The sequence below is a fragment of the Alterinioella sp. genome (assembly GCF_058343375.1).
Window position 1 is genome coordinate 1 of the sequence record NZ_JBTUJH010000001.1, and the last position, 54,286, is coordinate 54,286.

The 54,286-nt window shown below is 62.6% G+C and carries 63 protein-coding genes and 1 pseudogene (1 of these 64 cut by a window edge); 23 read left to right on the forward strand and 41 right to left on the reverse strand.

Features of this window, described 5'->3' with window-relative positions:
* Nucleotides 1-166: 166 nt before the first annotated feature.
* The 7 genes from ACW8PS_RS00005 to ACW8PS_RS00035 are packed head-to-tail and all read right to left on the reverse strand — an operon-like array spanning nt 167 to nt 5,588.
* The gene (locus ACW8PS_RS00005; protein WP_491525194.1) at nt 167-1,066 is read right to left on the reverse strand and encodes a lysophospholipid acyltransferase family protein; all 900 of its coding nucleotides are present in this window, start codon (nt 1,064-1,066) and stop codon (nt 167-169) included.
* Nucleotides 1,067-1,104: 38 nt separating this feature from the next.
* Entirely contained in the window at nt 1,105-1,383 is a 279-nt protein-coding gene (locus tag ACW8PS_RS00010) for an HPr family phosphocarrier protein (protein WP_491525195.1), read from the reverse strand.
* On the reverse strand, nt 1,380-1,772 hold the full coding sequence (locus ACW8PS_RS00015) for a PTS sugar transporter subunit IIA (RefSeq protein WP_491525196.1): 393 nt from the start codon (nt 1,770-1,772) through the stop codon (nt 1,380-1,382). The genes ACW8PS_RS00010 and ACW8PS_RS00015 overlap by 4 nt, the downstream gene beginning before the upstream one ends.
* A 30-nt stretch (nt 1,773-1,802) precedes the next feature.
* Nucleotides 1,803-2,690 (reverse strand): RNase adapter RapZ, encoded by an 888-nt coding sequence (rapZ, locus tag ACW8PS_RS00020; protein WP_491525197.1) that lies wholly within the window; start codon nt 2,688-2,690, stop codon nt 1,803-1,805.
* 3 nt (nt 2,691-2,693) lie between these two features.
* A complete protein-coding gene (locus ACW8PS_RS00025) occupies nt 2,694-3,152 on the reverse strand; it encodes an HPr kinase/phosphorylase (RefSeq protein ID WP_491525198.1) in 459 nt (152 codons plus the stop codon).
* Nucleotides 3,153-3,155: 3 nt separating this feature from the next.
* The gene (locus tag ACW8PS_RS00030) at nt 3,156-4,886 is read right to left on the reverse strand and encodes a sensor N-terminal transmembrane domain-containing protein (protein ID WP_491525199.1); all 1,731 of its coding nucleotides are present in this window, start codon (nt 4,884-4,886) and stop codon (nt 3,156-3,158) included.
* Nucleotides 4,887-5,588, reverse strand: a complete 702-nt coding sequence (locus tag ACW8PS_RS00035) for a response regulator transcription factor (protein ID WP_491525200.1) — start codon at nt 5,586-5,588, stop codon at nt 4,887-4,889. It abuts the gene before it with no gap.
* Nucleotides 5,589-5,893: 305 nt separating this feature from the next.
* Between ACW8PS_RS00035 and ACW8PS_RS00040 the strand changes: the two genes are divergently transcribed.
* Both ACW8PS_RS00040 and ACW8PS_RS00045 read left to right on the forward strand, forming a co-directional pair.
* Complete coding sequence (locus tag ACW8PS_RS00040) at nt 5,894-7,492, forward strand: phosphoenolpyruvate carboxykinase (RefSeq protein ID WP_491525201.1); 1,599 nt, start codon at nt 5,894-5,896, stop codon at nt 7,490-7,492.
* 43 nt (nt 7,493-7,535) lie between these two features.
* Nucleotides 7,536-7,952 (forward strand): hypothetical protein, encoded by a 417-nt coding sequence (locus tag ACW8PS_RS00045; RefSeq protein WP_491525202.1) that lies wholly within the window; start codon nt 7,536-7,538, stop codon nt 7,950-7,952.
* A gap of 221 nt (nt 7,953-8,173) precedes the next feature.
* On the opposite strand, the gene ACW8PS_RS00050 is transcribed toward ACW8PS_RS00045, so the two are convergent.
* Nucleotides 8,174-8,944: a sulfite exporter TauE/SafE family protein gene (locus ACW8PS_RS00050; protein ID WP_491525203.1), complete on the reverse strand. Its 771-nt coding sequence runs from the start codon at nt 8,942-8,944 to the stop codon at nt 8,174-8,176.
* A gap of 171 nt (nt 8,945-9,115) precedes the next feature.
* Here ACW8PS_RS00050 and ACW8PS_RS00055 point away from each other — a divergent pair, with 171 nt between their 5' ends.
* A complete protein-coding gene (locus ACW8PS_RS00055; RefSeq protein ID WP_491525204.1) occupies nt 9,116-10,807 on the forward strand; it encodes an acyl-CoA dehydrogenase family protein in 1,692 nt (563 codons plus the stop codon).
* 45 nt (nt 10,808-10,852) lie between these two features.
* Here ACW8PS_RS00055 and ACW8PS_RS00060 read toward each other — a convergent pair whose 3' ends face one another.
* The 14 genes from ACW8PS_RS00060 to folK all read right to left on the reverse strand — a co-directional run bounded on the left by ACW8PS_RS00060 (nt 10,853) and on the right by folK (nt 21,142).
* A complete protein-coding gene (locus tag ACW8PS_RS00060) occupies nt 10,853-11,125 on the reverse strand; it encodes a glucose-6-phosphate isomerase (protein ID WP_491525205.1) in 273 nt (90 codons plus the stop codon).
* 146 nt (nt 11,126-11,271) lie between these two features.
* Nucleotides 11,272-12,003 (reverse strand): DNA repair protein RecO, encoded by a 732-nt coding sequence (recO, locus tag ACW8PS_RS00065; RefSeq protein ID WP_491525206.1) that lies wholly within the window; start codon nt 12,001-12,003, stop codon nt 11,272-11,274.
* Nucleotides 12,004-12,171: 168 nt separating this feature from the next.
* Nucleotides 12,172-12,498, reverse strand: coding sequence for a DUF1491 family protein (locus ACW8PS_RS00070; protein ID WP_491525207.1), 327 nt, complete (start codon nt 12,496-12,498; stop codon nt 12,172-12,174).
* A 33-nt stretch (nt 12,499-12,531) separates the two neighbouring features.
* On the reverse strand, nt 12,532-13,437 hold the full coding sequence (gene era, locus ACW8PS_RS00075; RefSeq protein ID WP_491525208.1) for a GTPase Era: 906 nt from the start codon (nt 13,435-13,437) through the stop codon (nt 12,532-12,534).
* A 124-nt stretch (nt 13,438-13,561) separates the two neighbouring features.
* A complete protein-coding gene (gene rnc, locus ACW8PS_RS00080; RefSeq protein WP_491525209.1) occupies nt 13,562-14,254 on the reverse strand; it encodes a ribonuclease III in 693 nt (230 codons plus the stop codon).
* Nucleotides 14,251-15,039 (reverse strand): signal peptidase I, encoded by a 789-nt coding sequence (lepB, locus tag ACW8PS_RS00085; protein WP_491525210.1) that lies wholly within the window; start codon nt 15,037-15,039, stop codon nt 14,251-14,253. The genes rnc and lepB overlap by 4 nt, the downstream gene beginning before the upstream one ends.
* Before the next feature lie 62 nt (nt 15,040-15,101).
* Nucleotides 15,102-15,551, reverse strand: a complete 450-nt coding sequence (gene acpS / locus ACW8PS_RS00090) for a holo-ACP synthase (RefSeq protein ID WP_491525211.1) — start codon at nt 15,549-15,551, stop codon at nt 15,102-15,104.
* 1 nt (nt 15,552) lies between these two features.
* Nucleotides 15,553-15,861, reverse strand: a complete 309-nt coding sequence (locus tag ACW8PS_RS00095; protein ID WP_491525212.1) for a Dabb family protein — start codon at nt 15,859-15,861, stop codon at nt 15,553-15,555.
* A gap of 202 nt (nt 15,862-16,063) precedes the next feature.
* Nucleotides 16,064-16,573 (reverse strand): hypothetical protein, encoded by a 510-nt coding sequence (locus tag ACW8PS_RS00100; RefSeq protein ID WP_491525213.1) that lies wholly within the window; start codon nt 16,571-16,573, stop codon nt 16,064-16,066.
* The gene (locus ACW8PS_RS00105; RefSeq protein ID WP_491525214.1) at nt 16,570-17,313 is read right to left on the reverse strand and encodes a pyridoxine 5'-phosphate synthase; all 744 of its coding nucleotides are present in this window, start codon (nt 17,311-17,313) and stop codon (nt 16,570-16,572) included. The genes ACW8PS_RS00100 and ACW8PS_RS00105 overlap by 4 nt, the downstream gene beginning before the upstream one ends.
* A 29-nt stretch (nt 17,314-17,342) precedes the next feature.
* Nucleotides 17,343-17,984 (reverse strand): DUF2062 domain-containing protein, encoded by a 642-nt coding sequence (locus tag ACW8PS_RS00110; RefSeq protein ID WP_491525215.1) that lies wholly within the window; start codon nt 17,982-17,984, stop codon nt 17,343-17,345.
* 34 nt (nt 17,985-18,018) lie between these two features.
* Nucleotides 18,019-20,139: a RelA/SpoT family protein gene (locus tag ACW8PS_RS00115; protein WP_491525216.1), complete on the reverse strand. Its 2,121-nt coding sequence runs from the start codon at nt 20,137-20,139 to the stop codon at nt 18,019-18,021.
* A gap of 25 nt (nt 20,140-20,164) precedes the next feature.
* Complete coding sequence (rpoZ, locus tag ACW8PS_RS00120; protein ID WP_491525217.1) at nt 20,165-20,518, reverse strand: DNA-directed RNA polymerase subunit omega; 354 nt, start codon at nt 20,516-20,518, stop codon at nt 20,165-20,167.
* Between the two features lie 78 nt (nt 20,519-20,596).
* Entirely contained in the window at nt 20,597-21,142 is a 546-nt protein-coding gene (folK, locus tag ACW8PS_RS00125; RefSeq protein WP_491525256.1) for a 2-amino-4-hydroxy-6-hydroxymethyldihydropteridine diphosphokinase, read from the reverse strand.
* Between the two features lie 157 nt (nt 21,143-21,299).
* On the opposite strand from folK, the gene ACW8PS_RS00130 reads away from it, so the two are divergent.
* The gene (locus ACW8PS_RS00130) at nt 21,300-21,875 is read left to right on the forward strand and encodes a LabA-like NYN domain-containing protein (protein WP_491525218.1); all 576 of its coding nucleotides are present in this window, start codon (nt 21,300-21,302) and stop codon (nt 21,873-21,875) included.
* A gap of 54 nt (nt 21,876-21,929) precedes the next feature.
* On the opposite strand, the gene ACW8PS_RS00135 is transcribed toward ACW8PS_RS00130, so the two are convergent.
* Nucleotides 21,930-22,559, reverse strand: coding sequence for a class I SAM-dependent methyltransferase (locus ACW8PS_RS00135; protein ID WP_491525219.1), 630 nt, complete (start codon nt 22,557-22,559; stop codon nt 21,930-21,932).
* Between the two features lie 26 nt (nt 22,560-22,585).
* Nucleotides 22,586-23,122: a peroxiredoxin-like family protein gene (locus ACW8PS_RS00140; protein WP_491525220.1), complete on the reverse strand. Its 537-nt coding sequence runs from the start codon at nt 23,120-23,122 to the stop codon at nt 22,586-22,588.
* 161 nt (nt 23,123-23,283) lie between these two features.
* On the opposite strand from ACW8PS_RS00140, the gene ispH reads away from it, so the two are divergent.
* The 4 genes from ispH to ACW8PS_RS00160 all read left to right on the forward strand — a co-directional run bounded on the left by ispH (nt 23,284) and on the right by ACW8PS_RS00160 (nt 25,811).
* Nucleotides 23,284-24,237: a 4-hydroxy-3-methylbut-2-enyl diphosphate reductase gene (gene ispH / locus ACW8PS_RS00145; RefSeq protein WP_491525221.1), complete on the forward strand. Its 954-nt coding sequence runs from the start codon at nt 23,284-23,286 to the stop codon at nt 24,235-24,237.
* Nucleotides 24,238-24,381: 144 nt separating this feature from the next.
* On the forward strand, nt 24,382-24,969 hold the full coding sequence (locus tag ACW8PS_RS00150; protein WP_491525222.1) for a class I SAM-dependent methyltransferase: 588 nt from the start codon (nt 24,382-24,384) through the stop codon (nt 24,967-24,969).
* Nucleotides 24,962-25,420, forward strand: a complete 459-nt coding sequence (rnhA, locus tag ACW8PS_RS00155) for a ribonuclease HI (RefSeq protein ID WP_491525223.1) — start codon at nt 24,962-24,964, stop codon at nt 25,418-25,420. The genes ACW8PS_RS00150 and rnhA overlap by 8 nt, the downstream gene beginning before the upstream one ends.
* A 238-nt stretch (nt 25,421-25,658) precedes the next feature.
* On the forward strand, nt 25,659-25,811 hold the full coding sequence (locus ACW8PS_RS00160) for a hypothetical protein (protein ID WP_491525224.1): 153 nt from the start codon (nt 25,659-25,661) through the stop codon (nt 25,809-25,811).
* Between the two features lie 48 nt (nt 25,812-25,859).
* On the opposite strand, the gene ACW8PS_RS00165 is transcribed toward ACW8PS_RS00160, so the two are convergent.
* The 5 genes from ACW8PS_RS00165 to def (ACW8PS_RS00185) form a co-directional block, all read right to left on the reverse strand.
* The gene (locus ACW8PS_RS00165; RefSeq protein WP_491525225.1) at nt 25,860-26,099 is read right to left on the reverse strand and encodes a GlsB/YeaQ/YmgE family stress response membrane protein; all 240 of its coding nucleotides are present in this window, start codon (nt 26,097-26,099) and stop codon (nt 25,860-25,862) included.
* Between the two features lie 43 nt (nt 26,100-26,142).
* The gene (locus ACW8PS_RS00170; protein WP_491525226.1) at nt 26,143-26,406 is read right to left on the reverse strand and encodes a hypothetical protein; all 264 of its coding nucleotides are present in this window, start codon (nt 26,404-26,406) and stop codon (nt 26,143-26,145) included.
* Entirely contained in the window at nt 26,406-27,317 is a 912-nt protein-coding gene (gene fmt / locus ACW8PS_RS00175; protein WP_491525227.1) for a methionyl-tRNA formyltransferase, read from the reverse strand. Before fmt ends, ACW8PS_RS00170 begins: the two co-directional genes overlap by 1 nt.
* Before the next feature lie 108 nt (nt 27,318-27,425).
* Nucleotides 27,426-27,920 carry a peptide deformylase gene (gene def / locus ACW8PS_RS00180; RefSeq protein ID WP_491525228.1) on the reverse strand — a complete coding sequence of 165 codons (495 nt, stop codon included), beginning with the start codon at nt 27,918-27,920 and terminating at the stop codon, nt 27,426-27,428.
* Nucleotides 27,921-28,009: 89 nt separating this feature from the next.
* A complete protein-coding gene (def, locus tag ACW8PS_RS00185; RefSeq protein ID WP_491525229.1) occupies nt 28,010-28,528 on the reverse strand; it encodes a peptide deformylase in 519 nt (172 codons plus the stop codon).
* Nucleotides 28,529-28,631: 103 nt separating this feature from the next.
* On the opposite strand from def (ACW8PS_RS00185), the gene ACW8PS_RS00190 reads away from it, so the two are divergent.
* Nucleotides 28,632-29,804, forward strand: coding sequence for a MalY/PatB family protein (locus tag ACW8PS_RS00190; RefSeq protein ID WP_491525230.1), 1,173 nt, complete (start codon nt 28,632-28,634; stop codon nt 29,802-29,804).
* Between the two features lie 92 nt (nt 29,805-29,896).
* Here the strand turns inward: ACW8PS_RS00190 and ACW8PS_RS00195 are convergent.
* A pseudogene (locus tag ACW8PS_RS00195) lies at nt 29,897-30,235 on the reverse strand (DUF1348 family protein); the annotation flags it as partial.
* A 333-nt stretch (nt 30,236-30,568) separates the two neighbouring features.
* Here ACW8PS_RS00195 and ACW8PS_RS00200 point away from each other — a divergent pair.
* Together ACW8PS_RS00200 and ACW8PS_RS00205 are read left to right on the forward strand one after the other, a co-directional pair.
* Complete coding sequence (locus ACW8PS_RS00200) at nt 30,569-31,525, forward strand: L-malyl-CoA/beta-methylmalyl-CoA lyase (RefSeq protein WP_491525231.1); 957 nt, start codon at nt 30,569-30,571, stop codon at nt 31,523-31,525.
* Between the two features lie 155 nt (nt 31,526-31,680).
* A complete protein-coding gene (locus tag ACW8PS_RS00205) occupies nt 31,681-32,643 on the forward strand; it encodes an acetyl-CoA carboxylase carboxyltransferase subunit alpha (RefSeq protein ID WP_491525232.1) in 963 nt (320 codons plus the stop codon).
* 14 nt (nt 32,644-32,657) lie between these two features.
* On the opposite strand, the gene ACW8PS_RS00210 is transcribed toward ACW8PS_RS00205, so the two are convergent.
* Genes ACW8PS_RS00210 through ACW8PS_RS00225 form a run of 4 tightly spaced genes read right to left on the reverse strand, consistent with a single transcriptional unit; the run spans nt 32,658 to nt 35,559 of the window.
* Entirely contained in the window at nt 32,658-33,260 is a 603-nt protein-coding gene (locus tag ACW8PS_RS00210; RefSeq protein WP_491525233.1) for a pyridoxamine 5'-phosphate oxidase family protein, read from the reverse strand.
* 3 nt (nt 33,261-33,263) lie between these two features.
* Nucleotides 33,264-33,986 (reverse strand): lysophospholipid acyltransferase family protein, encoded by a 723-nt coding sequence (locus ACW8PS_RS00215; protein WP_491525234.1) that lies wholly within the window; start codon nt 33,984-33,986, stop codon nt 33,264-33,266.
* The gene (locus tag ACW8PS_RS00220; protein ID WP_491525235.1) at nt 33,983-34,885 is read right to left on the reverse strand and encodes a cell division protein FtsX; all 903 of its coding nucleotides are present in this window, start codon (nt 34,883-34,885) and stop codon (nt 33,983-33,985) included. The genes ACW8PS_RS00215 and ACW8PS_RS00220 overlap by 4 nt, the downstream gene beginning before the upstream one ends.
* The gene (locus ACW8PS_RS00225; protein ID WP_491525236.1) at nt 34,882-35,559 is read right to left on the reverse strand and encodes a cell division ATP-binding protein FtsE; all 678 of its coding nucleotides are present in this window, start codon (nt 35,557-35,559) and stop codon (nt 34,882-34,884) included. The genes ACW8PS_RS00220 and ACW8PS_RS00225 overlap by 4 nt, the downstream gene beginning before the upstream one ends.
* A gap of 165 nt (nt 35,560-35,724) precedes the next feature.
* Between ACW8PS_RS00225 and ACW8PS_RS00230 the strand changes: the two genes are divergently transcribed.
* Nucleotides 35,725-36,516 carry a zinc-ribbon domain-containing protein gene (locus ACW8PS_RS00230; RefSeq protein ID WP_491525237.1) on the forward strand — a complete coding sequence of 264 codons (792 nt, stop codon included), beginning with the start codon at nt 35,725-35,727 and terminating at the stop codon, nt 36,514-36,516.
* 49 nt (nt 36,517-36,565) lie between these two features.
* Here the strand turns inward: ACW8PS_RS00230 and ACW8PS_RS00235 are convergent, their stop codons facing one another.
* Nucleotides 36,566-39,094, reverse strand: coding sequence for a TIGR02302 family protein (locus ACW8PS_RS00235; protein ID WP_491525238.1), 2,529 nt, complete (start codon nt 39,092-39,094; stop codon nt 36,566-36,568).
* Between the two features lie 25 nt (nt 39,095-39,119).
* Nucleotides 39,120-40,385, reverse strand: a complete 1,266-nt coding sequence (gene lysA / locus ACW8PS_RS00240) for a diaminopimelate decarboxylase (RefSeq protein ID WP_491525239.1) — start codon at nt 40,383-40,385, stop codon at nt 39,120-39,122.
* Between the two features lie 247 nt (nt 40,386-40,632).
* On the opposite strand from lysA, the gene ACW8PS_RS00245 reads away from it, so the two are divergent.
* From ACW8PS_RS00245 to ACW8PS_RS00255, 3 genes are all read left to right on the forward strand, one after another.
* Nucleotides 40,633-42,270, forward strand: a complete 1,638-nt coding sequence (locus ACW8PS_RS00245) for an electron transfer flavoprotein-ubiquinone oxidoreductase (RefSeq protein WP_491525240.1) — start codon at nt 40,633-40,635, stop codon at nt 42,268-42,270.
* 160 nt (nt 42,271-42,430) lie between these two features.
* Nucleotides 42,431-44,128 carry a tetratricopeptide repeat protein gene (locus tag ACW8PS_RS00250; protein ID WP_491525241.1) on the forward strand — a complete coding sequence of 566 codons (1,698 nt, stop codon included), beginning with the start codon at nt 42,431-42,433 and terminating at the stop codon, nt 44,126-44,128.
* On the forward strand, nt 44,128-44,949 hold the full coding sequence (locus ACW8PS_RS00255; RefSeq protein ID WP_491525257.1) for a 4-(cytidine 5'-diphospho)-2-C-methyl-D-erythritol kinase: 822 nt from the start codon (nt 44,128-44,130) through the stop codon (nt 44,947-44,949). Before ACW8PS_RS00250 ends, ACW8PS_RS00255 begins: the two co-directional genes overlap by 1 nt.
* Here ACW8PS_RS00255 and ACW8PS_RS00260 read toward each other — a convergent pair.
* A complete protein-coding gene (locus ACW8PS_RS00260; RefSeq protein WP_491525258.1) occupies nt 44,942-45,943 on the reverse strand; it encodes a polyprenyl synthetase family protein in 1,002 nt (333 codons plus the stop codon). The two genes, ACW8PS_RS00255 and ACW8PS_RS00260, sit on opposite strands and share 8 nt — an antisense overlap.
* Before the next feature lie 56 nt (nt 45,944-45,999).
* On the opposite strand from ACW8PS_RS00260, the gene ACW8PS_RS00265 reads away from it, so the two are divergent.
* The 3 genes from ACW8PS_RS00265 to ACW8PS_RS00275 all read left to right on the forward strand — a co-directional run bounded on the left by ACW8PS_RS00265 (nt 46,000) and on the right by ACW8PS_RS00275 (nt 47,247).
* Nucleotides 46,000-46,218 carry a putative signal transducing protein gene (locus tag ACW8PS_RS00265; RefSeq protein ID WP_491525242.1) on the forward strand — a complete coding sequence of 73 codons (219 nt, stop codon included), beginning with the start codon at nt 46,000-46,002 and terminating at the stop codon, nt 46,216-46,218.
* The gene (locus ACW8PS_RS00270; protein WP_491525243.1) at nt 46,219-46,971 is read left to right on the forward strand and encodes a tRNA1(Val) (adenine(37)-N6)-methyltransferase; all 753 of its coding nucleotides are present in this window, start codon (nt 46,219-46,221) and stop codon (nt 46,969-46,971) included.
* Between the two features lie 111 nt (nt 46,972-47,082).
* Nucleotides 47,083-47,247, forward strand: a complete 165-nt coding sequence (locus tag ACW8PS_RS00275; protein WP_491525244.1) for a YdcH family protein — start codon at nt 47,083-47,085, stop codon at nt 47,245-47,247.
* A 332-nt stretch (nt 47,248-47,579) separates the two neighbouring features.
* Here ACW8PS_RS00275 and phbB read toward each other — a convergent pair whose 3' ends face one another.
* The 3 genes from phbB to ACW8PS_RS00290 all read right to left on the reverse strand — a co-directional run bounded on the left by phbB (nt 47,580) and on the right by ACW8PS_RS00290 (nt 50,548).
* Nucleotides 47,580-48,302 carry an acetoacetyl-CoA reductase gene (phbB, locus tag ACW8PS_RS00280; RefSeq protein ID WP_491525245.1) on the reverse strand — a complete coding sequence of 241 codons (723 nt, stop codon included), beginning with the start codon at nt 48,300-48,302 and terminating at the stop codon, nt 47,580-47,582.
* A gap of 58 nt (nt 48,303-48,360) precedes the next feature.
* Complete coding sequence (locus ACW8PS_RS00285; protein ID WP_491525246.1) at nt 48,361-49,536, reverse strand: acetyl-CoA C-acetyltransferase; 1,176 nt, start codon at nt 49,534-49,536, stop codon at nt 48,361-48,363.
* 172 nt (nt 49,537-49,708) lie between these two features.
* Nucleotides 49,709-50,548, reverse strand: coding sequence for an EAL domain-containing protein (locus ACW8PS_RS00290; RefSeq protein ID WP_491525247.1), 840 nt, complete (start codon nt 50,546-50,548; stop codon nt 49,709-49,711).
* A 126-nt stretch (nt 50,549-50,674) separates the two neighbouring features.
* Here ACW8PS_RS00290 and ACW8PS_RS00295 point away from each other — a divergent pair, with 126 nt between their 5' ends.
* A complete protein-coding gene (locus tag ACW8PS_RS00295; RefSeq protein ID WP_491525248.1) occupies nt 50,675-51,247 on the forward strand; it encodes a DNA-3-methyladenine glycosylase I in 573 nt (190 codons plus the stop codon).
* Here the strand turns inward: ACW8PS_RS00295 and ACW8PS_RS00300 are convergent.
* Entirely contained in the window at nt 51,244-51,804 is a 561-nt protein-coding gene (locus ACW8PS_RS00300; RefSeq protein WP_491525249.1) for a TlpA family protein disulfide reductase, read from the reverse strand. The two genes, ACW8PS_RS00295 and ACW8PS_RS00300, sit on opposite strands and share 4 nt — an antisense overlap.
* Nucleotides 51,805-51,831: 27 nt before the next feature.
* On the opposite strand from ACW8PS_RS00300, the gene argH reads away from it, so the two are divergent.
* The 4 genes from argH to ACW8PS_RS00320 all read left to right on the forward strand — a co-directional run.
* Nucleotides 51,832-53,223, forward strand: coding sequence for an argininosuccinate lyase (gene argH / locus ACW8PS_RS00305; RefSeq protein ID WP_491525250.1), 1,392 nt, complete (start codon nt 51,832-51,834; stop codon nt 53,221-53,223).
* Complete coding sequence (locus ACW8PS_RS00310; RefSeq protein ID WP_491525251.1) at nt 53,220-53,366, forward strand: argininosuccinate lyase; 147 nt, start codon at nt 53,220-53,222, stop codon at nt 53,364-53,366. Before argH ends, ACW8PS_RS00310 begins: the two co-directional genes overlap by 4 nt.
* 221 nt (nt 53,367-53,587) lie before the next feature.
* Nucleotides 53,588-54,058, forward strand: a complete 471-nt coding sequence (greA, locus tag ACW8PS_RS00315; RefSeq protein ID WP_491525252.1) for a transcription elongation factor GreA — start codon at nt 53,588-53,590, stop codon at nt 54,056-54,058.
* A gap of 36 nt (nt 54,059-54,094) precedes the next feature.
* On the forward strand, nt 54,095-54,286 hold the beginning of the coding sequence (locus ACW8PS_RS00320; protein WP_491525253.1) for a hypothetical protein. 831 nt of this gene lie beyond the right edge of the window; only the first 192 of its 1,023 coding nucleotides appear in the window; its start codon is at nt 54,095-54,097; the stop codon falls past the right edge of the window.

Sequence of the window (54,286 nt, forward strand, 5' to 3'; positions counted from 1 at the left end):
CCCCCCCCCCCCCCCCCCCCCCCCCCCCCCCCCCCCCCCCCCCCCCCCCCCCCCCCCCCCCCCCCCCCCCCCCCCCCCCCCCCCCCCCCCCCCCCCCCCCCCCCCCCCCCCCCCCCCCCCCCCCGGGTCGGCGCGCGTCAGCGCGGCGAAACCGGCCATGAAAGGCTCACCCCTGATCCGGGTCATCGGCCAGTGACAAGGTGCGCGCCCTCAACCAGGCCATGAACTGGCGCGGATGCTTGATCGGCTCCTCCCATTCCTGCGGCAGGATGGGGTTGCCGATGATCGGGGCCTGCGGTTTGTCAAAGGCCTTGACCACTTCATGCAAAAGCAATCCCTGCCGGATTGCAGGCGACACCCGGTTGGCCATCTGATAGGCGCGCGAATTCTTGCCCTGAAAATAGCACGGCACGATGGTGGCACCCGATTTTCGGATCATCTTGGCGGTGAACACGTTCCATTCCGCCTCGACCACCGGGCCGAACATGGTCTCGGATGCCGCCACAACGCCCGAGGGAAACAGTGCGATCAGCCCGTTATCGGCCAGATGCGCCATGCATTGGGCGCGCATGCGGATCATTTCGGCCTGCGCGTCGGGCTGGTGCGGAAACGGCACCGGGATCATGTAGCTGGCGGCGCTTTCATCAATTCCGGTCAGGATCGATCGGGTCAGAATGCGGTAATCATTGCGCCGCCGCCCGATCAGATCCGCCAGGATCATGCCATCGACCAGCCCATGCGCGTGGTTGGCGACAAAGACCACCGGGCCGGTCGCCGGGATGCGGTCAAGCTGATGGGCCGGCGTTTCCAGGTCGATGCCCATTATCTGCATCGTGGCGGGCCAGAACGCCTGCCCCTTGAACGTCCCCAAATTCTCAAAGGCGCGAACGCGCCGGATGATGGTCAACTTGCCGGTCATCCATTCGATCGTCTTGATGACGGTCCGGACCAGCGGCGAATCAAAACTGTTGGCATAAGTCAGCGAGCGGCGGTCATAGACGACCGGCACTTCGGGTTCCTGAACCGAGTTTTGCACCCGGTTATTGGGCGTTGTGATATCGGTCAACGCGCGAAAACCCCCCAATGGCACTCCATGTGGCCGCCTCACATGCCTTCGCCGAACTTGTCGGCAACGAGAGCAGCCAATGCCTCGGCCAGCGCCGTTGCTTCAGGCCCGCTGGTCTCAACCTCAATAGTGGTTCCAATCGAGGCTGCCAACATCAAAAGGCCCATGATCGAGTCTCCGGCGGCACTCAGCCCATCCTTGAAAACGTCAGCTGTGGCGTCAAAACCCTCAACCGTTTCAACAAATTTGGCCGATGCGCGGGCATGCAACCCCTTGATATTGACAATCTCAAGCCTCTGCCGGATGGGGGTCGTCATTCGGGCGTTCCGTCAAAGCTGTTGATGTAGCGCCGCCCTGCCTCGGCCGCCAGATGCACCGCATCGTCAACCGGCAGGCCGCGCGATTTGGCCAGTTTGATCAGCATCGGCAGGTTCACACCGGTCAGGATCTTGCGATTGGATGGCCGACAGGCGCGCAGCGACAGGTTCGACGGTGAACCGCCATACATATCGGTTACCACGACCACGCCATCGCCGGTATCGACCGCATCGGCGGCATCGCAGATCTCTCGCTGGCGGCGGGAGCGGTCATCATCCGGGCCGATGGAAATGGTGATCACGCCGGACTGACGCCCGACCACATGTTCCATGGCCCTGTGCAATTCACGCGCAAGGCCGCCATGTGCAACGATCACAATGCCGATCAATCTGACTGCTTTCCGGTGTTACAGGGCACGCTATGCACCCCGGCGTTCAATTTCCCGATGCCGTTTAGACACCTGCCAACCGGCTTGCGCAAGATGGGCCGCCAGTTTTTCGGCCATTGCAACCGACCTGTGTTGCCCTCCGGTACACCCGAAAGCCACGCAAAGATGGGCTTTTCCTTCATCTCGATAGGCCGGCAGCAGGGTTTCAAGCAGCGCGGTGACCTGGGCCAGAAATGTCGCAAACCGGGGGTCGGCGGTGATGTGCTCGACAACGGCCGGGTCGCGGCCGTCCAGATCGCGCAGCTCGGGCTGCCAATAGGGGTTGCTCAGGAACCGGCAATCAAGCACCAGATCGGCCCCGCTTGGCAGGCCGCGTTTATATGAGAAGGACTGGATCGACAGGGCCAGCTGTTGGTGTCCGCCCGGTGCGAACCAGCGCTGCACCTCGGCGCGCAGATCATGCGGCGTCAGGTCCGACGTGTCGATCAGGATGCCGGCGCGCGCCCGCACCGGGGCCAGCAGATCGCGTTCCAGCTCGATCCCCAGAATGGGCCGGTCCTCGGGGGCCAGCGGGTGGCGGCGGCGGGTTTCGGAATAGCGGCGCACCAGAACCTCGGGCGCACAATCGAGATAGACCAGATCGGTCAGATATTCGGGGTTTGCCGCCAGATGATCGACCGCGCCAATCAGCGCCTGCGCGGAATAATCGCGGTTGCGGGTATCGGTGCCAAGCGCCAGCGGACGGGCCAGCGGCGGACCGGCCAGAAGCCGTGGCAACAGCGTCAGCGGCAGATTGTCGATGGCCTCGAACCCGAGATCCTCCAGCGCCCGGATCGCGGTTGACCGCCCGGCACCCGATGGCCCTGAAACAAAGACGATGCGCATCGCCTCATCATCCTGATTGAAGGTCTCGCTCATGGCTTACTCCGCCCGTCCATGGGCCAGATATTGGCAGAGCGCGGCGGCAAGACAAGGGTGACCCCGCCCCAGGATCAACGCAACCGGCCCGCCCGGGGCCATGGTTTCGCGCCAGGGCGGCAGGCGGTCGGGCTCAGAGCGGTCAAGATCAACGACAACGCAAAGCGGGGCCGAGGCAACCGGGCGGGCTTGCAAAAGGCCGATGCCGCGCGCCTCGATCATATCGGGCGCGCTGTCCGGGCGGATCATTTGGTTTGCGGCATCAAGCCAGAGCCCGTCATCCGACACCAGGCGCGCCCCAAGGGCCATCATCTGCAGCGCGAGGCAGGATTTACCACTGCCCGCCAAGCCGATCACGGCCAGCCCGCGATCTGCCAGGCAAACCCCCGTGGCGCGCAGAAAAAACCCGTCTTCGGTGACGTGGCTGAAGGCATCGAGCCGGGTCAGATCAGCACCGGTCATGGCCTAGAGCGGCAGGCCGACGACAAAGCGCGCGCCGAGCGGTTCCGAGGTCAGGTCAGCCTCGGTCGGGCGGATGTTTTCGGCCCAGATCACGCCACCATGCGCCTCGACGATCTGCTTCGAGATCGCCAGACCAAGGCCGGAGTGATCGCCGAATTGCTGAACGGGGCGCTCCGAATAGAAGCGGTTGAACACTTTGGTCAATGCGGCTTCGGGAATGCCGGGGCCGGTATCCTCGACCACGATCAGCACACGATTATCACGCTGGCGCGCCCAGAGGCGCACCGCATCACCGGATTCGCAAAATGAGATCGCGTTGGTGATGAGGTTGACAAATACCTGCGCCAGGCGCCCTTCCAGCCCGTTGATACGGACCGGTTCGCCAGGCAGGTCGGAAATGAATTCGATGCCGCGCGAACGGGCGTCTTCGCCGTTATATTCCGCCAGGTTGGACAGCATGTGGACCAGGTCGAACTCGTCTTCCTCTTCCTTGACCAGGTCACTGTCGAGCCGCGAGGCGTTTGAGATGTCAGAGACCAGACGATCCAGGCGCCGCACGTCATGTTCGATAACCTCCAGCAGGCGCGCGCGCTGATCTTCGGTGCGCGCCACGCTCATGGTGCCGACGGCCGAGCGCAGCGACGCCAGCGGGTTCTTGATCTCATGCGCGACATCGGCCGCGAATTGTTCATTGCTGTCGATGCGGTCATACAGGGCCGCCACCATACCGCGCAGCGCGCCGGAAAGGCGCCCGATCTCATCGGGGCGACCGGTCAGATCGGGGATGCGCACGCGTGTCGGGCTCATCTTGCGGGCGTTCTTGTCTCGGCCCAGTTCGGCGGCGGCAGACAGATCCGATAGCGGGTTGGCGATGGTCGAGGCCAGCAGCAGACTAAGCCCGATGGACACCAAAAGCGCGATGAAGAACATTTGCAGGACCTGTTCGCGTTCGGCGCGGACCAGTTGATCAATCTCACCCGAGGCAGTGGCCAGCGCGACCACGCCGACAATGCCATTTGGCCCCTCGATCGGGGAGGCGGCGGTAAAGACGGCCCCGGTTTCGCTGGTGCCACCGCGCAGAACAGTGTTGCCGGCCAATGCATCGGCCACCATGGCGCGGGCCATGGCCTGGGTTGTTTCGGGCAGGCCCTCCAGCGTGCGCGACGAGAGCGCGCCGGCGATCAGATCCCAGACGGCATTGAGGAAATCGGTAATCGGCTGAGTGGTGAAATCAGGCTCGGTCAGACCCTGAACCGCGCGCGTGCCGCCCGCGTCGGTGGTGTCGGTCGAGGCCACCAGACTTTGATCTGTGGCAAACACAAACACATCCATGCCCTGCGCAAGGTTGAGAGAGGCCAGCACCTCTTCGGCATCAATGCCGTCGCGGGTCACGAGATTGGCGGGCGCGGTGCGCGGCAGGCTGGCCTCGAACACATTGGCCACCAGTTGCGCCTCGACCGCCAAAGCGCGTTCGCGCTGCATCACCAGAGAGTCGCGGAACGAGTTGAGATAGAGCACGCCCGCAACCAGCACCACAAGGGCAACCAGGTTGAACAGGATGATCTTGCGCGCCAAAGGCGAGCGGTTCAGCGAAATGAAGCCGCGCCGGGCCCGGGCATCCCTGAGCTCGGATTCGACCGCCCCCGCGGGACGGTCCCAATCTTCACCCAGAACAATCCCCGATCCATCGTCGGCGCGTCTGTTCGGTGTCCCGATATCGGAGGCCAGTGTCATCTACTCTTCGTTATATCTGTAGCCGATGCCGTAAAGCGTTTCGATCGCCGAGAAGTCGTTATCAACCTCACGCATCTTTTTGCGCAGGCGTTTGATATGACTGTCGATGGTGCGGTCGTCGACATAGACCTGTTCATCATAGGCCACATCCATCAGTTGGTCGCGCGATTTCACAAAGCCGGGGCGTTGCGCCAGAGCCTGCAACAGCAGGAATTCCGTGACGGTCAGCGAGACATCAAGGCCTTTCCACTTTACCGCGTGGCGCAGCGGATCCATCGTAAGCTGGCCGCGTTCCATGACCTGGCTTTCCTCGGGCGAATCGGTCGCATCCGAGGCAATCGCCTCCTGACGCCGCAGGATCGACCGGATACGTTCGACCAGCAGGCGCTGCGAAAACGGTTTGCGCACGTAGTCGTCAGCCCCCATGCGAAGGCCCATCAGCTCATCAATCTCATCATCCTTGGAGGTGAGAAAGATCACCGGAACCGCGCTTTTCTGGCGCAGACGCTGCAGGAGATCCATGCCGTCCATCCGCGGCATCTTGATATCCAGCACGGCAAGTTCGGGCATCCGGCGCGAAAACGCATCCAGAGCCGACTGACCGTCATTATAGGTTTCTACTTCAAATCCTTCCGCTTCCAATGTCATGGAAACGGAGGTCAGGATATTCCTGTCATCATCGACAAGTGCGATCCTCGACATTGTGATGTGTCCTTATTGCTGCCCGATTTATGTTATTTTTTTGTCATTGTCTTGGTTTCGGGCTTTAGAATCAATCTCTAAGTTGCGAATCACCTTTCACACCATGCCCATTTCCTAACCAAACCTGCTTAAAGCGGCGCTAACAGCGTGATTTTGGCCACAGTTGGTTGCGCTAACTGTGCGATTGCGCCCTGTTCACTGCCGAAATCGCCATGTTATAGGGGGTGAATTGCGGCTGGTTTGCTCCGGTTTCGCGCTTGATTAACCTACCAGACGCCGGGCAGACCGGCGCAGGAGCTTGCAGTATGATCTCAGGACGCGTGAACCCGGCACAGACGCTGGAAGCCCAGGGCATTTCAGACCTCGGAGCGGTTCACTACAACCTGCTGGAGCCCGCGCTGATCGAAGCCGCCATCAAGGCTGGCGAAGGCACGCTTGGCCAGGGCGGCGCATTTCTGTGCAGCACCGGCAAACATACCGGCCGCTCGCCCAATGACAAGTTCGTGGTCCGCACCCCCGGCGTCGAAGACACCATCTGGTGGGACAACAACCAGCCGATGGACCCGACCGCCTTTGACCGGCTGCATGCCGACATGCTGGCCCATATGAAGGGCGGCGAATATTTCGTGCAGGATCTTTATGGCGGGGCCGATCCGGAACACCGGCTGGATGTGCGCCTGGTCACCGAACTGGCCTGGCACAGCCTGTTCATCCGGCACATGCTGCGCCGCCCGGCAAGCGACGAGCTGGATGGTTTCGTGCCGGAATACACCATCATCAACTGCCCCAGCTTTCAGGCTGATCCGGCGCGCCACGGGTGCCGCTCTGAAACCGTCATCGCGCTGAATTTCGACGCCAGGCTGATCCTGATCGGCGGCACCGCCTATGCCGGTGAGAACAAGAAATCGGTCTTTACGCTGCTCAATTACATCCTGCCCGGCAAGGGCGTGATGGCGATGCATTGTTCGGCCAACCACGCGGTTGGAGATCCTCAGGATGCCGCGATTTTCTTTGGCCTCAGCGGCACCGGAAAAACCACCCTTTCGGCTGATCCGGCGCGGGTGCTTATTGGCGATGATGAACATGGCTGGTCGGAAAAGGGCATCTTCAACTTTGAGGGCGGCTGCTACGCCAAGACCATCAATCTGCGCCAGGAGGCCGAGCCCGAGATCTTTGCCACCACGACCAAATTCGGCACCGTGATCGAAAACATGGTCTATGACCCCCACACCAAGGCGCTGGATTTCGACGATGACAGCCTGACCGCCAATATGCGCTGCGCCTATCCGCTGCATTATATCTCGAACGCCTCCGAGACAGCGATGGGCGGGCAGCCCAATACCATCATCATGCTGACCTGTGATGCCTTTGGCGTGCTGCCGCCGATTGCGCGGCTGACACCGGCGCAGGCGATGTATCATTTCCTGAGCGGCTTCACCTCCAAGGTTGCCGGCACCGAACGCGGCGTGACGGAGCCCGAGCCGACCTTTTCCACCTGTTTCGGCGCGCCCTTCATGCCGCGGCGCCCCGAGGTCTATGGCAAGCTGCTGCACGACAAGATCGCGCATCACGAAGCGACCTGCTGGCTGGTCAATACCGGCTGGACCGGCGGTGCCCATGGCACCGGCAGCCGGATGCCAATTCGCGCCACAAGGGCATTGCTGACCGCCGCACTGGATGGCACGTTGAGCCAGGGCGAGTTTCGCCGTGACCCGAATTTCGGCTTTGACGTGCCCACCGCCTGCCCCGGCGTGGCCGAGGTGCTGCTGGACCCGCGCCGCACCTGGCATGACCACACCGCCTATGACGCGCAGGCCACAAAGCTGGTCGGTATGTTCGCGGAGAACTTTGCCCAATACGTGCCCTTCATCGACGATGACGTAAAGGCGGCTGCAATCAGCTGAGATCGTCCGAACATTGCCGACGGAATCGAAGGGTCCGCCAGATTTGCGGGCCCTTTTTTCCGGCAGGGCATCGGCTCAGGCCGCCTGGGCCGCCAGCCGGGCCGCGACCGGAGGCATCGAACGGCTGGAGGCCTATATCGCCGCCTGGGGCAACTACATTCCACAGATCCACGGCGTCGCCATGGCGTTGATGTCACTCCAGGACCATGATTCCGAGGCCCGCATTGCCTGGGCGGGCCGCGAAACCGCCATGCGCGAAGGTTGCGCGGCGGCAATCATGGCGTTGGAACGTGATGGCAAACTGACCCCGGCCTTGTCACCGGAGGCAGCGACCGATCTGCTATGGACACTTCTTTCGGTGCGCAACTGGGACCGTATGGTGCAGGATTGCGGCTGGTCGCAGGCCACCTATATCGCCCGAATGCAGCGGTTGGCACGCGCAGCGTTGATCGCGGATTAATCCACCGGCGCGTGCAGCGCGGTTTCAGGCGGGGCAATCCCACCCCGATTGCCAATCTCGATCGAGCCATAGCGCTGCGCAAAAACCGGCGGCAAAAGGCGATCACCGGGCAGCGACAACCAAAGGCGCAGCAGATGGCGGCAATGTCCGGGCCAAGCCAGGCCGCAGGGCCGGTGAAACGGGCAGGCAGATCGGCCAGATCAATGCGCATGCCCGCAAAATCACGCGAAAAACGCGCGGCGGACAAGGTTCAACCCCGCGACCAGCAGGACCAGCATCGTCGCACGCAGAAACTGGGGCCGGTCCATGCGGTCCTGCATCCGCTGCCCGGCCCACATGCCCGCCAGTGCCGGCACCACCAGCAGCGCCGAAAACGGCACCGTTTCGGCGTTCAGAACGCCCGAACGCAGATGCGAGGCCAAAAGCACGATGCCACCCAGGAAATAGACCATGCCCTGCACGCGCACATGTTCGCGCTTTTCAATATCCAGCGATGTCAGATAGGCCACCGTGGGCGGCCCCCAGATCGCCGAAAGCCCACCCAGCACACCGCCAAACGCGCCGAACAGAACCGTCGCCAAGGCGCGCCGATGCGGGGCCACACGCAATTGCCAACCGATCAGTTGCGTGGCCGAAAACAGCGTGATTGGCACGCCGATGGCGGCATAGAACAGCCATTGCGGCAGGGCCAGCACCAGCTGCGCGCTGACCACCATGACCCCAAGCCCGATGGTGATGAACGGCCAGTGCCCACGGATCGAGCTGAGCGCGCCGCCAAGCCCCTGCCGGAAAGCCTGCCAGATATTGGTGACGACAGCCGGAAGAATCAGCCCGGCCAGCGCAATCTCGGGTGCCAGTATCGCGCCAAGCCCCGATATGATGATCAGCGGCAGGGCAAAGCCCACGGCCCCTTTGACGAAGCCGCCCAGAAAGGTGATCACCAGCGCCAGCGCGAACAATGGCATCGGAACCAGATCGAATATCGCGCCCATGCGGCCCTCATGAATTGCCCGATCGCAGCCTTATACTACCATGGCGAATCCTGCATCCCGCGATTTCCCCTGCGACATTAATTGTCTTGGCGGGGCCATCTCACGAATTATTCTTGCGCTGCACCTGCGAAAGGAATATCCCGGTCGCCACCCGAGACCCGAAGATTTCCGATGCCCCATCACGGAGCCGCCATGCCCACCGATACCCCCCGCACCGCCCTTCTGGATGATCTGCTGACCCTGACCGGGGCCGCCGTCGCGCCGGTCGCTGCCCTGTTGGAAACCGCGACCGACAAGATGCGCGCATTGGTCAGCGTTGAGGCCCGTGTTTCTGCTGAAAAACTTGAGGAAAACCAGGTCGCAGCGCATGGCCTGGCCTGGCTGGCAACCTATGTCGAAGCGTTGCGCCAGATGCAGGCATGGGCCGAGAAACTGACCGCGGACGGTCAGTTCGGCGAGATCGAGGCGCTGATCCATCAGATCGCATTTGGCGAATATCTCTGGCAGATCTATGGCGGCATCGCGATGAGCCAGGGCGAGATTCTGCGCCTGCAAGATATCGGCCTGTCACAAGATGATCAGCGCACCATGATGACCGACGCAATCGTGACCCTGACGCAAGCCGGCAATACCCAGGCCGCGCGCAGCAGCCTGGTGGCGCTGATGCAGGATCAGGCGGGTGCCGCCACCTATGGCGCGACCGGCCTTGAGGATGAGCTTGAGATGATCCGCGACCAGTTCCTGCGCTTTGCCCGCGAAAAGGTGGAACCGCACGCCCATGACTGGCATCTCAACGATGAACTGATCCCGATGCAGATCATCGAGGAGCTGGCCGAGATGGGCGTGTTCGGCCTGACCATCCCCGAGGAATATGGCGGCTTCGGGCTCAGCAAGGCCTCGATGGTCGTGGTCAGCGAGGAACTCAGCCGTGGCTATATCGGGGTCGGATCGCTCGGCACCCGATCCGAGATTGCCGCCGAGCTGATCCTGTGCGGCGGCACCGAGGCGCAAAAGGCGCATTGGCTGCCGAAAATCGCCAGCGCCGAGATCCTGCCGACGGCCGTCTTTACCGAACCCAATACCGGCTCGGATCTGGGCAGCCTGCGCACCCGCGCCGTGAAAACCGGAGATGGCTGGGAAGTGACCGGCAACAAGACCTGGATCACCCATGCCGCGCGCAGCCATGTGATGACGCTGCTGGCGCGCACCGATCCGGGCAGCACCGACCATCGCGGCCTCAGCATGTTTCTGGCCGAAAAGATCCCCGGCGATGACGCAAACCCCTTTCCGACCCCCGGCATGACCGGCGGCGAGATTGAAGTGCTCGGCTATCGCGGCATGAAGGAATACGAGCTGGCCTTTGACGGCTTCAAGGTGGCCGAGGAAAACCTGCTTGGCGGCCAGACCGGGCAAGGCTTCAAACAACTGATGCAGACATTCGAGTCCGCCCGCATCCAGACCGCCGCCCGCGCCATTGGCGTGGCGCAATGCGCGCTGGATCTGGCGATGCGCTATGCCCAGGACCGCAAGCAGTTCGGCAAATCGCTGATCAATTTTCCGCGTGTCTCCGGCAAGCTGGCAATGATGGCGGTCGAGATCATGGTGGCACGCCAGCTGACCTATTATTCAGCCTGGCAAAAAGACCATGGCAAACGCTGCGATCTTGAGGCCGGGATGGCCAAGCTGCTCGCGGCCCGCATCGCCTGGGCCGCGGCCGATAACGGCTTGCAGATCCATGGCGGCAACGGGTTTGCCCTGGAATACAAGATCAGCCGCGTTCTGTGCGACGCGCGGATCCTCAATATCTTTGAAGGGGCCGCCGAAATTCAGGCGCAGGTGATTGCGCGGCGGCTGATTGGCTGACCTGATGAAACGCGCCCGACCGTTTCAGGCCGGGCGCATCTGTGGTCAGTATCTCGGGCAGGGCCGCACGTCGATGCGACCATCCGCACGCTTATAGCCACATTGGCCGGTCTGATTGTTGCGCGCCACTTCGGCACCGATGGCCGCCCCGGCAAGCGACAATCCGATTGTCCATCCGGTGTTGGCATCCACCAGTTCGGACACCCCGAACCCGATCAGTGCCCCGGTAGCGGCACCGCCGTAAATCCGTTCCTGCGGTGTGCAGGTCGCCCCTGCCAACACCACGACAATTGCTGTAATTGCAAAATACTTTCGCATCATGACTCTCCTTCCCAGGTTGTGCAGTCAGCTTCATATGCAAAGCCGAGTCTACCAGCCCGGCAAAATCCTGTCTCGATCTGTGTAAACGCGGTGCCCGTATGGCGAATTGCCGCCAGACAGGAAACAGCGGTTTGCGCCGCTCCTCAGATCGCGCCGCGCCGCGCCAGCAGATCGACAAACCGCATTCGCGCGGCGGGAACCGGCCGATCGCCCTGCGCCTGCGCCAGATTCTGCGTCAGGAAATGCCCGGTCACCTGCAACCCGGCCAGAATATCGGCCAGATCGGCCCCGGTGCTGCCCGGGCGCAGACTGTCGGGCAGGGGCAGCAGCCGGTCGGCCCAGTCCCCGGCGCTGTCGGCATGGACCGCGCGGCCGGTGCGCGGTGATATGAAAGCCAGCCCATCGCGCCGCCCGGTCACGGCACAGCGGTCAAGATCGAGACCAAACCCCATTTCATCGAGCAATGCCAGTTCCCACCTGAGATAGACCCGCGGCCAGCCCGTTGCCGCAAGCGCATCCAGCAGAGCCAGCGACCGATCATAGAGGGCCGGATGCGGCTCGCGATCCGGCAAGGTGAACCGCAACAACGCACAAACCGCACTCAATCCGGCCAGGGCCAGCGCATCGCCCAGAATATCAGCGGCGCGCGGTTTTACAGGTTCAACGCTGAACGCCCCCAAATGATCCTCCAGCCGCGCCCGCCAGGTCAGATCCAGCTGCGCACCGGGTTGCAGGACCGGACCCATGCGCCGCCCCGCACCGCCGCGAACAACGCCTGAATGCAGCCCGTGGACATGGGTGAACACGTCAATTATCGCGGCATTTTCGCCATGCTTTCGCACCGCCAGCAAAACGCCATCTTCCCGCCATTCCATATCTGCTGATCCTATCCCGCCGCGGCCCCGCTCCAACCCCCTGTTTCTTCTTTGCAGCAAATACTCCCGCCGGAGGCTCCGACATTTGCGCCGGACGATCCCCTTTGAAATACCACAAAATGGCTCAACCCGAGGAGCGCCGGCCACAAGAAGCCCCGCGTCGCCGGCCTAATCCAGCCCCGGCTGGTCCAGCAAATGCCGCCCGGCGCGGTCTTCCACCTCGATCACCCACAGATCGGGGTCAAATTCGCGCTGACGGGCCACCGACGCATCAACCGCCGCCTCATCGCCCGCGGCCAGCTCCACCCAGGCGCGTTGCCCGCGCATCAGATCAAAACTGCGCTGCATCAGCCGCGCCTGCCCGTCCAGCGTATTGAGCTTGATCAACACCGCGCCACCGGTGTCATCGCCATGCGCCACCACGAACCCGGCAATATCCGCCAGCCGGAGCCGCGCCAGATAGGCCTGCACCCAGAACTCCGAGGTCAGTCGCATTGCTGCCACCCTGCCCGAACCGGCCATCGCATCTCAGCCGCCATCGCTGAAGTTGAGACCCATTTCGGTATATCGCTCGGCATCGTTCAGCCAGCCCGGGCGCACCTTGATCTGAAGAAACAGATGCACCTTGCGATCCAGAAATGCCTCCAGCTCCTCGCGGGCGGCCTTGCCCACTGCCTTGATGGTCTCCCCCTTCTTGCCAAGCAAAATACCCTTATGGCCGTCGCGCATGACATAGATGATCTGGTCGATCTTGGTGGATCCGTCCTTGCGGTCCTCCCAGGATTCGGTCTCTACCGTCAGCTGATAGGGCAATTCCTGATGCAGCCGCAGCGTCAGCTTTTCCCGGGTCATTTCAGACGCAATCATCCGCATCGGCAGATCGGCAATCTGATCTTCGGGGTAAAGCCACGGGCCTTCCGGCACCACGCCAGCCAGCCATTTGCGCAGATCGGTGACGCCGTGGCCTTTCTCAGCCGAAATCAGAAAGGTCTGCTCGAAATCAAATCGCGCGTTCATGTCCTGGGTCAGCGCCAACAGCACCTCGGCCCGCACCCGATCGATCTTGTTCACGGCCAGGGCCACGCGGCGGCCCTCGGCGCGGGTGCTCAGACCCTCCAATATGGCCTCCACCCCGGCGGTGACACCGCGTTGCGCCTCGATCATCAGCACCACCACATCGGCGTCAGCCGCGCCGGTCCAGGCCGCGGCAACCATGGCCCGGTCAAGCCGCCTGCGCGGACGAAACAGCCCCGGCGTATCGACAAAGACAATCTGGGCCTCACCTTCCATCGCCACGCCCCGAATGCGCGCCCGCGTGGTCTGCACCTTATGCGTGACGATCGAGACCTTGGCCCCGACCATCCGGTTGAGAAGAGTGGACTTGCCCGCATTGGGCTCACCGATCAGGGCAACAAAGCCCGCGCGTTTGGTCATCTTGGATCATCCGTTCTGGGTATAGGGCGATGTACAGGCAAACTGCGGCCATGGCCAGTTCCCGTTATGCAACGCCGCCATGCGGAAGAATTTTCGGGGAAAATTCTTCGGGGCGCAAAAATCTTCAGGAAGATTTTTCGCCGCCAAGCCGGTCCAGCAGCGCCTGTGCCGCGGCCTGTTCGGCCTGTCGTTTTGACCGCGCCTCGGCCCGTGCGACATCGCCGGTCTGCATCCGGGCCTCTACCGTGAACACCGGCGCGTGATCGGGGCCGGACCGGCTGCGCTCGGTATAGGATGGCGGCGTCTGGCCGCGCGCCTGCGCCCATTCCTGAAGCGCCGTCTTGGCGTCGCGGGCGTCGTCCTCGACCTCTGCGACGCGCGGCCCCCACAGCCGCAAAATCACTTCGCGCGCCACCGCGTGGCCGGCATCGCAGTAGACAGCGGCAATCACCGCCTCCATTGCGTCGCCAAGCAGCGCGTCCTTGCGCCGCCCGCCGGTCTTCATCTCGGATTTGCCCAGTTTCAGCACCACGCCCAGATCAATCTGGCGCGCGACATCAGCGCAGGTTTCCTTGCGCACCAGCGCGTTGAAACGCGGCGCAAGACGGCCCTCGGGCGCGGATTTGTCCTGGTCCAGCACAGCCTCGGCCATTACCAGCCCCAACACCCGATCACCCAGAAATTCCAGCCGCTGATTATCGGGCCGCGTGTCTGACGATAGCGAGGCATGGGTAAGCGCACGGATCAGCAGCTCCGGATCGGCAAACACATGCCCCAACCGGTCACAAAAGGCGCGCAGATCGGCCGACAGTTTCACTCGACCGCCCGAAAGAACCTGTCCCGCCGCCAGGTCCAGAAATAGATCATGCGTTCTCCGGCAGACGAGAACATGATGCGATCGGCCCGCCCGATGATGTTTTCATATGGCACGAATCCAACCCCCCCGATCGAACGTGGAAAGCGGCTGTCCTGGCTGTTATCGCGGTTGTCACCCATCACGAAAAACTGCCCTTCGGGCACGGTGAATACCGGCGTGTTATCGCCAAAGCTGCCGCTTTCGATATCGAGGATGGAATGTTCCACACCACCCGGCAGCGTTTCGGTATAGCGGTCTTTCAAGCATTCGCCACCCCGCCCCACCGGCCCGTTTGAACAGCGTGGCAGATGGCCGATTGGGCCTTGCGGTTCAAAGACTTCGCTGAAGGGCTCTTCGGGCTCCAGCGTCGCGGCCTCGCCGTTGATATAGAGCACACCGTTGCGCACCTGTATGGTGTCGCCCGGCAGGCCGATCACCCGTTTGATGAAATCGGTGCCGTTGACCGGATGGCGAAACACGATGACATCGCCGCGCTCGGGCTCGGCCCCCCAGATACGCCCCGAAATAGGACAGAGCGAAAACGGGCAGGAATAGCGCGAATAGCCATAGGCCATCTTGTTGACGAACAGGAAATCCCCGATCAGCAGCGTGTCTTTCATCGATCCCGACGGAATCCAGAACGGCTGAAAAAACAACGTGCGAAATACGCCCGCAATCAAAAGCGCGTAGAAGACCGTTTTGACCGTCTCCAAAATGCCGTCCTTTTTACGGGCTGCTGCTGCCATTCTTACTGCCTCTTTTCATCGCACCTGTCGGGGGTTTCACATGAGCCTTGCCGCGCCCGGTGTCAAGCAAGAGACCGGCCCGGAGCGGCAGGCGGCGAAGGCTGCCAGCCCATGCCCTCGGGCATCGCATAAATCACCACGAAAGCCTGCGCCCAGGGGTGATCGTCGGTCAGGCTGACATGGATCGTGGCTTCCATGCCGTCAGGCGTCATTGCTATCAGGCGTTCGCGCGCCCATCCCGTGACATGCATGATGGGCTGGCCACTGCGCAGATTGGTCACCGCCATGTCTTTCCATGCGATGCCCATGCGCAGCCCGGTGCCAAGCGCCTTTGAGCAGGCCTCTTTGGCGGCCCATCGTTTGGCGTAGCTGGCTGCCGGGGCCTGGGTGCGTTCGGCGCGCCGCTGTTCGATCTCGGTGAATACGCGGGCGCGGAACCGGTCGCCGAAACGCTCCAGCGTGCCCTCGATACGGTCGATATTGGCCAGATCTGTGCCGACACCCAGGATCATCTCAGCCCCTCTCGATATCATAGACGCAAATGCCATCCGCGCCGCCGCACAGCGCTGCCAGACGCTCTGCAAAGACCAGATGGCGCGGGTCGGCGGCGTAGCGGGCCAAAGCGGCACGATCCCGAAATCCGGCAATGAACCCGTAAGGGTAGTCCTGCGATTTGCCTTCGACGTCGATATTCGGGCCGTGGCTGATGGTCAGGAAACCGGGGATCTTGCCGACCAGCCCGGCCAGCCCCGACACCACAATTGCGCAGCCGGTCAGGTCGGTGGGGTCTTGCAGCTTCAACAACACGATATGGTCGATCATGTCAGCCGCACCGTCAAATTCTTCTGACCCACCGCCCGAACGCGCATTGCCCGAACGCGCATTGCCCGGGCGCTGGCCCCGGTAAGATCGCCCACGCACCGCCCCGTCGGCTTCGCGTTTCCCGCTATCGCCGGTGCCGCGGGGGCCGGGCCGCTGCCCGACTGGCACCGCGCAAAGAGCCGCATCAGGAAATCGACGGCGCTCATTTGGCACCCCCCGCGGGCGGCGCGAGCGGCGGCACCCTGGCCGCTTCGTCATAGGCGGCAACAACAGTGCCAAGCGCCTGATTGATTGTCAGATACAACACCGCGGATGCAATCGCATCGCCACCAATCAGGTTCTGGACCGGCAGGCTGACGATCAACCCCTGCGCTGGATCATAGCGCGCGGCGATGGCCCCCATATCGAGGCTGTAAAACCCTGAACTGGCGTTGCCGGAGACAAGCGAGCACAGCGCAAAGGGCGCATCCGGGGCGGGATAGGTCACCATCAGGTGAAAGGAACCCAGCGCCGGTTCCCCCACATCCAGCGCAATCACGCGGATATCGCCATTGGCGTAATGGCGAATGGTTTCGGCATAGGGGGCATAGATATTGCGGGCATTTGCCTCAAACCTGTCGCAATCACGCACCGATTGCGCAGCGGCGGCCCAGGGGTAGGCACCGGCCATGAGCGCAGCAAGCAGCAGCCACCTGGCCTGTCGCGCCCTCATGCCCGTGCCTCTGCGATGACGCGCTGCATTTCAGCCATCGCCGGAGCGAGGCCGCGAAAGATCGCCTCACCAATCAGGAAATGCCCGATATTGAGTTCCGCCACTTCGGGGAAAGCCGCCACAGGAGCCACCGTGTCATAGGTCAGCCCGTGACCGGCATGAACCTCCAGCCCCAGCGAATGGGCAAATTCCGACATCTCGCGCAGGGCCGCGAGTTCGCGGTCGCTCTCGGCCAACCGGGCCTCGGCAAAGGCATCGCAATAGGCCCCTGTATGCAGCTCGATCACATCCGCACCGATGCGCGCCGCGGCCTCGATCTGGGTCCGGTCGGCACTGATGAAGATCGACACCCGGCAGCCCGCCGCACGCAGGGGCGCAATGAAGCCTGCCAGCCGCTGGTCTTCGCGCAATACATCCAGCCCGCCCTCGGTGGTGCGTTCGGCGCGCCTTTCGGGCACGATACAGACGGCATGCGGTTTGTGGCGCAGCGCAATGGCCTGCATCTCATCGGTTGCGGCCATCTCGAAATTCAGCGGAACAGTCAGTGCCGCTATCAGATTGTCGATATCGGCATCCGAGATATGGCGGCGATCCTCGCGCAGATGCGCGGTGATGCCATCGGCCCCGGCTGCCTCGGCCAGCAGGGCGGCGCGCACCGGATCAGGGGTCGTGCCACCGCGCGCGTTGCGCAGCGTGGCGACGTGGTCGATATTCACCCCGAGCCGGGGAAGATTGGTCATGGCAAAGGCTCCGTTCTGAAGCAATGGCGTTATTCGGCCCGTTGCTGCGCCTGAGCCTTCAGTTTCTCTACCTTCGCGCGCAGCTTGGCAATACGGCGCTGCTGATAGGCACGGATCACCGGCACGGTCAGGTAATAGCAGATGGTGCCGGCAATCAGCCCCGGAATGATGCCGCCGATCATGAACGGGTAGAACACAGAGTCGTAAAACCCCAGAAGTTCATCCCAGTTTGCGACACGATCCGTGAACATGGCCATGAAATTGTGCCGCAGGTCCCGCCACGCACCGGCAAATGCCTGACCAAGCCCATGCCCGATGCCGCCGCCGGTGATTGGCAGGCCCAACAGAAAATTCCCGGTTTCCAGCGAAATCAGCGCAATCGGCACATAGGTCAGCGGATTGCCGATAAAGGTGGCCAGCAGGGCTGCCAGAATATTGCCCCGCATCATCCGCGCCAGCAGGGCGGCAATGACAAAATGAAGCCCATAAAACGGGCTGAACACGGTAAAGGCCCCGGCAAAGACACCGCGGGCGATGGATTCAGGCGTGCCCGGCAGGCGGTGCAGACGGTGGCGAATATACTGAATGGCCCGGCCCCACCCGCCCCGCGGATAAAACCAGTGCGCAACCACTGTCAGCCAGGGGCGGGCATCTCTGCGTCGGAACACCATGGGGTGTTCGTCCTCCAATATATATCGCCCCGCGTCAGGGGCGCCGGCCAAGGTCTCGGAACCGCTCCAGCGTGGCAACATCACTATCGGCCTCAACGGCCATCATCACGGCATATAGATGTTCTGCGTCTCTTACCTCTACATCAACAAGCAGGCGGAAGAAGTCCGGTTTTCTGTCAATGAAGTGCAGGTCCGAGATATTGGCGTTCTGCTCGCCAATCAATGTGCATATGCGCCCCAACACGCCTTTATCGTTGCTCATGGTGATGTTGATCGTGACATTGTGAACAGCAGCGTGGCGGCCTTCGGTCCAATGCAGGTCGATCCAGTCATTGGCCATGGCATCCAGATCGGCCAGTGCCGGGCAGTCGATGGCATGCAATATCGGGCCGCGCCCCTTGTAGGGAACGCCGACGATGCGTTCACCGGGCACCGGCTGACAGCATTGCGCGCGATCGGCCTCGGTTCCGGCGGGCAGGCCGATAACCGCCCGCGGCACGCCCTCTTCCTCACCCCGGTCGCGCACCAGTTCGGGATAGAGCGCGGCCACAACCTCGCGCGCCGAGATCTCGGTGGCCCCGATCCGTGCCAGCACCTCTGCCCCGCTTGGCAGGTTCAGCGTCTTGGCCGCGGTTTCCAGCGCCTTGTCGGTGGCTTTCTTGCCGACATGTTCAAAGGCCACGCGCGCCAGTTCCTGACCCAGACGGATATAGCGGCCGCGGTCTTCTTCGCGCAAAAGGCGGCGGATGGCGGATTTGGCGCGCCCGGTGGTGACAATATCGATCCAGGTGGCCTGCGGCGTCTGGCCTTCGGCTGTCATGATCTCGACCGACTGACCGTTTTTCAACCGGGTCCAGAGCGGCACCCGGATACCATCGACCTTGGCCCCGACGCAGTTATGCCCGATCCTTGTGTGAATGGCATAGGCCATATCCAGCGGAGTAGCACCTTTTGGCAGTTTCACCACATCGCCCTTGGGCGTGAAGCAGAACACCTGATCGGAATACATCTCCAGCTTGACATGTTCGAGGAATTCATCGTGATCCTCGGCCATTTCAAAGCGCTCGCTGAGACCTGCCAGCCATTTCGCGGGATCGACGGCAAAGGGGTTTTCGGCCCGCACGCCGTCCTTGTAGGACCAATGCGCCGCGACACCCGATTCGGCGACCTCATGCATCTGGCGGGTGCGGATCTGGACCTCGACCCGTTTGCCGTCGCGCCCCGATACCGTGGTGTGAATGGAGCGGTAGCCGTTCGATTTCGGCTGGCTGATATAATCCTTGAACCGACCCGGCACCGATTTCCAGCGCTGGTGAATGGCACCCATCACACGGTAGCAATCATCCTCGGTATCGGTGATCACCCGGAAACCGTAAATATCCGAGAGCCGGGAAAACGCCATTTCCTTCTGCTCCATCTTGCGCCAGATCGAAAACGGCTTCTTGGCGCGGCCAAAGACCTGACCGGTGAGCCCGTGTTTTTCCATCACCGCCTCGATATCGTCGGTGATTTTCGGGATCACATCGCCGGATTCCTTTTGCAGCACCACAAAGCGGCGCATGATGGATTTGCGGGCATCCGGGTTGAGCACCGAAAAGGACAGATCCTCCAGCTCATCACGCATCCACTGCATCCCCATGCGGCCGGCCAGCGGCGCATAGATATCCATCGTCTCATGCGCCTTTTGCGCCTGCTTGTCGGGGTGCATATGGCGGATCGTGCGCATGTTGTGCAGCCGGTCCGCCAGCTTGACCAGAATGACCCGCAGATCCTTGGACATGGCCATCAACAGCTTGCGAAAATTCTCTGCCTGTTTGGTTTCGCGGCTGCTGAGCTCCAGATTGGTCAGCTTGGTGACGCCATTGACCAGCTCGGCCACATCGGCACCAAACAACCTGAGCACCTCCGCATAGGTGCCCTTGGTATCCTCGATCGTGTCATGCAGCAGGGCGGTGGCAATGGTGGCATCATCCAGCCGCTGTTCGGTCAGGATCGCGGCCACCGCCACGGGATGCGTCAAATAGGGCTCGCCCGACCGGCGGGTTTGCCCCTTATGCATCTCATCGGCATAGGCATAGGCCCCGCGCAGCAGAGCCTCATTGGTTTTCGGGTTGTAATTGCGCACCAGGCTCAGCAGGTCATCGACATCAATCATGATGGGCCTGTCCCCGGTTCGAGACTCAGCGCTGGCCTTGCGCTTCCATCAACTGGCGCAGCATCTGCTCTTCCGACATGTCGTCGGCGGCAGGGCGATCGGCCTCGACACCCTGCAACAGCGCCATCGCGTCCTCTTCAGGCTCATCGACCTCGATCTGGGTCTGATTGCTTTCGATCAGGCGTTCGCGCAGATCATCGGCCAACTGCGTCTCTTCCGCAATCTCGCGCAAGGATACGACCGGGTTCTTGTCATTGTCGCGGTCGATGGTCAGCGGCGAGCCCGCCGCAATTTCGCGCGCCCGATGGGCGGCAAGCATAACCAGTTCAAACCGGTTCGGAACCTTGTCAACGCAATCTTCAACCGTCACGCGGGCCATATGATATCTCCGGGGCTTTATTTCTTGAGGAAACGCGAGGTGACTATCTATCCACCACAAGGGGGATTGACAAGGCCCTCATTGCCCCGCCAACGCCACGATGCCGGCCAGATCGGCACCAGCCAGCGCATCGCGCATTCGGGTGACGCTTTGGCCGGTCACCGGATGGCACCAGTCGGGCGCAATATCGGCCAGCGGGACCAGCACGAAACCACGTTCCTGAAGCCGAGGATGCGGCAAGATCAGCGTCGGCGGCGTCTGCGATCCGGCGTCGGTCAGATCCATCTGCCGCCAGGCGGCGTGGGTTTTTTCATCCGGCAGAACCTGCGCGCCCAGCGCCAACAGATCCAGGTCGAGCACGCGTGCCGCCCATCTTTGCCCCCGCACCCGGCCAAAATCAGCCTCGATGCCATGCAGGATAGCCAACAGATCCGCCGCGCTGCCCGCCCAGTCCAGCGCCAGACACGCATTGACAAACTCGGGGCCTGATCCGGCCGGATATGCCGGAGTGCGGTAAAACCGCGACACTTCCGGCACCGTGCCCGTGGCCCGCCCGACGGCATAAATAGCTTCAGACACAGTATTTTCTGGCGGTCCGGCGGCCGAGATCAGATTTGACCCCACGCCAACCAGCGCCTTTGTATGCGTGTTGTTACAGACCGGGCGTTGCAAACTGGATATGACCCCTTATTCTCAGTCTATTGTCGACCGTAATTGTTTGTCATTTCATTTCACACTCATGGATTGCGGTCGATGCCATTTCACTCACGGGACCAGACACATGTTTTATCGGGACGAAAGGTTGGCGCTGTTTATTGACGGCTCCAATCTCTACGCAGCGGCGAAAGCGCTGGCATTCGATATTGACTACAAGCTTCTGCGCAAGGAATTCATGCAGCGCGGCAAGCTTCTCAGGGCGTTCTACTACACGGCGCTTCTGGAAAATGACGACTATTCGCCGATCCGACCGCTGGTCGACTGGTTGCATTATAACGGCTTTACCATGGTCACCAAACCGGCCAAGGAATTCGTCGACAGCCAGGGCCGGCGCAAGGTCAAGGGCAACATGGATATCGAACTGGCGGTGGATGCGATGGAGATCGCGCCATATGTCGATCATATCGTGCTGTTCTCGGGCGATGGCGATTTCCGCCCGCTGGTCGCATCCCTGCAACGCAAGGGCGTGCGCGTCTCGGTGGTGTCCACCATCCGCAGCCAGCCGCCGATGATTGCCGATGACCTGCGCCGTCAGGCCGACAATTTCATCGAACTCGACGAGCTGAAAGATGTCGTTGGCCGCCCGCCACGCGAACCGCGCGTGATGGATCCTGAGGCATATGAGATCGAAGAAAGCTGAGCCTTTCGAACCACCGCCATACCTGCCCCGGCCCCGCGCCGGGGCAGGTTCAAGTCAGGCCCCGGCCCTGCGAAACAGGCTGTATTGGAACCGCTGCTCAGCGCCGCCCGGCGTGACATGGGTAAAGCGCCCATCCTGCATCGGCGTGAACATGTCCGGGGCCAGATCCGCGATTCGCGCCGCCAGATCCGCCGGGCTGTAACGCTGCACCGGCAGCCCGGAACATTTTTCGGGCCCGTCCTCGGCAAAACTCATTATCACCGCGACCCCGCCGGGGGTAAGCGCTTTGGCCATCACCGCCAGATACCGCACCTGGTCGGCCGCATCCGTCAGGAAATGAAACACCGCCCGGTCATGCCACAGGTCATAGGCGCGATCCGGCGTCCAGAGCGTCACGTCGGTTTCGATCCAGGTGACATGGGCCGACGGGCCGCCGATCCGGTCGCGCGCGCGCGACAGCGCCGCGCCCGACAGATCCAGCACCGTCAGATTGCGATAGCCCCGCGCCAGCAAAGCCTCCGGCAGATGCGAGGCCCCGCCACCGACATCAATAACACTATCCTCGGGCCCGGTATGGGCGGTGATCAGATCAACCGACAGCGTCGGATCTTCCTGAAACCAGCTTACCTGACCGGGTTCTTTGGTCTTGTAGACCTGTTGCCAATGCTCCCGCCGCTCGGCCATGCCTGCCCCCTTGTTTTCTCGATCCGTCAGACCGGCCCATCATATTCGCCGCGTGCAGGGTAGCTGTTTTCGATCGCAAAATCGACGGCACCCAGAAGTTCCGAGATATGCGGGCGCACAAACGGCATAGTCTGGACCGACATGTAATACAGGGTCTGGTCGGGATTCACCAAAAACAGCCCCGGTTCCACGAACAGCGCCGGTTCCTCGATCCCGATCGAGGTCTTGCCGCGCCCGGTCGAGATATAAAGCCCCCAGTCACGCGCCATATTCAGCGCCAGATCATAGGCATAACGCAGCGTGCCGCCGCCCACCTTTTCGGCCATCGCGCGGGCGCGGTCCTGCCCGTCCGAAGATACGGCCACGCAGCCGATGCCGCGTTCAGCGAATTTGGCGACATGGGCCTCCAGCTCGCCCAGATAGCGCACGCAAAGCGGGCAATGCAGGCCGCGATAGAAACACAGGACCGTGCCGCGTTCGCCGGTCTCTGCCGACAGGTCGAACCCTTTGCCATCCAGGGTGGGCAGGGTGAGGTCGGGGGTTGTCTGGCGCGGGATCAGCATGCTCGGGTCCATTTCCGATTGCGGCAATCCTCAACTCTGCACCCGAACAGGGCCAGCCGCAATATCCGGGAGATCACAGGCGCGTGTCCGCCGGTTGCCTCTGGACGGCGGCGCGCCCGCGGCTTACCTCTGGGGCGACCCGCGACACCGAGGCCCCGCCGATGACCAAACTGCCCCTCACCCTCTATCTGGCCGCCCCGCGCGGGTTCTGCGCCGGGGTCGATCGCGCCATCAAGATCGTCGAGATGGCGTTGGAAAAATGGGGCGCGCCGGTCTATGTCCGTCACGAGATCGTGCATAACACATATGTCGTCGATGACCTGCGCGCCAAGGGGGCCGTCTTTGTCGAACATCTGGCCGACTGCCCCGATGACCGGCCGGTGATCTTTTCGGCCCACGGGGTGCCCAAATCGGTGCCCGCCGCCGCCGAGGCGCGCAACATGATCTATGTCGATGCCACCTGCCCGCTGGTGTCCAAGGTCCATAACGAGGCGCAGCGTCACCATGCGAACGGGTTGCAGATGGTGATGATCGGCCATGCCGGACACCCCGAAACCGAGGGCACGATGGGGCAATTGCCCGAAGGCGAGGTGCTGCTGGTCGAGACCGAGGAAGATGTCGCCCGGCTGAACCCGCGCGATCCCGAAAAGCTGGCCTTCATCACCCAGACCACCCTGTCGGTCGATGACACAGCCGCCATTGTGGCCGCGCTTCAGGCCCGGTTTCCCGCCATTATCGGCCCGCATAAGGAAGATATCTGCTACGCCACCACCAACCGGCAGGCGGCGGTCAAGGCCATCGCGCCGCGCGCCGATGCCATTTTAGTGGTGGGCGCGCCAAATTCCTCCAACAGCCGGCGGTTGGTCGAGGTCGGGGCCAAGGCGGGCTGCGCCTATAGCCAGTTGGTGCAGCGCGCCGAAAACATCGACTGGCGCGCACTTGAGGGGATCCGCGCGCTCGGGCTCACCGCCGGGGCCTCGGCCCCCGAAGTGCTGGTGAACGAGGTTATCGAGGCCTGTCGCGCACGGTTTGACGTGACCGTGGAATATATCGAAACCGCCGTGGAAAATGTCGAATTCAAGGTGCCGCGCATATTGCGTGAAATGGCCCGGTAAGGGCCCGGCAAATGCCCGGCAGGGAGCGGATCAATCTGCGCCCCGAAAAGCGGGGAACGCCATGCAGGCGATGATCATCGGGGCCGGACCGGCCGGGCTTGCAACGGCAGCCTGCCTGCAGGAGGCAGGCAGGAAAGGGCTGACATGGCCGACAGCAAGACCATCCGGATTTATGGCGAACGCGCCCAGGACTATCTGAACCTCAAGCCCGCGAAAATTCAGGATGACGCGCTGGCGGAGTTTCTGGCGCAGGTAATTCCCGGCGGCCATATCCTCGATCTTGGCTGCGGGCCGGGGGTGCAGGCCGCGGTCATGCAGATAGCAGGTTTTACCGTCACCGGTTTTGATGCCACGCCCGATTTCGTGACCGCCGCCCGCGCCCGGGGCGTCGACGCCCGGCTGGCCACGTTTGATGATCTGACCGAACAGGCCCAGTATGATGGCATCTGGGCCAGCTTCAGCCTGCTGCACGCGCCGCGCGCCGAATTCCCCCGCCATCTGGCCGCTTGTCACCGGGCGCTGAAACCGGGCGGGGCCCTGTTTCTGGGCCTCAAACTGGGCCAGGGCGAGGCCCGCGACAGCATCGGCCGGTTCTACAGCTATTATTCCGAGGAAGACCTGCACCAAGCCCTTGGCACCGCAGGATTCTCTGATATCACGGCTCAAACCGGCGCGGGGCCTGGCCTGGCCGGAAATGTGGAGCCTTTCATCCTGATGACCGCACATGCCTGAACTTTTCGCCTATACCGATGGGGCCTGTTCGGGCAATCCCGGCCCCGGCGGGTGGGGCGCGCTGCTGATCGCGCGCGCGGGCGAGACGATCGTCAAGACCCGCGAATTGAAGGGCGGCGAGGCCGAGACCACCAATAACCGGATGGAATTGCTGGCCGCAATCGCCGCATTGGAAAGCCTGACCCGGCCTTCATCCCTGACCATCGTGACCGACAGCGCCTATGTGAAAAACGGCGTCACCACCTGGATCCATAACTGGAAACGCAACAACTGGCGCACATCCGCCAAGAAACCTGTCAAGAATGTCGATCTGTGGAAACGCATCGACGCGGCGCAGGCGCGCCATGACGTGACCTGGGAATGGGTCAAGGGTCATGCCGGCCACCCCGAGAATGAGCGCGCCGATGAACTGGCCCGCGCCGGAATGGCCCCGTTCAAGCCGGGCGCGTAAGGCGGCCTGGCGCGGGCCATTGTGGATCACCCACAGCGGCATGCGGCACCACCCGGAACATGCCCGGCAACTGGAGGACCAATGCACGTCTCGCAATAGCTGAGACAGGGTGCATCGCCGGGCGCGTTGAAATCCTTGATGTCAGGCCGCGTTAAAGTGAGTCAGGTTTTTTCGAGAGATGCTATATTTGCGGCACCAGCGTTTCGGGCAGATGCCGGCCAATTTTCGGGATCATTTCATGGTGCCATCCGGCGAATGCATGCTGGCGCGGCTCGATGGGGCGGCGGTCGCCATTGTGATGCTGAAACCGATTGCACCCCCCGAATTTGCCCGCGACGATCCCGGCGTTATCAGTCTGCGGGTGGTTTTGCAGCCTATCATCAAGGGCTGATCCGGTTTTCATTCTGATTGTCGAACCTGCATTCGGGCCGGGCGTGGCTCAGCGCTGCCCGCGAATGGCGCGCCAGGCCCAGATCAGAAACACCGCGCCCAGAAAGGCCCCCAGAAAACCCGCGAACATGCCGAACACGGTCATCAGCAACCGCAGCACCAGCCCGCCGATAATGGCCCCCAGAATGCCGATGCCGACCGTGGTCAGCATGTCGGCCTCCAGCTTCATGACCCGCGTGGCCAGAAACCCCGCCGCCGCGCCGATGATAATGATATAGAGAACCATCATGGTGATATGCCCTTTCGCTGGCCCTGAGAATATCGGGGCAGGATCACCGCCGCCGGTTGCGCCGCCCGGCCCGCAAGGACCCCACCGGGATCAACACCAGCGCCGCCGCCGCCCCGATGATGGCATCCAGGCCCGGCGATCCAAACGAGAGGCGGAACATTACCCGGATCATGAACAGAAGGATCACCGCCCCCAGCGCGATGATCACAGATGGGAGGATGCCGTTTCGGGTAATGCCCCAGCGCTCGAACAGCACCCCGATGGTGGCCCCGATCATCAGCGATCCGAAAAACGCGAAAAAGCCCATCAACCGCCTCCCAATATGGTGCCGGGCGCGATCGGCGTGCCGCGCAGAAAACTTTCTGCATCCTGACGCCCGCGCCCCTCGGCCTGCACCTCATCAACCTGCACCGCTCCGTCGCCACAGGCAAGGGTCAGCCCGTCCAGAACCATGCCCGGCGCGCCCTGCCCCGCCACCACACGCGATGACAGCAGTTTCAGCCGCTTGCCGGCATGGGTGGTCCAGGCTCCGGGGGCGGGCGACAGCCCCCTGATCTGGCGGTCGATCACCTGCGCGGGCGCGCTCCAGTCGATCCGCGCCTCCGCCTTGTCGATCTTATGGGCATAGGTCACGCCCTCTTGCGGTTGCGGTTCGGGCACCAGATCGTCCAATCGGGCCAGCGCATCGACAATCGCGGCCGCGCCCAGCGCGCTCAGCCGGTCATGCAGTTGCGCGGTCGTCTCCTGCGCCCCGATCGGCGTTCGGACCCGCAGCAGCACCGGCCCGGTATCGAGCCCTGCCTCCATCGCCATGATGCAAATTCCGGTCTCTGCATCGCCCGCCATGATGGCGCGATGAATTGGGGCGGCCCCGCGCCAGCGCGGCAACAGGCTGGCATGGATATTGAGGCAGCCGCGCGCGGGCGCATCCAGCACCGCCTGCGGCAGGATCAGACCATAGGCCACCACCACCGCGACCTCTGCCTTCAATGCCGCAAACTCGGCCTGGGCCTGTGGTGTTTTCAGCGTGACGGGATGGCGCACGGGCAGGCCAAGCGCCTCGGCCCGCGCCTGCACCGGCGTTGCCCGGTCTTTCTTGCCGCGCCCGGCGGGGCGCGGCGGCTGGCAATAGACGGCGGCAATGTCATGGCCAGCCCCCACCAGCGCATCCAGCACCGGCACCGAGAATTCGGGGCTTCCCATGAAGATCAGTCTCACCGCGCAACGCTCCCGTGATTTGGGTTCTGCCATAGGGTTTATATCAGCCGTGGCAGCTGCACCATGGGGGTGGCAAGCGGGCCGGGCCGCCCCCGATATCGGCCGCCCTCAACGCCGCTTGCGCGCCTTGTTCAGCAACATGTCGCGGCGGGTCTTGCTGAGGCGGTCGAAATACATGCGACCGGCAAGATGGTCGATCTGATGCTGCACCGAGGTGGCCCAGAGGCCGACAAAATCCTTTTGGGCCGCCTGTCCGGTCTCATCGAGATAGGCCACGGTGACGGCGCGGGGCCGGGCAATGAGGGCCGAGAACCCGGGCAGGTTCGGGCTGGCCTCCTCATGTGAGCGAAATTCGACCGAGGCGTGCAGAACCACCGGATTGGCCATCTTGACCGCCTTGCCGCGCGCCTCCGAGGCATCGACAACCGCCAGCGCCAGCATCACCCCGATCTGCGGAGCGGCCAGCCCCACGCCCGGCATCGCATCCATTGTCTCGACCATATCGGCCCAGATGGCACGGGTCGCGTCCGTCACCTCAGCCACCGGCGCGGCGGCGCGGCGCAGGCGTTTGTCGGGCCACATGACAAAGGGTCTGACGGGCATGATCTGTCTCCGGTCGGATGCGGTCTGCATCGGGGATGGTGCACTCATTTGCGGGGCAGATCCCGCCCCCCCTGGGCCATGACGACCATTCACTCCCGCGCCAGCTCCCGCTTCAGCTTGATCATCTTGCGGGTGATCATCTGGCGTTTCAGCGGTTTGAGGTAATCAATGAAAAGCTTGCCGTTCAGATGGTCGATCTCATGCTGCACGCAGGTGGCCCAGAGATTGGTGAACACCTCCCGCTGCGCGCGGCCATCGGGGTCCATCCACGCAACCTCGACCTCGGCCGGGCGGGTCACTTCGGCATAGACCTCCGGGATCGACAGGCAGCCCTCATCATAGGTGCTGGTCTCGTCCGACACGGCCAGAACCTCGGGGTTGAACATCGCCAGCGGGCGCGCTGCCGCGCCTTCTTCCTTGACGCAATCGACCACAATCAGCCGGAGCATCGCGCCAACCTGCGGCGCGGCCAGACCGATGCCCGGCGCGTCATACATGGTTTCCAGCATGTCAGCGGCCAACGCGCGCAGATCATCCGACATGTCGGGCACGGGCGGCACCGCTTTTTTCAGGCGCGGGTCGGGATGGATCAGGATCGAACGTAACATGGGGGGTGATTTAGGCCATCATCGCGGCACTCGCAACGCCCCTTGCACCCGGATAGGAAAGCGATAGCTTGGCGCGCGTCACTTTCACCGGAATGGGCCCCACATGGATTTCAACAAGATAATCGACCGCCGCGGCACGGATTGCAGCAAATGGGACAATATGGAGGCGCTCTTCGGTGTCTCGCCCACAGACGGGCTGGCGATGTGGACAGCCGATTCCGACTTCGCCACCGCGCCTTGCGTGATCGAGGCCGTGCGGGCCGCCGCCGATCACGGCATATTCGGCTATCAGGGTCCGCTCGACAGCTATCATGACGCGATAATCTGGTGGATGGCGAACCGCCATGGCTGGCAGATCGACCCCGATTGGATCCTGACCACACAGGGGCTTGGCAACGCCATCGCCCTTTGCCTCGATGTCTATACCGATCCCGGCGACCGGGTGGTGATCTTCACCCCTGTCTACCATGAATTTACCGCCAAGATCGCCAAGGCGGGCCGTGAAACGATCGAAATGCCGCTGGCGCGCCAGGGCGACATTTATGATATCGACCTGGCGGATGCGCAAAGCCGCCTGGACGGGTCCGAAAAGCTGCTGATCTGGTGTTCGCCGCAAAACCCCTCGGGCCGGATCTGGACCCGCGACGAATTGCGCGCAGTGGCCGAATTTGCCGAGAAAAATGATCTCATCCTGATCTCGGACGAAGTGCATCACGATTTCATCTACCCGGGCGGAAATTTCGTGCCGATGGATGTCGCCGCCCCCGGGATGCGCCATCGCACGATATCGCTGACGGCGGCCTCAAAGACCTTCAACATCGCCGGCATGAAAACCGGCAACATGATCATCCCCGACCCCGATCTGCGCGCGGCCATGGCCCGGCGGCTGAGTTCGCTGGATTATTCGCCCAATATTCTGGGCCTCAAGATGGTGATCGCCGCCTACAGCCCGCAAGGCGCGGCCTGGGTCGATGAACAGATTGCGCATCTGATTGGCAATCGGCAGGTGTTTGATGCCGGCATCAACGCGATACCGGGCCTGCGGTCGCTGCCGCTGCAATCGACCTATCTGGCCTGGGTGGATTTCGCGGGCACCGGCATGACCCATGAGGAGGTCACTGCCCGCATCCGCGACATCGCCAGGATCGCCGTCAGCCCCGGCCCCGATTTCGGCCCGGGCGGCGAAGGGTTCCAGCGCTTCAATCTCGCCATGCCGCGCGAAATGGTCGAAGACGCGGTGGCGCGGATGACACGGGCGTTCGGCGACTTGCAGTAGCGTTGGAATTTTCTTCTGGAAGAAAATTCGCCACCGAAGAATTTTCTGGAAAATTCTTCCCGCCGATAGCGCGGTTCCCGAAATTTTGGCGGTCAGAACCCGCCTGCCACCTGTCGGTCATATTCGGCCGCATCGAACCAGCCTTTGGAGGCCGTGACCTTGCCATCCTCGGTCAGGTCCCATTCCTCCCATCCGCCGACACGCACGAAATGTTTGGTCTCGGCGTGGTGGCCTTCCAGCGTCCAGATAAAAATCGCATGATCGCCCCCGGCGCGGCATAGGTCGCATTTCACGATCAGATCGGGAAATTCGGCGTAGAACCCGGCGGCCATTTCCGTGATCGCGGCGCGCCCTTTCAGGATGTCGCCCCGGTTGATCTGGATCTGCCCGTCCTCGGCATAGAAAGAGGCGACGGCGGCCGGGTCTTGTGAGCTCCAGGCGGCGGACTATGCCGCGGCCAGTTTTTCCAGTGCCTCTTGTTAAACACTCATCACTAATCTCCCTCACGATGCAAAGATTGGAACGTGATGCCTGTCGCCTGCCCGGTCAAGCCCTGTCAGCCCGTCCTTTCGGCCCGGTTGCCGCGCCATTCCCGGTCCGGCGTCGCGTATGCACAGCTTGTGCACGGGGTGTGCACGCAAAATGCATAGCTGAATTTGGGGAAATGCCCATCTTGCCGCAGCGCAGCACTTGCATGGGGCGACGCAATATCCTAACCATCCCGGTAACCGATACGTAATATCCTTGCTCAAAGGCCGCGCGACATGTCTTTCCGTCTGCAACCCCCCGCCCCCGCCCGCCCGAACCGCTGCCAGCTTTTCGGCCCCGGCTCCAACACCCGGCTTTTCCCCAAGATGGCGGCAAGCGCTGCCGATGTGATCAATCTCGATCTGGAAGACAGCGTGGCCCCCTCCGACAAGGATCAGGCCCGCGCCAATGTCATTCAGGCGATCACTGATCATGATTGGGGAATCAAGACCCTATCGGTGCGGATCAACAGCCTCGATACGCCCTACTGGTATCGGGATGTGGTGGACTTGCTGGAACAATCCTCAGACAGGCTTGATCAGATCATGATCCCGAAAGTTGGCTGCGCCGAGGATGTCTATGCTGTAGACGCGCTGATCACGGCGATCGAATCGGCCAAGGGGCGCACCAGGCGGATCAGCCTCGAGGTCATCATCGAATCCGCCGCCGGGCTGGCGCATGTCGAAGCCATCGCCGCCGCCTCGCCCCGGCTTCAGGCCATGAGCCTGGGCGCGGCCGATTTTGCCGCTTCGATGGGAATGCAGACCACCGGCATCGGTGGAACACAGGAAAATTACTATATGCTGCACGGGGATACTCGCCATTACAGCGACCCCTGGCATTGGGCGCAAACCGCCATTGTCGCGGCCTGCCGGACGCATGGCTTGCTGCCGGTCGACGGGCCTTTCGGCGATTTTTCGGATGATGAGGGATACCGCGCGCAGGCCCGCCGGTCGGCCACCTTGGGCATGGTCGGCAAATGGGCCATCCATCCCAAACAGATTGCATTGGCCAACGAGGTTTTCACCCCCTCCGAGGCGGCCGTGGCCGAGGCGCGCGAAATCCTTGCCGCGATGGAGGTGGCCAAGGAAAACGGCGAAGGTGCCACAGTATACAAGGGCCGGCTGGTCGATATCGCGTCGATCAAGCAGGCCGAGGTCATCGTGGCACAATCCGATCTGATCGCGGGATAGGCCGCTCTGAAACCGGCACCCATTCATTCGACCAATACCGGCGGAGTCAGTCGGGCGGCTGAACATGGCATGATCGACCGGCGCATTCGCATTGCAATTGCCGCGCGGCAAAGCCATATAAGCCCGGCCCTGACCCGTGCCCGGAGCCCCATGCGATGACCAATTATCTCGACTTTGAAAAACCGCTTGCCGAGATCGAGGGCAAGGCCGAGGAACTGCGCGCGCTGGCGCGCGGCAATGCCGAGATGGATATCGAGGATGAGGCCAGGGCGCTGGACAAAAAGGCCGCGGATCTGCTGGCCGAGATTTACAACACCCTGACACCCTGGCGCAAATGCCAGGTCGCACGGCATCCCGACCGGCCACATTGCCGCGACTATATCGAGGCCCTGTTCACCGAATACACAGCCCTGGCGGGGGACCGGAATTTTGCCGACGACCACGCCGTCATGGGCGGGCTGGCGCGGTTCAATGACCGCCCCGTGGTGGTTATCGGCCATGAAAAAGGTCACGATACCAGAACCCGGATCGAACGTAATTTCGGCATGGCCCGGCCCGAAGGCTATCGCAAGGCCGTGCGTCTGATGGATCTGGCCAGCCGGTTCAGCCTGCCGGTCATCACGCTGGTCGACACGCCCGGTGCCTATCCCGGCAAAGGGGCCGAGGAACGCGGCCAGTCCGAGGCGATTGCGCGCGCCACCGAGAAATGCCTGCAGATCGGTGTGCCGCTGGTTTCAGTGGTGATCGGCGAAGGTGGGTCGGGCGGCGCGGTGGCCTTTGCCACGGCAGACAAGCTCGCCATGTTGGAGCATTCCATCTATTCCGTGATCAGCCCCGAAGGCTGCGCCTCGATCCTCTGGAAAGACGGGGCCAAGATGCGCGAAGCCGCCGAAGCCCTTCGCCTGACGGCCCAGGATCTGGCGAAACTGGGCGTGGTCGATCACATCATCGAGGAACCGCGTGGTGGGGCGCAGCGCGACAAGGCGGCGACCATCGCCGCCGTCGGCGCGGCACTTGAGATGCTGTTGGGCCAGATGGACGGGCTGGCTGGCGCAGATCTGATCGCGGCGCGGCGCAAGAAATTCATCGATATGGGGTCGAAAGGGCTGGCGGCCTGACCGGCCCATGGGCCTTACCACATCCGGGCCCTGGCGTGTTCCGCATAGCCTGAATCATAGCTGTCGGCATCGAATCCGGCCTGCATTTCCCTGACAAACTGACCAGCCGTTGGCAGCCCGACGGCGTCGCCTTCACGGGTCCAGAGGGCTGATCGCATCAGAGCCTTGGCGCATTGGAAATAAACCTCATCCGTGCGGATCACGATCACCGATCCGGGGTGTTTGCCGCGCTGCTCAAACTGGCCGGTGGCACCGGCATCGGCGCTCAGCCGCGCCTGCCCGTTCACCCGCACCACATTATTGCTGCCCGGGACCATGAACATCACCGCGATGCGGCCATCGCGCACGATATTGCGCAGCGTGTCGATGCGGTTATTGCCGCGCCAGTCAGGCAGCCAAAGCGTGCGGTCATCGACGATCCGAACCACCGGGCCATCATCGCCACGCGGGCTGCCATCGGTGCCTTCGGGGCCAACAGTGCTGAGCACGCAAAACCGCGCGGCGGAAATCCAGGCCCGGTATAGTGGCGTCAGAACCGGTGTCACCTTGGTCAGCGAGGCCGGCACGGGCGCGCCATAAAGCGCCTCCAATGCTGCGATAGTGTCAATGAATTTCACCGTCTACTCCACGCTGAACCCGGCCTCGGCCATCAACCGGTTCGAGGCCGCTTCGATCGCCGCCTCCAGATCGGCCATGAACGCTTTTGTCGGTCGCCCCGGTTCAATCACCGGCAGAAATTCCACCACTGCCATTCCCGGATCACGCCGGATGCCATGGCGCGGCCAGAACACGCCGACATTGGTGGCGGCCGGAACGCAAGGTTCGCCGGTCTGTTCATAAAGCACGCCGGTCCCGATCTTGTAGGCCCGCGTCACGCCGGGGGCGACGCGGGTGCCTTGCGGATAGATGATCAGCTGGCCGGGTTCCTGGGTGCCCGCGGCGACGCCTTCGACCATCTGCCTGATCGCCTGCGCCCGCTTGCCCCTGTCAACCGCCACACAGCCGATGCGCATGGCATAATAGCCCAGAACCGGGGCCCATTTCAGCGAGGCCTTCATGATGAATTTCGGTCGCGGCACCACCGATACAATCATGATGATGTCAAAAAAGCTTTGATGTTTTGCGGCAATCAGCACATTGCCGGTCGGCACCTCGCCCCGGATTTCCGACTTCAGGCCAACCATCCAGCCCGCCGTCCAGCGCACCCACCGGCAATAGCTGTGCACGCCCGCAAAGGCCCCGCGCCGGTCGGCAATGGCCCAAGGCAGGAAAAACAGCCCCATCAACCCCATCATCAGATACATCTGGCCGATGAACAGCAACGAACGGACCCACTGGATCATGGCAGCGTCCTCAAGGTGCGAAACGCAGCGGCCCGGGTGGCCCAGAAGGCGATGAACGCGGCCAGAAACGGCACGGTCAGCGGCCAGAGCCAGTGCCATCCGGCAAAGCCGAGACCGGTCAGAAACCCGCCTTCGTCCGAGGCGCTCGGCAGGAATGCAATGGCGATCATCCCGGCCGCAGCCCCCATCGCCGCCCCCGACAATGCGCGCATCGTAAAGCGGCGCACAAAGGCGCGGGCGATATAGACATCGCGCGCGCCGACCAGCCGCAGGACACGGATCACCCGGACATTGGAGGCCAGCGCCGATTGCGCCGCCAGCGTGATCATCGCCGCCGTCGAGGCCAGGATCAGAGCCAGCGAGACCCAGCCAAGAACACGCAACCGCCCCGCCGCGCGCACCAGCGGGCGGCGCCATCTGGCGTGGTCAACCAACACCGCGCCGGGGGCTTCTGCCGCAAGACGCTGGCGCAAGCCTTCTGCGTCATAGCCTTCTGCCGTTTCGATCACTTCCACCAATCGCGGGATCGGCAGATCCTCAAGCGGCAGGTCGGGGCCAAACCAGGGTTCCAGCAGGGCGCGCTGTTCCTCGTCGGTCAAGGCGCGGGCCGAGGCGACGCCGGGGGTCTGTTCCAACACGCCCAGAGCCACCCATGTCTGTGCCTCCATTTCCGACAGCGGGGCCGAGATGCGGATGGTGGAGGAACGCGCCAATGCCTCGGACCAGCGATCCGCAAGGCGCCCGGCCGCCAGCGACAGCGCCAGCGCAAAGACCGCAAGAAAGGCCATGGCGGCCGAGGTGAACAGCGTCAGACGAACGGAATGGCCGCGTTTGGGCACCACACGATCGGCCTGCGCATCGCCCTGCGCCAGATCCGAAATTCGGGTCAGAAAGCTCATAGATCCGCCCCCGCCAGTTGCAACTGCCCCTTGGCGATGCGCAAGACACGCGCCGATACCTGCGCCTTGGCCGCCCGGATCAGCGCCAGATCATGCGTGGCGACAAGGATGGTCTTGCCCATGCGGTTCAGCTCGACCAGCAATTGCAGCAGCCGCAGCGACATCTCCCAATCGACATTGCCGGTGGGTTCATCGGCCAGAAGAATCTCGGGGTCGGTGATCACGGCGCGCGCGAGGGCCGCGCGCTGGCGTTCGCCGCCCGACAATTCCGGCGGCAATGCATCGCGGCGGTCCGACAAACCGACCCAGCCCATCAGTTCCTCGAGATTGCCCGCTTCGGCCGGTCCGGCGCGGTCGGTGACAGTCAGCGGCAGGGCGATGTTTTCGGACAGGGGCAGATGGTCCAGAAACTCGCAATCCTGATGCACGACACCCATCCGCTGGCGGGCCTCGGCGATCTGGTCGCGGGTCATGGTGGCAGTATCCTGCCCAAACAGCGAAACCTGCCCCGCGCTGGCCGTCAGATCGGCGTAGCAAAGCTTCAGAAAGGTGGTTTTGCCCGACCCCGAAGGCCCGGTCAGAAAATGGAATGACCCCGGCATCAGCCGCAGGCTCATATCCGACAATAAAGTGGTGCTGCCATATCCATAGGCAACCTCGGCCAGATCAATCACACGCTGCCCCTATCCCGCGATACTGGCACTGTCATGCCTCAGTCTGTCCGGTCTTGCAATCGCTGCCCCAAGCAATGGCTTGGAAAGCGGCGGGCCGATTGCTACTGTTCTCGCAAACAAGAGGTAGAGCGGCCGCGCATCCTGCGGTCAAACGGGGTTTTTTCGATGCGCCTGACATGTCCCAATTGCAGCGCCCGCTATGAGGTGGATGACAGCCTGGTTCCGCCCGAAGGCCGGGATGTGCAATGTTCCAACTGCGCGACAACCTGGTTTCAGCCCGGCAACCGGGCCCGAATCGAGGTGCCGCAAAGCGACAGATCCGAGGAAGCCCGCGCCGAACCCACCAGCGCGGAGCTTTCCGGCAAAGGACCGGTGCGCCGCGATCTCGATCCGGCCATCCGTGACCTGTTGCGCGAAGAACGCGAGCGCGAAGAGACCCTGCGCCGTGGCGGTGTCGCGGGCGGCATCGAGGCGCAGGAGGAAATGGCGTTGCACGACCCCGCCACGGATGGCCGCGCCCCCGAGCCAGAGGCAGGTAAAGACGAGGCGGATACCGAAACGCTGGCCGCGCTCAGGGCCGCGACGGCGATTGGCACAGCGGCGGCCGCACCCCCGTCCGGGCGCGATCTTTTGCCCGATATCGAAGAGATCAATTCGACTCTGCGCGCCACCACCGACCGCAATGCGCGTGAGATGGACAGTTCGGACATTGACACGATCGAGGCGATCCCGCGCCGCAGGCGGGGGTTTCGGCTTGGGTTCATCGTGATTGTTGTATTGGGCGCCCTCGCGGTCGCGGCCTATATTTTTGCGCCCGAGATTTCCGAGGCCGTCCCACAGGCGGGATCGATGCTGGAAACCTATGTGGGTCAGGTCGATACCTTCCGGTTCTGGCTGGATGATCTGGTGCAGGGATTGGCCGAACGGCTGAGCAGCTCCACTGGCGAACGATTATAAGGGCTGATCCCGGGTCGCAGGGCACCCGCCGCACTGATACCGAAACCGTCTAACGGGGGCCGGTCGCGAACCGGTCCAGCAGGCGGCGCAGATAATCCAGTTCGATATCGGGCCGGCTTTGATCTGCAGATCTGCGGCGCAGCTCATCCAGCAATTCGCGGGCCCGGCGGAAGGCCTCCTCGCGTTCCTCGAAGCTTTGATCCGAGCCGAGCGAGCCGGAATTTCCGGCCTGCCGCCCGAGCGGATCCTGCAACGGGCGTTCGCCCTGCATATTGCCCTCGGCCTGGCCCTGGCCCTGATCCTCGCCCTGATTGGCTTCGGCCAAAGCGGTGCCCAGTTCCTCCATGCCTTCGCGCAGCGCTTCCATCGCCTCCGACTGGCTGTCGAGCGCCTCGGCCAGGTCGCCGCGTTCAAGTTCATTGATTGCATCGCGCATGGCGCGGCCGGCTTCTTCCAGACGCCGCAAAGCCTCTTCGCCGCCTTCGGTGCCGCGACCGGGCAGGTTCTGGGCCTGTTCGCGCAGCTGTTCACGCAGCGCACGCTGACGTTCCGCAAGACTGCCCTGATCGTTTTCACCGCCCTGGGCATTGCCCTGCTGGTTGCCTTCGGGGGTCTGCCCATTCGGGGCAGGCGCGTTCGGGTTGAACCGTTCCTGCAAATCTCTGAAGGATTCGTCTGCCAGCCCCTGCTGATCGCGCAGGGTGTTCTGCAGGCCTTCCATCGCCTCCTGGCCAGGGCTGCGCGGGCCATTGGGATCGTTTCCGCCCTGCGTCATCTGCATGTTTTCCATCATCTGACGCAGCGCATCCAGCATCTCCTGCGCTTCGGCCATGCGGCCCTGCTGCATCAATTCCTCGATCCGGCGCATCATCTCTTCCAGATCGGCGCGGCTGATATTCATCGTCTCGCCGGATCGGTCGGGTTCGTCGGTGCCGCGCGGCTCGGCATTATCGGCCAATTCCTGCATGTAGTCATCCATCGCCTCACGCAATTCCTGCATGAGCTGCGCAATCTCTTCGTCACTGGCCCCCTGGCGCATGGCCTCTTCCAGCCGGTCCTGCGCCCGGCGCAGGCGGGCAATCGCATCGGCGATATCGCCTTCCTCGATCACAAGTGCTGCGTTCCACAGGATCTCGGCCACCTGATCGCGGGTTTCCAGCGACACGTCATCCGCCGCGCTTTCCAACCGCCGGATCGCGCTGCGCACCATCAGATAGGCGGTTTCATCCTCAAACAGGTCCTCGGCCCGATAGCTGATGGCGCGCAAAAGCTGCGCCACCCGGGTGGCATTTTCGCGCGACCAAAGCAGATCGCGGCGCATCTCAACCAGGGCATTGGCCAGCGGATCGAAAAACCGACGCCCCGGCAGGCGATCAATCTCGACCACGGTTTCGCCGATCTGGCCTGCGTCATCCACAACCGTCAGGGTCAGGCGCACCGGCAGGTTGGCAAAGGGGTGTTGCGACAGATCCTCGACCAGAATTTCCGAGAAATCCGCGCGGCTGCCCGAGAATGGCAAAGGCAGATCCAGCGACAGCGGTTCGCGGCGTTCGGGGTCCACGCTCAGGCCATAGCGCCGGTCGGCCCGATCCGGGTTCAGGGCAATCAGCACCCGACCGCCGGCGATACCGTAATCATCCTGCGCCGCATAGGTTATCTGCACCGACCCCGGCGGCACACCTGACAGCGGCTCGGCCAGCACCACATTGGGCGACTGATCCTGCAGCATGGTAATGCGCCAACTGCGGTCATTGGCCCCTGTGATGGTCAGATCACCGGTCTGGCGCAGGGTGAATTGTTGCGACAACTGCGCCGGATCACGCGGGGTGGTTTCGGTTTCCAGAGATTGGGTAACCGCGATGTCACCCGGCTCACCATACATGCGCAGGGTAATGCGCGACCCTGCCGGGGCCTCAAACGTCTCGGCCAGAATATCATTGAGGTAAAGCGACGGCATCCCGGTATAAAGCGGCGGCTCGACCCAGCCTTCCCAACTGGGACCGCCCGAAGCTGTCTGCTGCACCCCGGCCAGGGCATCGCCCACTTCGGTCACTTTCCAGATTGTGCCAAACAGCAGCGCCATGGCAAAGCCGGTGACCACCAGAAAGCGCAGCCCGAAAGGGTCGCGGTCGGTCACCCGCAGATCGGGCAGCGGTGCGCGGGCGGCGGCTGTGCGGGCCGCCATGCGGGCCAGATGCACCTGCCAGACGCTCAGGGCACCGGGGTCATGCGCGCCGATCGCCGGATGGTCGATCAGGGCCGAAATCGGGCGTCCCGGCAATGTGCTGTCCAACCGGTGCAGCGCCTCGGTCCGGGTCGGCATGCGGAACCGTTTGACGCCTGAGACAAGCGCCCAGATCTGGGCCAGCAGGGTGACAATGATCACCGCCCAGACGGCGCGCGGGGCCAGAATCTCGGCCAGGCCAAACGCAAAGCCCGCAAACACGGCCAACAGGATCGTCCAGACCGGCCAGAAGGCGCGCACGAACCGTTCTGCCATCATGCCCAACCGGGTCAGGCGCAGGGGCCAGGCCAGATCGGCCAATGCGGCCGTTTTGGGGGATATCTGTTCGGTCATGCGACCCTTCGCTATTGCGGTGCGGCTAAAGCCACTCTGGCACGATATCGCGGTTTATGATCTCGTCAAATGTCGGACGGGCCCGGATGACGGCGAAGTGATCACCCTTGACCAGAACCTCAGGGATCAGCGGGCGGGTGTTATATTCCGACGACATCACCGCACCATAGGCCCCGGCAGACCGAAAGGCCACCAGATCGCGCGCCTGCATCGGCGGCATATGGCGCGCTTTGGCAAATGTATCGCCGCTTTCGCAGACCGGGCCGACAATATCAAAGGGCTGGCGTTCGACCCCCGGAGCCGGTTCCACCACCGGATCAATATCGTGATAGGCCCCATACATCGAGGGCCGGATGAGATCGTTCATCGCCGCATCAACGATCAGGAAATCGCGGCCCTCGCCCTGTTTGACATAAATCACCCGCGAGACCAGCAGCCCGGCATTGCCCGCGATCAGGCGGCCCGGTTCAATCTCGACCTCGACCCCCAGATCACCGACGCATTTCTTGATCAGCGCCCCGTATTCGATGGGAAGCGGCGGCGCGGAATTTGACCGCGCATAGGGAATGCCCAGACCCCCGCCCAGATCCAGACGCCGGATATCATGGCCTTCGGCGCGCAGGGTGCGGGTCAGTTCGGCGACTTTCAGATAGGCCTGTTCGAACGGCTTCAGATCAACCAGCTGGCTGCCGATATGAACGTCGATGCCGACAACCTTCAGCCCCGGCAGATCGGCGGCCTTGGCATAGACCTCGACCGCGCGGGCGATCGGGATGCCGAATTTGTTCTCGGATTTTCCGGTGGCGATCTTTTCATGCGTGCGGGCATCGACATCGGGGTTTATCCGGATCGTGATCGGCGCGATCCTGCCCATGGCGGTCGCGACCTGCGACAGCATCACCATCTCGGGTTCGCTTTCGATATTGAACTGGCGCACACCGCCCGCCAGCGCCATCTCCATCTCGGTGCGGGTCTTGCCGATACCTGAAAAAACGATGCGCTCGCCGGGGCAGCCGGCGGCAATCGCACGGGCATATTCGCCGCCCGAAACCACATCCATGCCGGCCCCCAGATTGGTCAGCACTTTCAGAATCGCCTGATTGGAATTGGCTTTCATCGCGTAGCAGACGGTATTTTCCAACCCGTCCAGCGCTTGCTTGAACAAAAAGTAATGCCGCTCCAGCGTGGCGGTGGAATAGACATAGAACGGCGTGCCGACATCGGCCGCAATCTCGGCCAGCGGCACATCTTCGGCATGCAACATGCCGTCACGATAAAGAAAATGATCCATGTCGAGGCTCCGCGAGATGTTCCTGCGCCGGTGTGGCGGATCGGCGGGCGAAATTCAATCACCTCTGCGGGCGGGATCCGTTCCCAGGGTGGGGTGCCGCGAAAGATAATTCGCCCATCTGGCCATTTGGCCCATGTGATGTTGCGTCGTGATTGACCTGTCTTGCGCGGCGCGCTAGGCCTGCCCGAACCGATTTTTTCAGCGATACACGAGCGCCAGGCGCGCATCGAGCCGGAGGGAACGCAGGATGACCGAAGCGACACGCGAATCGATGGACTATGATGTTGTCATCGTCGGGGCCGGCCCGGCCGGGCTCAGCGCCGCGATCCGGCTGAAACAGCTCGATTCCGATCTGACTGTGGTGGTTCTTGAAAAAGGGTCCGAGGTTGGCGCGCATATCCTGTCGGGCGCGGTGCTGGACCCCTCGGGTCTGGATGCGCTGATGCCCGACTGGCGCGAATGTGGCGCGCCGATCACGGTGAAGGTCAAACAGGATCAGTTTTACATGCTCGGCCCGGCGGGCAAGATCAGGATCCCCAATTTTCCGATGCCGCCGCTGATGTCCAACCATGGCAATTACATCGTCTCAATGGGCAATGTCTGCCGCTGGATGGCCGAACAGGCCGAGGAAATGGGCGTCGAGATCTTCCCCGGCATGGCCTGTTCCGAGCTGGTCTATGGCGACAATGGCGAAGTGAAGGGTGTCGTTGCCGGCGAATTTGGCAAAAACGCCGATGGCACGCCTTCGGATGCCTATGAACCGGGCATGGAACTGCATGGCAAATATGTCTTCATCTCAGAGGGCGTGCGCGGCTCGCTGGCGAAAGAGATCATCGCCAAATACGACCTGTCCGCCGGACATGAGCCGCAGAAATTCGGCCTGGGCATGAAGGAAATCTGGGAGATCGACCCGGACAAGCACCGCGAAGGGCGCGTCACCCACACCATGGGCTGGCCTCTGGGCAAGAACGCGGGCGGTGGATCATTCATCTATCACGCTGATAACAATCAGGTCTTTCTTGGCCTTGTGGTGCACCTGAACTACAAGAACCCATATGTTTACCCCTATATGGAGTTCCAGCGCTTCAAGCATCACCCGATGGTGGCCGAGCTGCTGGAGGGCGGCAAACGCGTGGCCTACGGCGCGCGGGCAATTTCCGAGGGCGGATATCAATCGATGCCCAAGATGGTCTTTCCCGGCGGCGCGTTGCTTGGCTGTTCGGTGGGCATGGTCAACGTGCCGCGCATCAAGGGCAACCACAACGCGATGCTGTCGGGCAAGGCGGCGGCCGAAGCCGCGTTTGAAGCGATCCGCGCCGGGCGGTCATCGGATGAGTTGACCGGCTATGAGGACGCGGTGCGCCAGGGGCCCATCGGCAAGGATCTGAAAAAGGTGCGCAACGTCAAACCGATGTGGTCGAAATGGGGGCTGTCCGCCTCGTTGATCTTCGGCGGGTTCGACATGTGGACCAACAGCCTTTTGGGTCTGTCACTCTTTGGCACGCTGAAACATGGCAAAACCGATGCCGAAGCCACCGAGGAGGCTGCCAAGCACCAGCCGATCGACTACCCGCGCCCCGATGGCAAGATCAGCTTTGACCGGCTGACCAATGTCAGTTTCTCGATGACCAATCACGAGGAAAGCCAGCCCGCGCATCTGCACCTGACCGATCCTGGCGTGCCGATCGACGTGAACCTGCCGAAATACGCCGAACCGGCGCAGCGCTATTGCCCGGCCGGGGTCTATGAGGTGATCGACAATGCCTTTGTGATCAATTTCCAGAACTGCGTGCATTGCAAAACCTGCGATATCAAGGATCCGAGCCAGAACATCACCTGGGTGACGCCTCAGGGCGGTGATGGGCCGAACTATCCCAATATGTAACCAATGAGGCGGTTCTTTGGGTCGCCTTTTCCTGTTCAGGCGGGTGCCGCGCGTTCACATCCTTATCAGCACGGCAGAAATCGCCCATGGAGAACCTCGGCCGCATTGCGCCCGGCCCGATGCGACCCTAGTCTTGAACGGTATTGAGCAGGAGATACAGATGCCCATTCTTTCCCGCCTGGCCCTGATCGCGGGCCTGGCCTTCAGCACTCAGGCCGTCGCGCAGATCAGCGTGCCCCTGCAACTGAATAATTCCGGGGCGTATCTGGCCGCGCGGCAAGCGGCATTGGCCGGGGATCATCGGACCGCCGCGCGCTATTTCCTTGAGGTTCTGCAAACCGATCCCGAAAACCACGCCCTGCGCGGCGATGCCATGCTGGCGCTGGCGGCTATCGGTGATTGGGACCGCGCCACCGAACTGGCCGCCGATCTGCCCGACGACATTGAAGGCCGCGAATTTGCGGACCTGATCTTGCAGGTTGACCGCATCCGGCGCGGCGATCTGGCCGGCACCGCCCGGGCCGCAACCGAAAATCGCGGCGCGGGCCCGCTGGTCGATCCGATGATCCAGGGCTGGCTGTTCCTTGCCGAAGGCGATATGCGCCGGGCCAGCGAGACATTCGAGGCGATCATCGCAAGCAACAGCCCCGTCGCAGGGCTGGTGCCCTACCAATTGGCGCTGGCGCGCGCCTCGGTCGGGGATTTCGACGGTGCCAATGCGATCTTCTCGGGCGAGGTCTATGGCCGGCTTCAAATCAGCACCCGGGGCATTCGCGCCCATGCCCAGATCCTGGTGCAGCTCGACCGGCAGGCAGATGCGCTGGCGCTTTTGGACGCGGCACTGGATCAAAACGGTGATCAGGGCCTGCGCGAGCTGCGCGATGATATCGCCGCCAACCCGGCACGGCCCTATGATTTCATCACCACGCCGCAACAGGGCATGGCCGAAGTTCTGTTCACCCTGGCCCGCGCCCTGGGCACCGAGGCGGGCACCACACTGCCGCTGATCTATGCCCGCGCCGCCTATGTGATCGACCCCGGTCATGTCCATGCGCAATTGCTTGCCGCTGATATCCTGTCGGATGCCGATCAATTTGTCATGGCCGAGGAAACCTACCGCCAGATCCCGCGCGAAAACGCGCTTTTTGTCGATGCCGAACTGGGCCGGTCCGAGGCGCTGTTCCAGATGGAGCGCACCGATGCCGCGGTCGAGGTATTGAACGCGCTGGTGCGGGACTACCCGTTGATTTCCGCGGTTCATACAGCGCTTGGCGATGCGCAACGTCGGCTGGAAAACTACGAGGGGGCCGTGGCGGCCTATACCGACGCGCTGGCCCTGGTTGATCAGACCCATGAACGCAGCTGGTTTCTGTTCTACGCACGCGGCATCAGCAATGACAAGCTGGGTAACTGGATCGAAGCCGAAGCCGATTTCCGCCAGGCGCTGCTGCTGCGACCCGACCAGCCGCAGGTGTTGAATTATCTGGGCTATTCGCTGGTTGAACAGCGCCGCAATCTGGATGAGGCGCTGGGAATGATCGAACGCGCCGTCGCGGTGCGGCCCAGGAGCGGCTATATCGTCGATTCACTTGGGTGGGTGCTGTATCGCCTTGGCCAATACGAGGAGGCCGTGGCACCGATGGAACGCGCGGTGGAGCTTGAACCGAACGATCCCATCATCAATGACCATCTGGGCGATGTCTATTGGATGGTCGGGCGCACCCGCGAGGCCGAATTTCAATGGAGCCGCGCGCTGTCCTTCGGCCCCGAACCGGTTGATGCGGATCGCATTCGGCGCAAGCTGGAACTGGGCCTCGACGCGGTGCTGGCAGACGAGGCCGAGAACAACCCGCAGTGATCACGGAATTCGCACCCGCCAAGATCAATCTGGCGCTGCATGTGACGGGCCAGCGCGCGGATGGCTATCACCTGTTGCAATCGCTGGTGGTGTTTGCGGGTGTGGGTGATGAGCTGCGGTTTGAACCTGCCGATACATTTGGGCTGTCGATTACCGGCCCGCTGGCGGCAGGGGTGCCGACCGGGGGCGACAATCTGGCCCTCAAGGCTGCGGCACTCTTTGGCGATGCCCCTGCGAATATCACATTGGAGAAACACCTGCCCCATGCGGCGGGCATCGGCGGCGGTTCGGCGGATGCGGCGGCAACATTGCGCGGTCTGGCCCGTCTCTTGGGCCGCGATCTGCCCGACCAGACGGCCATTCTGGGCCTCGGGGCCGATGTTCCGGTCTGCCTCTCTGCCAAGCCACAATTCATGGCAGGCATTGGTGGGGTCCTGTCTGATCCGCCACCCCTGCCAACGCTTCATGCGGTGCTGATCAACCCGCGCCTATCCGTGCCGACGGGGTCTGTCTTTGCCGGGTTGGAACAAAAGGACAATCCGCCGTTGGACACCCCGATCTGGCAGGGTTTCGACAGCTTCATCGCCTGGCTGAAGCGCCAGCGCAACGATCTGGAGCCGCCTGCCCTGGCATTGGCACCGCAGATCGGGGCCTGTCTCGATGCGCTGCGCCACGAAGGCGTGGCGCTGGCCCGGATGAGCGGGTCGGGGGCCACCTGTTTCGGATTGCTTGAAACCGCCGCGGATGCCGATCTTGCGGCGGCGCGCATTCAGGCCGCGAACCCCGACTGGTGGGTCAGGGCCACCGAAATTCTCAGCTGATCCGTTCGACCACGAAATCGGCCAGATCCGCCAGCATGCCCTGCAGCGGGTGATCGGGCAGACGGGCCAGAACCGCTTTTGCCTCAGCCGCATGGCGCAATGCCTGACCCCGGGTTTCTTCCAGCGTGCCATGCGCCCGCATCAGATGCAGCGCCTCCTCCAGATCCCCATCGCGCTGGTCGCCTTTTTCAATCACCCGGACCCAGAAGGCACGTTCATCCGCATCGGCGCGCGCCACCGCCTTGATCACCGGCAGCGTCAGCTTGCGTTCACGGAAATCATCACCGGTGTTCTTGCCCATCGCGCCCGAGATGCCGCCGTAATCCAGCAGATCATCGACAATCTGGAAACTCATGCCAAGCGCATCGCCGAACCGCGCCAGCGCGCTGACATGGGCCTCATCGGCACCCGCAATCACACCGCCCACTTTCGTCGCGGCCTCAAACAGCGCCGCCGTCTTGCCGCGGATAACCTGGGCATAGATATCTTCTGTCGTGGCCAGATTCTGCGCCGCTGTCAGTTGCAACACTTCGCCTTCGGCAATCGTGGCCGCCGCATTGGCCAGGATGTCCAGAACCCGCAGCGACCCGGTTTCGACCATCAACTGAAACGAGCGCGCGAACAGGTAATCGCCGACCAGCACGCTGGATTTATTGTCCCAGAGCAGGTTGGCCGTGGGCCGCCCCCGGCGCTGACCGCTTTCATCGACCACATCATCATGCAGCAGCGTGGCGGTGTGGATGAATTCAACCGTTGCGGCCAGTTTCTGATGGTCCTCGCCGGAATATCCGCATATCCGCGCCGCCGCCAGCGTCATCAACGGGCGAATGCGCTTGCCTCCGGCCTCGACCAGATGGGCTGTCACCTCAGGGATACGCGGCGCATGTTGCGAGGCCATCCGAATACGAATCAGCCGGTTCACGGCCTCCATATCCTCGGCCAGAAAATCCTTCAGCCGGTCATGCGGTTTTGCGGCGGTTTCGGCCAGACTCATCTTGGCGGTTATCCTTCTCTCGACAAACGGGCGCGTCATGCCTATGTGCCCTTGCTATGGAAGAGCTTTTGCGCAGCACCGACCCGACCATCATCGCTTTTGCTTCGGCACTGCTGTCGGGCGAGGATATAGAGGTGTTCGTGATGGACGTCCATATGAGCGTGCTGGAAGGATCAATCGGGGTCCTGCCGCGCCGGATGATGGTGCGCTCGGGTGATTATGCCGCCGCAGAACGCACCCTGCTGGACAATGACATTCCCTTGGGACGTGACTGAGTGGGCTTTGCCGATGCCGATCTGACGCGCGATGTTTTTCTGGGCGGGCGGGTCGCGGTCTGGCAGCCGGTTTCCGGTTATCGCGCGGCGACCGATCCTGTTTTGCTGGGCGCGGCGGTCGATGCACAGGCTGGCGATACGGTGCTGGAACTTGGCTGCGGTGTCGGCGTGGCATCGCTGTGTCTGGCCGCGCGGGTGCCGGGGGTGGTGCTGAGCGGGGTCGAAAGACAGGCCGATTACGCAGATCTGGCCCGCCGCAATGCAGGCCCTGCAATGGATGTTTTCACCGCCGATCTGACCGATCTGCCCGCGCCATTGCGCCGGCAAAGTTTCGACCATGTCATCGCCAACCCACCCTATTATCGCCCGGGCGGCGGCACGCCTGCGCGCGACGCGGGCCGCGAAAGCGCCCTGCGCGAAGAAACCCCGCTGGCGCGCTGGACCGACACCGCCGCCCGCAGGCTGAAACCCAAAGGCTGGTTGACGATGATCCATGCCACCGACCGGGTGCCCGATCTGCTGGCCGCCCTTGCGCCGGATTTCGGGGCCATCGCCCTGCGCCCGTTGGCCCCGCGCAAGGGCCGGGCCGCGCCTCGTGTCCTGATCCGGGCGCGCAAAGGGGCCCGTGCGCCGTTTTGCCTGCTGGCACCTATGATCTTGCATGATGGGCCCGCGCATGTGGCCGATGGTGATGATTTTACAGCATTTACCCGCGCGGTTCTGCGCGATGCGGCCGCGATCCCCTGGAGCTGATCGGCGGAACCCCGCGAATGCCAGACAGTTTTGTTCAGCTTTGGCGTGACACGCACGCCGTCCTGTGCTTCGCTTGTCACATCAGGTTCACATTACGAGAGGAGAAACTGAATGACCGTAGGCGCTCATCTTCACGAACTGAAGAAAAAACATGAGACCCTCTCAAAACAGGTCGAAGAGGCCCAACGAAGCCTTGGCACCGATGACATCGCCATCCAGGAACTGAAAAAACAGAAGCTCCGCCTCAAGGAAGAAATTTCCCGGCTGGACAGCTAGGCAGACGTGAAAGGACCGCGGCGCGGATCGGCCCTCACGGGGCCATATCCGCCGCCGCGACAATGATTGGAGCCGCGCGTTCGAGGTCGAATTCCCGGGTCGGTTCCATCCCCCATCCCCCATTCCCATTCCAGCAGATCCCCGCCCGCGCGGATAATGCGCATGGGCGATGCCTCATGTTTCAGGCAAAATCCGGAACGCCTCGGGATGCCCTTGCTGCGCGGGGGCGCGGTGTTGGCGGGCTGTTCTGACATGTGTGCGCCGGTCCACAAACGCAAAACGGCCGGGCAACAGGGCTGCCCGGCCGAACAGGAACATGAATGGGGCCGCGATCAGACGAAGAACTGGGCACCATTGGCGGAAATGGTCGAGCCATTGATAAAGCCCGCATCATCGGAGGCAAGGAATGCCACGCAGCGCGCAATCTCTTCCGGTTCGCCCAGGCGGCCTGCCGGAATCTGCCCGATGATGCTTTCGCGCACCTTTTCAGGCACCGCCATCACCATTTCAGTGGCGATATAGCCCGGGCAAACGGCGTTGGCGGTGATGCCCGCGCGCGCGCCTTCCTGAGCCAGCGATTTCACGATACCCAGATCGCCAGCCTTGGTCGCGGCGTAATTGACCTGAGCAAACTGGCCCTTCTGCCCGTTGATCGAGGATATCACGATAACGCGACCAAATTTGCGTTCGCGCATACCGGGCCAGACCGGGTGAACGGTATTGAATACGCCGGTCAGGTTGGTGGCAATCACTTCGTTCCACTGTTCGGGCTTCATCTTGTGAAACGGCGCGTCGCGGGTAATGCCGGCATTGGCGACAACCACGTCGATGGGGCCAAGATCGGCCTCGACCTGCGCGATACCCGCGGCAGAGGCGTCATAATCTGCGACATTCCACTTATAGGTCTTGATGCCGGTTTCGGCAGTGAATTTCGCCGCCGCCTCGTCATTGCCGGCATAGGTGGCGGCAACATCATAGCCTTCTGCCTTCAGTTTTTTCGAGATGGCTTCGCCGATTCCGCGGGTGCCACCAGTGACGAGTGCAACTCGTGCCATGGGTTTTCTCCTTCAGGATGGGTGTCGGGCGGAGGTCACCCCCGCCGTTCGTTTCAATTCAAGGACGTTCGACGCAAAGCGCAACACCCATACCGCCGCCGATGCAGAGCGTGGCGAGGCCCTTTTTCGCGTCGCGGCGCTGCATTTCAAACAGCAGCGTGTTCAGCACGCGGGCCCCCGAGGCACCGATCGGGTGGCCGATGGCAATCGCGCCGCCATTGACGTTCACGATCGCCGGATCCCAACCCATTTCCTTGTTCACGGCGCAGGCCTGGGCGGCGAAGGCCTCGTTGGCTTCCACCAGGTCGAGATCATCAACGCTCCAGCCGGCTTTTTCCAGCGCTTTGCGGCTGGCATAGATCGGCCCCACGCCCATGATCGACGGGTCCAGACCGGCCGTGGCGTAAGATGCGATCCGCGCCAGCGGGTTGATGCCGCGTTTTTCGGCCTCATCGGCGGACATCAGCAGCGCACCCGCCGCGCCGTCATTCAGGCCGCTGGCATTGGCCGCGGTGACCGAGCCATCCTTGGCGAAGGCCGGGCGCAGTTTGGCCATGGCTTCCATCGTGGCACCGTGGCGGATATATTCATCGGCATCGACCGTGATATCGCCCTTGCGGGTCTTGATCGTGAAGGGGATGATTTCGTCGGTGAACCTGCCGGCCTTCTGTGCGGCCTCGGCCTTGTTCTGGCTGGCGACGGCAAACTCATCCTGCATCTCGCGGCTGATCTGCCACTTTTCGGCGACGTTTTCTGCGGTCTGGCCCATGTGATAGTCGTTGAACGCGTCCCACAGCCCGTCACGGATCATGGTGTCGATATATTTCATATCGCCCATTTTCTGGCCCTGCCGCAGCGCGGCGGCATGGGTCGACATCGACATGTTTTCCTGCCCGCCAGCCGCCACGATGGTGGCATCGCCCAACATGATGTGCTGCGCGCCAAGCGCCACCGCGCGCAGGCCCGATCCGCAAACCTGATTGATACCCCAGGCGGCAGCCTCTTTCGGCAGGCCGGCATTGATATGCGCCTGGCGGGCCGGGTTCTGGCCCTGGGCCGCAGTCAGCACCTGACCCAGGATGGTCTCGGAGACGTCGGATTTATCGATACCGGCGCGATCGACCAGCGCCTCCAGAACGGCCGAACCCAGATCATGAGCGGGCGTGTTGGCGAACGAGCCGAGAAAACTGCCGACGGCGGTTCGGGCGGCAGAGGCGATAACGACATTGGTCATGTCTGGTCCTTCTTTTGTTGAGCAAAGCAATCAGGCCGGATTGCGTGGGCGAAACGCAACGCGAAGCAGATAATCCCCGGCGTCATAGGACGTCGGGGGGGAGTTCTCAACTGACACGGTGTCTCAGGGCCGGGGCGGATTCAACCGGAATATCCGGGATGGGCCGGGGCGATCAGCCAGTGCGCGACTTGCCGCCTTTGCTCAGCGCCCAGGGCGGCGTCAGGCTTGGGGCAGCAAACAGGTAGCCCTGCAGACAATCGAGCCCGGCAGTGGCAAGCCAGGCCGCTTCCTCCGGGGTTTCCACGGCTTCGGCGACGGTGAACATGTCGAAATGCCCGGCAAGAGAGACCAGGGCCTGGGTCAGCACCTGATTATTGGAATCCTCATGCACGTTGCGGATGAACTGCGCGTCGATCTTGACGATATCAAAGTAGAATTCCTTGAGATACCGGAACGCGGTGTGCCCGGCCCCGAAATCATCCAGCGCGAAAGTGATGCCTTTGTCCTGCAATTCGGCCATGAAAACAGTCACCAGTTCCGGCATCTGCATGGCCGAGCTTTCGGAGATTTCGAGGATCAGCCGTTCGGCCACCTGCGGATCGCGATGCAGCCCGCGATTGAGGATCTGTTTCCATTGCGGATAGCCGATCGAGCGGGCCGACATATTGATCGAAAGGCGCAGATCCGGCACCTGCTTCAGCGCCCGCAGACCGGCGCGCAACGCCGCGCAATCGATCAGCCGCCCAATATCCAGGTTTTCGACAGCCCCCATGAATTCGCGCGCCGGGATCACCCGCCCGGTTTCGTCGAGGATACGGATGAGACCTTCGTAAAAGGCCACCGTTTTCTGGTTTCCCGCCTGCACCACAGGCTGATAGGCCAGCACGGCATCGCCGCGTTCCAACGCCTCGCGGACCATGGTCAATATGCCCTTGTCACGGTGTTGCACGGCGAATGACAGCGGGCTTTCCACATCCGCATCCACCAGTAGTTTGCGTTTGCGCCCCCGCATGGCAGCCTCCTTGATCAGACCGGGGCAGATTGCGCGGACGGGCGTTAAGGCATGGTGAATATGCGCATTTTGTTCTAGTTTTAGGAAAAGCGACCGGGCCGGAATTTTATTAAAGGAATGAGACCGATGGACCATGAGGGCTGCACCTGGCCGGGCGATGACCCGTTTTATCGGGCCTATCATGACACCGAATGGGGCATGCCCGAGCGCGACAGTCGGGCGTTGTTCGAGAAACTGATTCTCGACGGGTTTCAGGCTGGCCTTGCCTGGATCACCATTCTGCGCAAGCGCGATGCGTTTCGCGAAGCCTTTGCCGGGTTCGACCCGGATGTGATTGCGACATGGGGGCCGGATGAGGTTGAAACCTTGCTGCAAAACGCCGGCATCGTGCGCCATCGCGGCAAGATCGAGGCCACCATTGGCAACGCAAAGGCCTGGCAGAAGATCGAGGCGGCGCAGGGGTTTGACCGGTTCCTGTGGGATTATGTCGGTGGCGTGCCGGTGCAGAACAATTGCGCCAGCATGGCCGAGGTGCCCACCCTTACGCCGCTGTCCACGCAGATTTCAAAAGATCTGAAAAAGGCCGGGTTCCGGTTTTGCGGCCCGACGATCATTTACGCCTTCATGCAGGCCGTGGGCATGGTGAACGACCATGTCATCACCTGCCCGGCCCATGCCAGATGCGTAGCGCTGGCTTAGCTTTCGCCCTGCCCCGACCATGCCCTGAGCAGCGCCAGCGCGGCCTCACCGGCCCAATCGGCATCGCCGACCAGACGCCCGATCTCGCGCCCTTCGGGGTTCAGCAGCACGGTCGTCGGCAACCCCGTTACATCCATTGCGCGGGCCATGTCCTGGCTCGGGTCCAGCACGACCTGCAGGCTGGCGGCCCCGACCTCATTCAGAAACCGGGTGATTGCGGGCATCGGATTGCGGCCGGTGGCAACGGTAACGACAGCAAAATCGGGCGTGCCCATGATTTCCTGCAAGGCGGCGAGCGATGGCATTTCAACCCGGCAGGGCGCACACCAGGTGGCCCAGAAATTCAGCACGACATATTGTCCGGCAAAGGCATCGAGCCCCATTTCAACGCCATCGGTATCGGTGAAAACGACAGGGGCCAGATCAACCGGCCTGTCCTGCAACATCATCACACGCATGTCGCCCTGCAAGAGATGCTCCAACCCTTCGGCCATGGCGGTATTTGCACCCGACCCCAAGGCGATATAGAGCACGGCAAGACGCATCACGCGGATCATTCACTTTCCTTCCGAGGTTTCATTCCCATGTCCAATTCCACTTCGAACGCCATGTGGGGCGGCCGGTTCGCCGCCGGGCCAGACGCGATCATGGAGGCGATCAATGCCTCGATCGGGTTCGACAAACGATTGGCGAAACAGGACATCGACGGTTCCTTGGCACATGCGGCCATGTTGGCGGCGCAGGGTATCATTACCGATAGCGATGCCAAGGCGATCCGGGAAGGCCTGCTCACGGTCTTGTCAGAAATCGAGCGCGGAAGTTTTGAATTTTCCACGGCGCTGGAAGATATCCACATGAATATCGAGGCCCGGCTGCAGGATATCATCGGTGACCCGGCCGGGCGTCTGCACACGGCGCGCAGCCGCAACGATCAGGTAGCCACCGATTTCCGGCTCTGGGTCCGCGATCAGACCGATGCGGCCACGCAGGGGCTCCTGGCGCTTATGCAAGCGCTCCTCGCACAGGCCGAGGCGGGCGCCGATTGGGTGATGCCGGGCTTTACCCATCTGCAAACCGCGCAGCCGGTGACCTGGGGCCATCACATGCTGGCCTATGTCGAGATGTTCGCCCGCGACCGGTCACGCATGATCGACGCGCGGGCCCGGATGAATGAATGCCCGCTTGGGGCCGCAGCCCTTGCCGGAACCTCCTTTCCGATCGACCGGATGGACACCGCAACCGCGCTTGGCTTTGACCGGCCCGCCGCCAATTCGCTGGATGCGGTCAGCGACCGCGATTTTGCGCTGGAATTTCTGTCTGCCGCCACGATCTGCGCCATGCATCTGTCGCGCTTTGCAGAGGAGCTGGTGATCTGGTCCTCGGCCCAATTCCGGTTCGTCACGCTGTCGGATCGGTTCTCCACCGGCTCCTCGATCATGCCGCAGAAGAAAAACCCCGATGCGGCCGAACTGATCCGGGCCAAGATCGGGCGTATTCTGGGGGCGAATGTGGCGCTTCTGGTGGTCATGAAAGGCCTGCCGCTGGCCTATTCCAAGGATATGCAGGAAGACAAGGAACAGGTGTTTGACGCCGCCGACAGCCTGATGCTGGCCCTGGCCGCGATGACCGGGATGGTAAGCGACATGACCGCGAACCGCGCCAATCTGGAAACAGCCGCCGCCAGCGGGTTTTCCACCGCGACCGATCTGGCGGACTGGCTGGTGCGCAGTCTGGACATGCCGTTCCGGCAGGCGCATCATGTCACCGGTGCGCTGGTAAAACTGGCCGAGGATGCGGGCTGCGACCTGCCCGACCTGACCCTGGCGCAGATGCAGGGCGTGCATGGCGCGATCACAGGCGACGTGTTCGAGGTTCTGGGCGTGCATAATTCGGTCGCCTCGCGCATGTCCTATGGCGGGACCGCACCGATGCAGGTCCGCGCCCAGGTGGCGCGCTGGAAGGAGATGTTGGAATGACACGGGTAATCCTGATCGTGGCGATGCTGGCGGGGCTGTCAGCCTGCGGCGTCGATGGCAGCCCAACCGCGCCCGAGCCGCGCCCGGCCACTGGCCTCACCATTACCGGAACTGCCGAGATCGGCATCGTGGGCACCATCTAGGCCGGGCTGGCCACCGGAAAGAGCGGAGCGCCAGGCCGGAGCCGATCATGGGGGCGCTGCCCCCGTCTGCCTGCGGCAGACCCCCCGGGGATATTTGGAGCGCAAAGAAGGCAAGCGCCGCCGCGCCCCGGGCATGGAAAATCCCGTTGAACTACCCTTCAAGGCCCCGTATCGTCCGGCTTTCGAGCGGCAATACGCGATGTAGAGATACGGTGAACGCGATGGACAAGATCCCTATGACTCCGACGGGCTTCAGTGCCCTGGATTCCGAGCTGAAGATTCTCAAGAGCATTGAGCGTCCGGCCATTATCAAGGCCATCGCCGAGGCCCGCGAACACGGTGATCTGTCCGAGAACGCCGAATATCATTCGGCGCGCGAAAAGCAGTCCTTCATCGAGGGCCGCATCAAGGAACTTGAGGGCCTGATCAGCCTGGCACAGATCATTGACCCGAAAAAACTGTCCGGTCCGATCAAATTCGGGGCCACCGTGGAACTGGTCGATGAGAATACCGAGGAAGAAAAGACCTATCAGATCGTCGGCGAGGCCGAAGCCAGGATCGAACAGGGCCTGCTCAACATCAACTCTCCGCTGGCGCGTGCCTTGATTGGCAAGGAGGAAGGTGACAGTGTCGAAGTGAAAACGCCGGGCGGCGGCAAGGAATACGAGATCGTCAAGATCTCCTATATCTAGGGGCAGCGCTCTGCCGGAACGCGGAACTTGGTAGCTATGGCAGACGAGAAAAATCTCTCTACCCTTGAACTTGGTGCTTTTGTGCCTGACCCGGGAACGTCACGCATCACGATGATCGAAGTGGTGGCGCTGGGGCTGACGATCATCTGGCTGGCGGGTGTCATCTATTTCTTTTACGGCACCGACATGTCGGGACTGGGCGAGGCGTCGACGCTTGAGGCGCTGATG

Excerpts from the sequence above, each read along its gene's own strand:
- def (WP_491525228.1), bottom strand. The coding sequence starts at position 27,920 with ATGCCCGTCAGACCCTTTGTCATGTGGCCCGACAAACGCCTGCGCCGC.
- ACW8PS_RS00190 (WP_491525230.1), top strand. The coding sequence starts at position 28,632 with ATGGATTTCAACAAGATAATCGACCGCCGCGGCACGGATTGCAGCAAA.
- ACW8PS_RS00285 (WP_491525246.1), bottom strand. The coding sequence starts at position 49,536 with ATGACCAATGTCGTTATCGCCTCTGCCGCCCGAACCGCCGTCGGCAGT.
- ACW8PS_RS00250 (WP_491525241.1), top strand. The coding sequence starts at position 42,431 with ATGCCCATTCTTTCCCGCCTGGCCCTGATCGCGGGCCTGGCCTTCAGC.
- ACW8PS_RS00105 (WP_491525214.1), bottom strand. The coding sequence starts at position 17,313 with ATGACCAATCTTCCCCGGCTCGGGGTGAATATCGACCACGTCGCCACG.
- ACW8PS_RS00310 (WP_491525251.1), top strand. The coding sequence starts at position 53,220 with ATGACACGGGTAATCCTGATCGTGGCGATGCTGGCGGGGCTGTCAGCC.
- ACW8PS_RS00055 (WP_491525204.1), top strand. The coding sequence starts at position 9,116 with ATGCCCCATCACGGAGCCGCCATGCCCACCGATACCCCCCGCACCGCC.
- rapZ (WP_491525197.1), bottom strand. The coding sequence starts at position 2,690 with ATGAGCGAGACCTTCAATCAGGATGATGAGGCGATGCGCATCGTCTTT.
- ACW8PS_RS00110 (WP_491525215.1), bottom strand. The coding sequence starts at position 17,984 with ATGGTGTTCCGACGCAGAGATGCCCGCCCCTGGCTGACAGTGGTTGCG.
- rpoZ (WP_491525217.1), bottom strand. The coding sequence starts at position 20,518 with ATGGCCCGCGTGACGGTTGAAGATTGCGTTGACAAGGTTCCGAACCGG.
- greA (WP_491525252.1), top strand. The coding sequence starts at position 53,588 with ATGGACAAGATCCCTATGACTCCGACGGGCTTCAGTGCCCTGGATTCC.
- ACW8PS_RS00150 (WP_491525222.1), top strand. The coding sequence starts at position 24,382 with ATGGCCGACAGCAAGACCATCCGGATTTATGGCGAACGCGCCCAGGAC.
- ACW8PS_RS00050 (WP_491525203.1), bottom strand. The coding sequence starts at position 8,944 with ATGGGCGCGATATTCGATCTGGTTCCGATGCCATTGTTCGCGCTGGCG.
- def (WP_491525229.1), bottom strand. The coding sequence starts at position 28,528 with ATGTTACGTTCGATCCTGATCCATCCCGACCCGCGCCTGAAAAAAGCG.
- ACW8PS_RS00300 (WP_491525249.1), bottom strand. The coding sequence starts at position 51,804 with ATGATCCGCGTGATGCGTCTTGCCGTGCTCTATATCGCCTTGGGGTCG.
- ACW8PS_RS00290 (WP_491525247.1), bottom strand. The coding sequence starts at position 50,548 with ATGCGGGGGCGCAAACGCAAACTACTGGTGGATGCGGATGTGGAAAGC.
- ACW8PS_RS00160 (WP_491525224.1), top strand. The coding sequence starts at position 25,659 with ATGGTGCCATCCGGCGAATGCATGCTGGCGCGGCTCGATGGGGCGGCG.
- ACW8PS_RS00040 (WP_491525201.1), top strand. The coding sequence starts at position 5,894 with ATGATCTCAGGACGCGTGAACCCGGCACAGACGCTGGAAGCCCAGGGC.
- ACW8PS_RS00205 (WP_491525232.1), top strand. The coding sequence starts at position 31,681 with ATGACCAATTATCTCGACTTTGAAAAACCGCTTGCCGAGATCGAGGGC.
- rnhA (WP_491525223.1), top strand. The coding sequence starts at position 24,962 with ATGCCTGAACTTTTCGCCTATACCGATGGGGCCTGTTCGGGCAATCCC.
- ACW8PS_RS00100 (WP_491525213.1), bottom strand. The coding sequence starts at position 16,573 with ATGAGGGCGCGACAGGCCAGGTGGCTGCTGCTTGCTGCGCTCATGGCC.
- ACW8PS_RS00170 (WP_491525226.1), bottom strand. The coding sequence starts at position 26,406 with ATGGGCTTTTTCGCGTTTTTCGGATCGCTGATGATCGGGGCCACCATC.
- ACW8PS_RS00030 (WP_491525199.1), bottom strand. The coding sequence starts at position 4,886 with ATGACACTGGCCTCCGATATCGGGACACCGAACAGACGCGCCGACGAT.
- ACW8PS_RS00095 (WP_491525212.1), bottom strand. The coding sequence starts at position 15,861 with ATGATCGACCATATCGTGTTGTTGAAGCTGCAAGACCCCACCGACCTG.
- ACW8PS_RS00245 (WP_491525240.1), top strand. The coding sequence starts at position 40,633 with ATGACCGAAGCGACACGCGAATCGATGGACTATGATGTTGTCATCGTC.
- argH (WP_491525250.1), top strand. The coding sequence starts at position 51,832 with ATGTCCAATTCCACTTCGAACGCCATGTGGGGCGGCCGGTTCGCCGCC.
- ACW8PS_RS00215 (WP_491525234.1), bottom strand. The coding sequence starts at position 33,986 with ATGATCCAGTGGGTCCGTTCGTTGCTGTTCATCGGCCAGATGTATCTG.
- ACW8PS_RS00220 (WP_491525235.1), bottom strand. The coding sequence starts at position 34,885 with ATGAGCTTTCTGACCCGAATTTCGGATCTGGCGCAGGGCGATGCGCAG.
- acpS (WP_491525211.1), bottom strand. The coding sequence starts at position 15,551 with ATGATCCTGGGTGTCGGCACAGATCTGGCCAATATCGACCGTATCGAG.
- ACW8PS_RS00115 (WP_491525216.1), bottom strand. The coding sequence starts at position 20,139 with ATGATTGATGTCGATGACCTGCTGAGCCTGGTGCGCAATTACAACCCG.
- ACW8PS_RS00235 (WP_491525238.1), bottom strand. The coding sequence starts at position 39,094 with ATGACCGAACAGATATCCCCCAAAACGGCCGCATTGGCCGATCTGGCC.
- ACW8PS_RS00135 (WP_491525219.1), bottom strand. The coding sequence starts at position 22,559 with ATGGCCGAGCGGCGGGAGCATTGGCAACAGGTCTACAAGACCAAAGAA.
- recO (WP_491525206.1), bottom strand. The coding sequence starts at position 12,003 with ATGGAATGGCGGGAAGATGGCGTTTTGCTGGCGGTGCGAAAGCATGGC.
- ACW8PS_RS00265 (WP_491525242.1), top strand. The coding sequence starts at position 46,000 with ATGGAAGAGCTTTTGCGCAGCACCGACCCGACCATCATCGCTTTTGCT.
- ACW8PS_RS00070 (WP_491525207.1), bottom strand. The coding sequence starts at position 12,498 with ATGCGACTGACCTCGGAGTTCTGGGTGCAGGCCTATCTGGCGCGGCTC.
- ACW8PS_RS00260 (WP_491525258.1), bottom strand. The coding sequence starts at position 45,943 with ATGAGTCTGGCCGAAACCGCCGCAAAACCGCATGACCGGCTGAAGGAT.
- ACW8PS_RS00140 (WP_491525220.1), bottom strand. The coding sequence starts at position 23,122 with ATGCTGATCCCGCGCCAGACAACCCCCGACCTCACCCTGCCCACCCTG.
- ACW8PS_RS00295 (WP_491525248.1), top strand. The coding sequence starts at position 50,675 with ATGGACCATGAGGGCTGCACCTGGCCGGGCGATGACCCGTTTTATCGG.
- phbB (WP_491525245.1), bottom strand. The coding sequence starts at position 48,302 with ATGGCACGAGTTGCACTCGTCACTGGTGGCACCCGCGGAATCGGCGAA.
- ACW8PS_RS00275 (WP_491525244.1), top strand. The coding sequence starts at position 47,083 with ATGACCGTAGGCGCTCATCTTCACGAACTGAAGAAAAAACATGAGACC.
- ACW8PS_RS00230 (WP_491525237.1), top strand. The coding sequence starts at position 35,725 with ATGCGCCTGACATGTCCCAATTGCAGCGCCCGCTATGAGGTGGATGAC.
- ispH (WP_491525221.1), top strand. The coding sequence starts at position 23,284 with ATGACCAAACTGCCCCTCACCCTCTATCTGGCCGCCCCGCGCGGGTTC.
- ACW8PS_RS00010 (WP_491525195.1), bottom strand. The coding sequence starts at position 1,383 with ATGACGACCCCCATCCGGCAGAGGCTTGAGATTGTCAATATCAAGGGG.
- lysA (WP_491525239.1), bottom strand. The coding sequence starts at position 40,385 with ATGGATCATTTTCTTTATCGTGACGGCATGTTGCATGCCGAAGATGTG.
- ACW8PS_RS00200 (WP_491525231.1), top strand. The coding sequence starts at position 30,569 with ATGTCTTTCCGTCTGCAACCCCCCGCCCCCGCCCGCCCGAACCGCTGC.
- ACW8PS_RS00130 (WP_491525218.1), top strand. The coding sequence starts at position 21,300 with ATGTTTTATCGGGACGAAAGGTTGGCGCTGTTTATTGACGGCTCCAAT.
- ACW8PS_RS00060 (WP_491525205.1), bottom strand. The coding sequence starts at position 11,125 with ATGCGAAAGTATTTTGCAATTACAGCAATTGTCGTGGTGTTGGCAGGG.
- ACW8PS_RS00025 (WP_491525198.1), bottom strand. The coding sequence starts at position 3,152 with ATGACCGGTGCTGATCTGACCCGGCTCGATGCCTTCAGCCACGTCACC.
- ACW8PS_RS00035 (WP_491525200.1), bottom strand. The coding sequence starts at position 5,588 with ATGTCGAGGATCGCACTTGTCGATGATGACAGGAATATCCTGACCTCC.
- ACW8PS_RS00165 (WP_491525225.1), bottom strand. The coding sequence starts at position 26,099 with ATGATGGTTCTCTATATCATTATCATCGGCGCGGCGGCGGGGTTTCTG.
- era (WP_491525208.1), bottom strand. The coding sequence starts at position 13,437 with ATGACCAAACGCGCGGGCTTTGTTGCCCTGATCGGTGAGCCCAATGCG.
- lepB (WP_491525210.1), bottom strand. The coding sequence starts at position 15,039 with ATGGCAGCAGCAGCCCGTAAAAAGGACGGCATTTTGGAGACGGTCAAA.